The sequence below is a fragment of the Chelatococcus sp. GCM10030263 genome (genome assembly GCF_042666455.1).
Taxonomy (GTDB): Bacteria; Pseudomonadota; Alphaproteobacteria; order Rhizobiales; family Beijerinckiaceae; genus Chelatococcus.
On the sequence record NZ_JBHTDB010000003.1, the window covers coordinates 279,740 to 336,409 of the forward strand.

A 56,670-nucleotide genomic window follows, 5' to 3' on the forward strand; every position below is an offset into this window, starting at 1 on the left:
AAGAAGGTGAATTGCCGCTTGGCATAGCGGCGGGTGTCCGCCTGCGCTTCGGCAATTGCGGCGTCGAGGGCAAGGTTCCCGGCGAGATGCCGGATGAGCCAGGGCACGCCATGAGCGCGCATCACCGGCAGGTCCGGGTCGAGCCGGCGCGCGGCGAGCGCCCGCACCTCGTCAAGCGCGCCGGCATCGATCATGCCGGTGAAGCGCGCATCGATCCGCCTGCCGAGCTCGGTCCGGTCCGGCGCCAGAAAGAAGGCGGAGCGGGCGGCACCAGCCAGCGGTCCGGGCTTGCGCTGCCCGCGAAAGGCAGTGAGCGAGCGCCCGGTGGCGGCAAAAACCTCGAGCGCCCGCAGGATGCGCTGCCGGTCGGTGGGACTGATCCGGGCAGCGCTCGCCGGATCGCGCACGGCGAGATCGGCAAATAGATGCGGCGTCTCCCGCCCCTCGGCCTGCGCACGAACCTCCTGCCGCACCGTCTCCGGCACGGGCGGGATATCGGAGAGACCCTCGGTGAGGGCCTTGAAGTAAAGGCCTGTGCCGCCCGTGACGATCACCGGTCGGCCCTCTGCGCGCGCTTCGTCGAGAATGCGCGTTGCATCGGCGAGATAGCGCCCGACGGAATAATTCTCGGCCCCGTCCACATGCCCATAGAGCAGATGCGGGGTGAGCGCCTCCTCCGCCAGGCTCGGCCGCGCCGTGATGACGCGCAGATCCCGATAGACCTGCATGGAATCCGCGTTCACGATGAGGCCGCCCATGCGCTGGGCAACCGCGATCGCCAGCGCGGACTTGCCGGAAGCCGTCGGCCCTGCGATGAGGACGGCCCGTAGCCTGTCCGACACGTCCGTCTCCCCCGTTATGGTCCCTGCATGAACGCCCAAACCGACCCAGCCCCCAGCCATGTCGCGACCTTGGTCGCAGCTTCCGGCACGGACGTGCTCAGCGATGCCCTCATCGGCCGCATCGCGCAAGTGCTGCCGCATGCGGCAGCTCCTACGCGTCTCGACAAGAAGCTCGCCGCCGATATCCCCTTCGCGCCGGGATCGGCGGGCGGCGCCTTTCCGGACCCGCGGGTCACCGCCGCAACCGCCCGTGGCGCGCTCGACGGCGCGCCGGTCGACGTCATCGTCCAGCCACTCGCCCACCGGCGCAAACGGCTGTTCCTCGCCGACATGGATTCCACCATGATCGGACAGGAATGCATCGACGAGCTTGCGGATTTCGTGGGGCTGAAAGATCGGGTGGCGGCAATAACCGAGCGCGCGATGCGTGGCGAGATCGCCTTCGAACCGGCATTGCGCGAGCGCGTCGCCTTGCTCGCCGGGCTCGACATCACCGTGGTCGACAGCATCGTCGCCGAGCGCATCACGCTGACGCCGGGAGGCAAGACGCTCATCGCGACGCTCCGCGCAAACGGCGCCTATACCTGCCTCGTCTCCGGCGGCTTCACGCTCTTCACGAGCCGGATCGCCGCGATGCTCGGCTTCGACGAGAACCGCGCCAACCGCCTCATCGTCGAAGGGGACAGGCTGAAGGGCGAGGTCGAGGAGCCGATCCTCGGCCGCGAGGCCAAGCTCGCCACCTTGCGCGAGCTCCGCCAGAAATTTGGTGTCCGTGCAGAAGAAACCGTGGCGATCGGCGACGGTGCGAACGATCTCGCCATGCTCGACGAGGCCGGCCTCGGCGTCGCCTTCCGCGCCAAGCCCGCGGTGGCGGCCGCAGCGGACGCCCGGCTCGACCACGCCGATCTCACGGCGCTCCTCTACGCCCAGGGCTACCGGACCAGCGACTTCGTCACTGGTTCATAGCCAGACGAAGTCATCGCATCAGCCGGTTTTCGGCCCCACCTCGCCTTCGGCCCCGGGGGCTATCGTGCCCCGTCGCTGTAGGACGAGCGCGACCAGCCAGCAGAACATCGCCCAGGCCGCGCCCGCGCACCAGCCGGCGAGCACGTCGCTTGGCCAGTGGACGCCGAGGTAAAGCCGGCTTATCCCGACAACGAGCGTGAGCGCGACGGCAACCCCAAGGATATAGAACTTGACGGCGCGACGGGCGTCGACGCGCGCCAGCAGGGCGCCGAGCGTCAGGTAGGTCACGGCGGACAGCATCGCATGGCCGCTGGGGAAGCTCAGCGTGTGGATGTCGACGAGATGCGCGACGAGATCCGGCCGCGGGCGGTCGAAGCCGAACTTCAACAGGCTGCTTAGTGCCGTGCCGCCGCCGATCGAGACAAGCACGAGGAGCGCCGCGCCGCGCTTGCGGATGAGAAGAAGATAGCCGAGCACGGCGGCCACCATGAAGGTGAGCACCGAGACGCTGCCGAAGCTCGTCAGATCCCGCATGGCGATTTCCAACCACTGCGGCCCGATCGGGTCGGCGTGATCGGCGGGATTGCGCAGCGCAAGAAGGATTGCGCTGTCGAAATCCCGGATTTCGCCTTCGCGCACTTCATCGGCAAGGGCGATGAAGCCGAGGACGCCGCCGGCCGCCACGGCGAGCGCGGCGAGGATGCCGATTTCGCGGGCGGCCCATTGCGACGCGCGACTGAGATCGAACGGCAGATAGCGCTTGACTGCGGTCTTGTATTGCATCGCAGCAACCTACAGTTTGTCCTCGGACGCGCCTATAGCAACGCCCCCGGCCCGCAGCAGGAGACAAGAGTGCCGAACGATCGCCGCAAGGCTCTGCTCATTATCAACCGCCATGCCCGCAGCGGGTCGGCTGTGCCGGCGGAAGCGCTCGAGCGGTTGCGCGACGGCGGCATCGACCTCACAGACGCTGATCCGCTGGATGCTCCTGCTCTCATCGACAGCGCACCGAAGGCGGGATTTGATTGCGTCATCATCGGTGGCGGCGATGGAACCCTCAACCGGGCAGCGCCCGCCTTGTCGCGCACGGAACTTCCGCTCGGCATCCTGCCGCTCGGCACGGCCAATGATCTCGCCCGCAGTCTCGGCATCCCCCCAACCCCGGTCGAGGCGGCCGGCATCATCGTTGACGGCTATCATCGGCCGATCGATCTCGGCGAAGTCAATGGCGTGCCCTTCTTCAATGTCGCCAGCATCGGCTTCAGCGCGGATCTCGCGCGCGAGTTGACGGCGGAGGCGAAGCAGCGTTTCGGCACGCTTGGCTATGTGCTCGCCGCCATGCGGGTTCTCGCCCGCGTGCGCCCCTTCACCGTCAAGATCGACCACGACGATACCACCGAGATCGTACGCACAGTGCAGGTGTCGGTGGGCAACGGCCGTCATTACGGCGGCGGATTGACGGTCGACACGGAGGCAAGCCCCGACGACGGGCTCCTCCACGTCTACAGTTTGGAAGTGGATCATTGGTGGGAGCTGGTTGCGCTCGTTCCGGCTTTGAAGCGCGGCACGCAGGGGCGGTGGCGCAAGGTCCGCACCTTTGCCGCCACGGCCTGCACCGTCGAGACGCGCCGGCCGCGCAGCGTCAATACCGACGGCGAGCTCACCGCCCATACGCCGGCGAGCTTTCACGTGATCCCGTGCGCCGTCGACGTCTACACGCCCCGGGCATAGGTACGGAGGCGCCCGATCGGGCGCCTCCCCTTGTTCACTCGATGCTGATGGCCACGAAGCGCACTTCACCCTGCGTATTGGCGATGAGGAGAAGCGCTGACTTCTTGCCCTCTTTCTTCAGGGCGTCCACCCGTCGCGTCACATCCGCCGGCGACGCCACGGCCTCCTGACCGACCTCCATAATGACGTCGCCAGGTTGAATGCGCTTGTCGGCGGCCGCCGAATTCGGGTCGACGTCCGTGACGATGACACCTTTGGTTTCGTCCTTCAGCGAGTAGCGATTTTTCAGATCGTCCGTCAGGCTGGAGAGGTCAAGCCCGAGCGCCTTGCGCGACACCACCGGCTTGTCGGTGTCGGTATCGCCCTTGGTCAGGGCCGCCTGCTCCTCGCCATCTTCCAGGCGTCCGAGCTTCACGGTCTTCGGCATCTCCTGGCCCTTGCGCAGGACCACGACCTCGACGTCCTTGCCGACCGGCGTCGCCGCCACCATCCGCGGCAGATCGCGTGCGCTCTTGACCTCCCTGCCATCGAACCTGACGACCACATCGCCGATTTCGATGCCGGCGGGCTTGGCCGGGCCCTTCTCGTCGACGCCGGCGATGAGCGCGCCGCGCGCCCGGTCGAGCCCGAGAGCATCAGCGGTCTGCTCGTCCACCTGCTGAATGCGCACGCCGAGCCAGCCGCGGCGGGTCTCGCCGAACTGGCGAAGCTGATCGACTACGGGACCGGCCATGGAGGACGGCACGGCAAAGCCGATGCCGACTGAGCCGCCGGTGGGCGACAGGATGGCGGTGTTGATGCCGACCACCTCGCCGTCCATGTTGAACAGCGGGCCGCCGGAGTTGCCGCGGTTGATGGCCGCGTCCGTCTGGATGTAGTTGTCGTAGGGTCCCTGATCGATGTTGCGGTCATGGGCGGACACGATGCCGGCCGAGACCGACCCGCCAAGGCCGAAGGGGTTGCCGATGGCAATCACCCAGTCGCCGATCCTGAGCTTGTCGGAATCGCCGAACTTCACCGCCTTGAGCGGCTTGTCCGGCTTCACGCGGAGCACGGCAATGTCGAGTTTCGTATCCTTGCCGATGATCTCGGCCTTGAGCTTGGTGCCGTCGTTGAAGATGGCGGTGATCTCGTTGGCATCGCCGATCACGTGGTTGTTGGTGACGATGATGCCGGACGGATCGATCACAAAGCCCGAGCCGAGGGAATTGGCACGGCGCGGAACCGTCGGGGCGTTCTGACCACGCCGCTTGAAGAACTCCTCGAAGAGGTCCTCGAAAGGTGTGCCCGGCGGCAGTTGCGGCATGCCGCGCTCACGCACCTCGCTGGTGGTCGCCGCAGAAATATTCACGACAGCGTCGGTGACCTGCGCGGAGAGATCGGCGAAGGACTCGGGGGCACGCGCCAGCGCCGCCTGTGGCGCGGCAAAGGCGATCGTCGCGGCAATCGCCAGGGACGTGAACGCACGTCTGGCTCCGTTCGAAACCAGGGACACCGAAATGTTCCGGAAAGCGGCCATGGAAGCCCTCATCGCTTGTGCAGAACCGCCGCAGGGCGGTCCTTATTGAAACACGAAATGCCCCCGCTCCGCGACCGTTGCATGGTCACGCCCTTGTGAAGCCGATGGAATCGGCGACACGACACCGCCGCTGCGGCCGCGGCGCTCAGAATAATCCGCTGCGCACGAGCCAGACGACACAAACCCCGGCGACGGCCGACAGGATACCAACGAGACGCATGCGCTCGACTGGTGCTTCCGCCGCCTCCGCCAAGGCCTTCTTAGTGGCCGTTGGGAAGGCGGCGAATATGATGCCCTCGATCGCGAGGAGCAGGCCGAGGGCGGCGAAAAAGTCATACATGCCCGCCCGCCTGGCGCGTCAGGGCGATGCCGGTGGCGCACCCGTCGGCGCCTGCGGTGCAGGAACCGCGTCTGGGGCTGGAGAGGCAGGTGACGGCGTCGGCTCCGGGCTCTTGCTGAAATAGCGGAAGAAATCCGAATCGGGCGACAGAACCAGCCGCGTCGGTCCGGTAGCCGTGGCACCAAGCCCGGTCTCGTAGGCCTGCATCGAGCGGAAGAAGGCGAAGAAGCTCGGATCGCGCCCATAGGCCTCGGCGAAGATCCGGTTGCTCTGCGCATCACCTTCGCCGCGCAGCTCTTCTGCCTTCTGGCTCGCGTCCGCCTTGATCACCGTCACGTCACGGTCGGCACGGGCGCGGATGCCCTGCGCGATCTCCGAGCCTTGAGCCCGGATATCAGCGGCTTCGCGCTGACGTTCCGTCTGCATGCGCTGGTAGACGGCCTGACTGTTCTGCTGGGGCAGATCGACCCGCCTCAGCCGAACGTCCAGGACGGCAAGCCCGAGACCGCCGGCCTGCGTGTTCACCTCGTCGCGAATGCGACGGATGAGCCCTTCCCGGCCCGTCCGCACGATATCGCTGAAATTGGCGTCGGCGAGCACCTGCCGGGTGGTGGAATTGATGATATTGGCGAGCCGGAGATTGGCGCCGGCCACATTGCTCACCGTCTGATAGAAGCGCACCGGATCGGTGATGCGATAGCGGGTGAAAGCGTCGACCACGAGGCGTTTCTGATCGGAACCGATCACCTCCTGCTCCGGCAGGCTGAGATCGAGCACGCGCTTGTCGATCTTCACGACATTCTCGATGAGCGGCACCTTGAAATACAGACCCGGGTCGAGAATGGTGTCTCGCACCGCGCCGAAGCGCAGCACGAGCGCGATTTGCGTCTGCTGCACCACGAAGGTGGACGCGTAGACGAGAACGAGAACGACGAGGAGGGCGATTGCGCCGCCGGTTTTCATCGTGCTGCTCATCGCGTCGCTCCTTGCCGGGTGTTGCTATTGGCCGGCGGAGTCGCCCGTTGCTGCAGGTCGCCGAGTGGCAGATAGGGCACGACTCCCTGTTCCTTCGGGTCGATCAGCACCTTGTCGGCATTCGCCAGAACACGCTCCATCGTCTCCAGGAACATGCGTTCGCGGGTGATGGAGGGCGCCGTGCGATAGGCGTCGTAAACCTGCGTGAAGCGCGACGCCGCGCCGCGTGCCTCGGCTACCGCGCGTTCGCGATAGGCTTCGGCGCCCTGAATGATGCGGGTCGCCTCGCCACGCGCTTCCGGCACGACACGGCTCGCATAGGTCTCGGCTTCGTTGCGGATGCGGTCCTGGTCCTGACGGGCGGCCTGCACGTCGCGGAAGGCGTCGATGACCTGCTGCGGAGGATCCACCTTCTGCAACTGCACCTGGCGGACCTCGACGCCGGCGCCGTACTGGTCGAGAATCGTCTGCATCGATTCGCGCACCTCGGACTCGATCGCACCGCGGTCGGTGGTCAGCACCGACTGGATGTTCCGCCGGCCGACGGCCTCGCGCATGGTGCTCTCGGCGACCGCCTTGATGGCCGAATCCGGGTTCTGCAGATTGAAGACATAGTCCTGCGGCTTGGCGGGACTGACCTGCCACTGCACCGTGAAATTGATGTCGACGATATTCTCGTCGCCGGTCAGCATCAGGCTTTCTTCCGGCACCTCGCGTGCCGGAGCGACGCGCCGTGAGGTGTCACCGGTGCGCTGGCCAACCTCGATCGTATTGACGGTCGTCACCTGCGGGGTGATCACCGAGCCGATCGGATAGGGGAAATTGTAGCGTAGACCCTCGCCGGTATTGCCGACCCAGCGCCCGAAGACGAGGTTGATGCCGACCTCGTCGGGGCGAACCGTATAGAAGCCGGTCGCGAGCCAGAGGAGAACGGCCCCGAGAATGATGAAGATGATGCCACGGCCGCTCGCCCCGCCGCCGGGCAGAATCGAGCGGAGCCTATCCTGGCCGCGGCGAAGGAATTCCTCGAGATCGGGGGGCGTGCCGCCTCCTCCGCCCGAAGGCCCCGATCCCCAGGGACCGCCGGGCTTTTGACCCCAGGGACCGCCGCTGTGGTTGCTCCAAGACATGCTCAGCCGTTCCTCGTCCTGTTCCGACCTGGGGCCGGATTTTGGGGAAGCCGCGCCATCGCGGCTCTGCGCCATGGCTTGGTCCCGGTCCATACCGTCTCCGGCACCGCTCGGTCCGACGAGCGCTGCCGGCCGTCTCCCCGGCAAGCGCCGCTGATGGCGGACCGCGCGGAGACCCGAAAGTGGTTGATGGTTGGCCCTGCCCACCATGTCAAGCGCAAGTGGGGTGCGAACACCGCTTCGTCAACGTGAGCGGAGGTTTGCAGACGAGAAATGCGGTGCGCCACCCGTCATGCGTGCCGGCGACAGGCTCAGCCGCGCCGCTCGTAATCGATGAAGACGAAAGGATGGTCGTCCGCTGGGCCGGCCGGATGGGCCTCGCGCGACGTCTCTCGAAAAAGCTGCAGATCCACCGGCGCAAAGAAGCGGTCGCCGGCCGGCGTGGCTTCCACCCGAGTGAGATGGATCCGAGTGGCGAGCGGTAATGTCAGCGCGAAGATATCGCTGCCACCCGCCACCATGATGGAATCGGCGCCGAGCCGATCGGCCGCCGATTCGGCGCTCTCCAGCGCTTCGGGAAGGTCGCGCGCCACCGTGACGCCCGGCGCGGCGAAACCGGCATCGCGCGTCAGGACGATAATCTCTCGTCCCGGCAGGGGCCGGCCGATCGAATCATAGGTCTTGCGCCCCATGAGCACCGGCCGCCCGAGCGTCAGGCTGCGGAAGCGTTTGAGATCTGTCCGCAGATGCCAGAGAAGGCGGTTGTCGCCGCCGATGACGCCATTGTCGGCGACGGCCACGACGAGCGCTATCGGCCGCGTCACGGCCCCTCCTCCGCAAGCCGTTTGAGCGGCTCACCGCTTAAACGGCATAGGGTCCAGTCGTCCATCAGGACGGCGCCATGCCTCTTGTAGAAGCCGATTGCGGGCTCGTTCCAATCGAGCACCCACCATTCGAGCCGACCGAGCCTTTCTCGAACGCAACGGGCGGCGAGATGGGCGATGAGCGCCTTGCCGATGCCTTTCGCGCGGAAAGGAGGCCGCACATAGAGGTCCTCGAGCCAGATGCCATGCCGGCCGAGAAAGGTGGAGAAGTTGTAGAACCACAGCGCGTGGCCGGCGGGCACGCCGTCCCACTCGGCGATGTCGCAGAAGACCCGCGGATTCTCGCCGAAGAGCGCCGTCGCGATATCCGCCTCGCTCGCCCGTGTCTCGTCGAGCAGCTTCTCGTACTCGGCCAGTTCCCGGATGAAGGAGACGATCAGCGCGGCATCGCGCGGCGTCGCCGGACGAATCGACAGGGTCACGGGCGGCCGCTCGCTTTCATCACACCGCCACCGGCGCCTTGATGGCCGGATGCGGGTCGTAGCCCTCGATCCCGATATCGTCGAAGCTGATGTCGAACAGCGAGCGCACCCGCGGATTGAGCCGAAGCTGCGGCAAGGGCCGTGGTTCACGCGTCAGCTGCAGCCGGGCCTGATCGAGGTGGTTCGTATAAAGATGCGCGTCGCCGAAGCTGTGCACGAAATCTCCCACGCCGAGCCCGCTCACATGAGCGACCAGATGGGTCAAAAGCGCATAGCTCGCGATGTTGAAGGGCACGCCGAGGAAGGCGTCCGCCGAGCGCTGGTAGAGCTGGCAGGAGAGCCGGCCATCGACGACATAGAACTGGAAGAGGCAGTGGCACGGGGCAAGTGCCATGCGGTCGAGGTCGGCTGGATTCCAGGCGCTGACCACGAGGCGCCGCGAATCGGGATTGCGCCGGATCTCGTCGAGCACCCAGGCGATCTGATCGACCACCCGCCCGTCCGGCCCCTGCCAGGACCGCCACTGCTGGCCGTAAACGGGTCCCAGATCGCCCTTCTCATCCGCCCATTCGTCCCAGATGGTGACGCCGTTGTCCCGGAGGTAGCCGACATTCGTGTCGCCCTTCAGGAACCACAGGAGCTCGTGAACGATCGACTTCAGGTGCAGCCGCTTGGTGGTGACCAGCGGAAAGCCCTGGGTCAGATCGAATCGGAGCTGATGGCCGAAGACCGAAAGTGTTCCGGTGCCGGTCCGGTCGGACTTCGGCTGCCCTTCATCGAGAATACGGCGCAGGAGATCGAGATAGGGCTGCATAGCGGGGCCTCGTTCGGCGCGAAATTAGCAGATCGAAGGGCCCTCGGAAATGGACCGATCCAGTCTCGCACACAAGAAACCGCCGTTGTGATTGCCCTCACCCCTCCATCTTGCGAGGACGCACCGCCCATATGCCCCGGGGGCGCCGCGCCGGGAACGGAACGGGGCAGCCGAATCGGAGCTGCCCCGTCCCGAGGAGACAGCCCGATTTTAGTAGGCGTAGCCGTAGAAGGCCTCGGAGACCGGAGCGTAGCCGATATGAGCCCAGCGGGGCTTCATGACGCGAGTGCGGGTCACGATCACCTGGCGGTGAACAACCGGCGCAGCGATGACCTCGGTGACGGCCGGCGCGGTACGGACATAAACGCGCTCGCCGAGGATGCCCCGCGCCAGGGTATAACCCGGCACGAAGGGGCCGGCGGTCGTGTCGAGATAGACCGGGCCGCCTGCCACATATCCGCTGGTAACGAGCATCTGAGCGGAGGCCGGAGCCGCAGTCATCGTCATGCCGCCAAGAAATGCAGCGGTCGCAACAAGCAATGCATGTTTCAACATGTCAAAACCTCACGTCAAAAGATCAGAAAATACTGATCGCAAACCAGAATGCACCGGAACGTGTATTAGTTTCACGATGCACTATATACGTGTCGAAAGGCGACAAAAGTCAGGCATTTCCGACGGTTAACCAGCATCCACCGCTTGATGGCGCATATCAGCGAAATACCAGGTATTTCTCGGCCTCGTCCGCTCTGCTGCGCGTCTGCGCGGCGGCTGATCAGGCACCAGCGGCTACTCCGCGGCGAAAAAACGCGGCGGGCGCGCATACCGAACTTGTGTGGGGATGCGCGGGCGATCTTCCCACCGGCCTCCAACGTCCCTATATTACGAATGCCGTCGCAAGGCGGCTATGGCAATAAACGGCCATCGTAATAAGCCTATCGGACCCGGGGGCGGTACCCGGCGCCTCCACCCAAGGGCATTGTCGAGGTCGACGACCTCCGGCGGTGCCCTTCGGCGGGGGCGAAATAGGATCGACGAGGGTGTAAAGGGTGGGCTTTTGTCCGGCATGGTTCCGCCGTTATCGGGCCGAACTTATAGTTGCCAACGACAACTATGCTCCGGTTGCCCAGGCTGCGTAACGCAGTTTAGGTACCCGATTTAAAAGTCCCGGCGGTTAGCCCCGTCGGGCGGGGTTCGGAGGCACCTGGCAACAGAAGCCTCCACTTCACTTTTGATGTTTGCCCGTTCCGAGCGTTCCGAGCTGATGGCCCAGGATCAAATCCGCTACGATCTGCATGTCCAGGAAGCCCTGCGTGGCGTTGTACGCAAGGTTCTCACCGAGGTGGCACGCGAGGGCTTGCCCGGCGACCATCACTTCTACATCTCGTTCCGCACGAATTCCCCGGGCGTTCGGCTCTCTGCGCGCATGCGCGAACGCTATCCGGACGACATGACGATCGTGCTGCAGCACCAGTTTTGGGACCTCACGGTCACCGACCAGGGATTCGAGGTGGGACTGTCCTTCTCGACTGTGCCCGAGCGTCTGGTTGTGCCTTTTGACGCAGTGACCGGCTTCTTCGACCCTTCCGTCGATTTCGGCCTGAAATTCGAGATGGACGGGGACGCCGTTGCCGATCCGGATGAGGACGCGCCGGGCCGGGAAGCGCCCAGCAAGGAGGCCTCGATCGGCCGCCTGCCGGCCCGCGACGAGGCGGCCAAGCCGGGTCTGGGCGGTACACGCACGCCAGCTGCGCCTGCCAAGCCCGCTCCGGCCAAGCCCGCTCAAGCCAAGGCACCCGGCCAGCCCGCCGCAAACCCAGCCATGACAGGCAAGAAGGACGGCGGCGTTTCTGCCAAGCCGCCACGGGAGCCGGCCGAGGCCGACGCGAGCGCCGAGGTCGTGAGCCTCGATGCCTTCCGCAAGAAGCCCTGAGGGGAATGCCTGAAGGTCGGTGGACGCGTAAAGAAAGACACCGGCCGGGGCGACGACCTTTCTCCTGAGCTTTCCGTCCAAGCGCCTCTCGACTCAATCGCCTTGGGCTTATATGCGAGCGCAGAACCGCGACAGGAGCGCTCAATGCCCACGACCCGCAGCGAAACTGATTCCTTCGGCCCGATCGAGGTTGCCGCCGACCGTTATTGGGGCGCCCAGACCCAGCGCTCCCTGCAGAACTTCCGCATCGGCGGCGAACGCATGCCGCTGCCGCTCGTCCATGCGCTCGCCCTCGTCAAGCGGGCCGCGGCGCTCGTCAACAAGGACCTCGGCGTCCTCGATCCGAAGCTCGCTGATGCCATTGCGGCGGCGGCCGCCGAAGTCATGGACGGCAAGTACGACGATCATTTCCCGCTGGTCGTCTGGCAGACCGGCTCCGGCACGCAATCCAACATGAATGCCAACGAGGTCATCGGCAATCGCGCCAGCGAAATGCTCGGCGGCGAGCTCGGCTCTAAAAAGCCGGTGCATCCGAACGACCACGTCAACCGTGGCCAGTCCTCCAACGATTCCTTCCCCACAGCGATCCATATCGCGGCCGCGCGCGAGATCACGGGGCGTCTCCTGCCGGCGCTCGAGCATCTCCACCAGGAGCTTGCCGGGAAGGCCGAAGCCTTCAAGGATATCGTCAAGATCGGCCGCACCCATTTGCAGGATGCGACCCCGGTCACCCTCGGCCAGGAGTTCTCCGGCTATGCCATGCAGGTCGAGCTCGGCATCTCCCGCATCAAGAAATCCCTGGAAGATCTTTACCGGCTCGCCCAGGGCGGCACGGCCGTCGGCACAGGGCTCAACACCCATCCCGCCTTCGCCGAGGCCTTCGCCGCCAAGGTCGCCGAAATCACCGGCCTGCCCTTCATCACCGCGCCGAACAAATTCGAAGCGCTCGCGAGCCACGACGCCGTGGTCTTCGCCCATGGCGCACTGACGAGCCTCGCCGCCGGGCTGCACAAGATCGCCAATGATATTCGCCTCCTCGGCTCCGGCCCGCGCTCGGGGCTTGGCGAGCTGTCATTGCCGGAAAACGAGCCCGGCTCTTCGATCATGCCGGGAAAGGTGAACCCGACCCAGGCGGAAGCCATGACGATGGTCGCGGCCCAGGTGCTCGGCAATGAGACAACCGTCGCCTTCGCCGGAGCCCAGGGCCATCTCGAGCTCAACGTCTTCAAGCCGGTGATCGGCCACGCCTTCCTGCAATCGGTGCGGCTCCTCGCCGATGCGTCCATCAGCTTCGCCGACAATTGCGTCGTCGGCATCGAGCCGAATATCGCCCGTATCGAGGATCTGATGCACCGGTCGCTGATGCTCGTGACGGCGCTCGCGCCCAAGGTCGGCTACGATACGGCGGCGGCGATCGCCAAGGCCGCTCACCACAACGGCACGACCTTGCGGGAGGAGGCGCTGAAATCCGGTGCCGTCACCGGCGAGGAGTTCGATGCCGTCGTGCGGCCGCAGGACATGTTGCACCCACACTAGATTAGCATTTCCCATACCGGGCCCAATTGAGACATAATGACTTCAAAGGCTTAGAGCAGGTTCCGAGCAAGCCGGATCGCATCCTGCTCTAGATGGTGGACGCTACCGCTTACGGTGCTGCCTCCAGAAAGCCCGAAGATCAGGTATAATGTTATTCCCAGAGGGTAACGATAATTGGCGGATGATCATGACGGATATCGTCAATCTGCGACAGGCGCGCAAGGCGAAGGCCCGGGCCGAGCGCGAAGCGGAAGCCGAACGTAACCGCATCCGGCATGGCGAGCCGACGTCATTACGTCGCGCGCGCAAGGACGGTGAGCGGCGCACGGAGCACCAGCACGAAGGCCATCGTCTGGTCGCTGCTCGGGTTGGGAGCGCCGACGGCGATCCCCCATCATGATGCCGGCAACGAAACAATCCAGGCCACGAAGCTTCGTCGCCAAAAGGTCCGTCGTCATCGCCGGACACCGAACGAGCGTTTCGCTCGAGGAGCCCTTTTGGGAGGCGCTGAAGGAAATCGCCGCCGGACGCAAACAGCCGATCGCTGAGCTGATCGCCTCGATCGACGCCGAGCGCGCCGGCAACAATCTCTCGTCAGCGATCCGGGTCACGGTTCTTCAGCACTACCGTACCCGCGCGTCGTCGAACTAAGGCGCCTTCTCAAGGCGGAACCGATCGAACGTGCCCGCGCCCCGTGCCTGCTTTACCGCACCGGCGCGAGCGCGTCGGGGCTGAGATCGAGAGGCGCCCCTGAACGGGGGGCGGAGCGAGGCGGGCTGGGCGATCGAGGCGGCGCCGGTCGCACGCCATGATCGCTGACCGAGTGCTGACCCACAGCCTCGGCCCGACTTTCACCATACACCTCGCGCTGGGCATCCGGCGGTATCGGTTGGATCGTGGGTGCCGCGGAGCTGTCCTGCGGTGGCGCCGTCGGAGGGGAAGCAGGTGCTGGCTGGCTCCCGCCAGGCGTCGTCGTCCCGGTCGTCGCCGGATCCAGCCTGTCGCGTTGCTCGGCGGCACGCTTTTCCGCAGCCAGCCGCTCCCGTTCAAGGCGCAGTTGCCGCATTCGCTCGGCCCGCTCCTTGGCGTCCGCCTCGAGCTTATCGATGCGGTCGAGTTCGCGCGCCAGACCAACGACGGCAAGCCCATTGGCGAGCGCCGCCGCATCGATGCTGCGGCCCGGCGCAAGAAGCGGCCCCCGCCAGACGAGCGACAGTTCCGGCGCTGCTCCGGTCCAGCCGGGCGGAGCCGTCCGCGCCGCAAGCGTACCGCGCGCGTCGACATTGAAGCTGCCGAGGTCCACCGTCCCGGTTACACGCAAGGTGGCACCCTTCGCTTCAAGCGTAATCGGTCCGACGCGCGCCGTGCCGCCCGACAGCGTCACGGGCGCGACGACCCGCGAGACCGGCCAGGCGGCCTTGCCGATCTCGCCGGCCACCTGGTCACGCACGAAGGCCGCGTCCGCACGGATCTGATCCTGGGCGAGGAGTTGGGCGATGACCCGCGAGAGAACGGTGGGGTCGATATGGTCGAGGCGCATACCGTCTGCCGTCAACTCGCCGCCGCCGGCGAGATTGGTCACGAGCCCCGCCGCGCTTTCGCCGGACCCGGCAGCCTCAAGCCGTCCTGACAGGGTTCCATCGAAGCCAGGCCCCAAGAGCACGGCCTGGCTGACTCCGGCGAGCGCGACATTGCCCGTCAGAGCCGCGAGCGTTCCCTGCCGCTGCAGCTTGAGATTGGCCGTGACCGTCCCCGTACCGAGACGTCCGGCCAGATCGCGCAGAGCGATCCCGTCCGGCGCGAGTTCGAGCGTGAATCGGCTGTCGTCGAGGGCGATGTCGTTGACGACATCGAGCTGCCCGACCTTCAGCGCCACCCGGCCGATGATGGGTGGCTGCGCTTCTATGAAACGGCCGGACGGCCAGATTTGTCCTTTGCTCGGCGGCGGAAGGGGCCCGAGCGAAAGCCCGACCACACCGGCCAGGGCGAGCCGCGGCACGCTCAGAGCGCCGTCGATGCGACCATCCGTGCCGACGGCAAGCTGACCGGAGACCGCACTGCCGCCGACCGTGCCACTGAGATCCTTCAGGAAAAGGCCCTGCGCGCCCCAGGCCGCATTTGCCGCGATCCGGGCGGGCGTGCCCGGGGTGAGCCCCGGGAACGACCGCGCCAGCACTTGGGTAGGGGTCGCGAGATCATGCGTTTCGAGCACGAGGCGTCCCTGCATGCCCTCTCCGCCGACGCCCGCCCCTTGCAGGAGATCGAGCCGCCCGTCCGCCGTCACCACGGCACCGGCCGCTGTCAATTGACCTCGGCCCCTGAGATCGGCGAGCGAAGGCCCGGTGAGATCGAATGTCAGCCGGCCGGGGCCGGTGCCGGCCACCGGCGCTACATCGGCGCCCAGCTGGCGCAGAAGATCGGCCCCGTCGGGCGCCTGGATCTCCGCCCTCACAGCAGCGGCATCAGCCCCGCCGGATGCCGCCCCCGATGGCAGCCGCGCGGTGATGTGGAAGGAGGTGTCCGCCCCCTGCCCCTCCATCGTGGCGGTGATCGGTGCGCGGGCGTCGCGACGCTCGGCGCGGATGGCGAGATCGAGCGGCGCTGCCTGGGGCGCCACCCAAGCCAGGCTCTTGGCCAGCGGCTCCGGCAGAAACCGCGCCACCATGGCCGCGATCGTCGCCGGACGCGGTGCCGTCAGCCGGCCTTCGATCTGCCCGCCCTCGCGGCCGAGCCGACCGGCCAGGGTGAGATTGGCGCCATCGACATTGGTCATCTCGGCGCCGTCGATGGTCAGCGCCTCGGAGGTGCTGGTGATGCGGGCCTTGAGCCGCCCACCGGGCGACGGAACCGGTCCGAACCGGGGCGCATCGATATCGATCGCGAGACCGACATCGGCCGAAGCGAGCATGGTCGCCCCGGCATCGAAGAGCGGCAGCCCGCCGAGATCGACACCCTTGCCGGCGAGTTGCGCCTCAAAACGGGCCCGCTCCAGGCCAAGCGGCGGCGTGTAGCGAACGAGACCGGAGAGGCGGGAGTCACCGGCGGCAAAGCGGATATTGCGCGCCGCGAAAACGACGGGCGAGACCGCCACGTCAGCCGCGAGCGTCGATGACGGCAGGACCGCCAGCGCCGTGGTTAAGGTTGCGGGGGCGCCCATGCGCGCGAGGGAGGGCGCGAGGCGAGCCGGCTCCCGCACGGCGAGTTGCACATGGCCGGAAAAGTCGAGCCCGCCAACCAGGCCGAGCGTGCCGGAGGCAGCAAAGCGGGCGTCTCCCGCGCCCCCAAGCGTGAAACGCTCAACCGCGAGCCGATCGCCTTCTCGGCGGAAAGCGGCTTCCGCAGGGCCGAACTCTTCGCCGGCCAGGGCGATGCTTGCTGCCTTGACCGCAACGCTCGCCTTGAGCCCCGGCCAGGTGTCGGCAAGCATGCGACCGAGATCCCTCATGCCTGCTGCGGCCCCGTCGATGGCACCGAGATCAAGCCGCCGTGCATCGAGATCGAGGGCGAGCGTCGGTCCGTCCTGGTCGAGGTCGAATGTACCGCCGCCCGCAAGCGTCGCACCTGGGCCATCGCCGGTGTTCGTGATCTCGATACCTTCGAGCGTCGCATGCCCACCGCTGCTCTTCACGGTCGCGGAAGCCGTCAGGCCGGGCTGAATTTCGCCCGGAGCGGCAGGCGCCGCTGCTGGGGTGGCCTGCCCGCCCCCGAATGGAACGGCGAGCTGGAGCCGGCCGGTGACCTGCGGCTTCAGGCTTTGCCCGGTGGAGGCGAGCACCACGTCGCCGTCGAAGTCGAGATGGCTGCTGCCCGGCTGGCCGAAACTCGCCTTGAGCTGAAGCTGCCCATCGCCATCCAAGGTGCCGGTGGAGAGCCGCATGGGAATCGCGCCGATCGTGCCGGCGACACGCCACGGTCCAGCCAGCGTCGTGGCCTGTACCTCGGCCGTCACCGGCCCCAGCTCACGCGCACCGCCACCGCCCTCGATGATCCGCAGGCGGCCGTCATTGACGGTCATCTTCTCAATGCCGACCGTATGGGCCGGCACATCGATGGCCGTCCGCGGCTGCGGCAGCCGCAGGCTGCCGTCGGGCTCGGCGATAACGGTCATGACCGGCTGGGTCAGGTCGGCCTCGACCACGCGGATCGTGCCGGTGAGAAGCGCGGTCGCGTCTAGCTCCACCGACAGCGCATCCGCGGCAATGCCGGGCTGGCCGGCGCCCGGCGCCCCGAAGCTCACCTTGCCGAGAACGAGCCGCGGCGACGGCAGAAGCCGCAGCTTGATATCGCCCTGGGTGGTCACCGGCAGCCCGAGCGCGTGCCCGAGCGCGAGCTCCACATCCGCCCGCCTCGCGTCCCAGTCGACGAAATAAGGCACGGCCAAAGCCGCGCTCAACGCGACGATGACCAGGGCTGCCAGAATGGTGAGGATGTCGCGCACGCTTAACCGCTCGTGAACCGATCGACCGATGTCAGTCGAGCCTTCTGCCGGCCAAGGCACCGACTGACACGGCACAGTGTAGCGAATTCTGCGGCCTTGAGGTGATCAGATCGGCCTACGGGATCTCTCATCTGCCGCAAATGAACGCTTTCGCATCGATTTCACACCGCCACGATCTTGCCGGGGTTCATGATATTGAGCGGATCGATGCTGCGCTTCAGGCTGCGCATCAGATCGAGCGCGGGCAAACCGTGCTCTGCTTCGAGATATTTCATCTTCTTGTGGCCGACGCCGTGCTCGCCCGTGCAGGTACCCTCCATGGCGAGCGCCCGTGCCACGAGGCGCTCGAGAAAAGCGTCGAGCACGGCGACTTCCGCCGGATCGTCGGGCATGACGAGCGGCTGCACGTGGAAATTGCCGTCGCCCACATGGCCGACGATGGTGGCGATGAAGCCGCTCTCCTCGATATCGCGCCGCGTTTCCTCCACACAGTCCGCCAGCCGCGAGATCGGCACGCAAACGTCGGTTGGCACGGGGCGCGCCCCCGGCCGCAAGGACAGCGACGCCCAATAGGCGTCATGTCGGGCCTGCCAAAGCTTCGTCCGGTCCTCCGCCTTCGTCGCCCAGGTGAAGGGGCCGCCCCCGAGTTCCTCGGCGATGTCGCCGAACCGCTCGGCCTGCTCCCGCACACCCGCATCGGTGCCATGGAACTCGATCAGGAGCAGCGGCGTGTCCGGCAGCGCGAGCTTCGAATGGATATTGAGGGCGGCGACCATAGCCTGGTCGAGCAGCTCGATGCGGGCGACCGGCAACCCCGACTGGATCGTGAGGATGGTCGCGTCACACGCCGCGCGGACGCTCGGGAAGGGGCAGATGCCGGCCGAGATCGCCTCCGGTATGCCCTGCAGCTTGAGCGTGATCGCGGTGATGATGCCGAGCGTTCCCTCAGAGCCGACGAAGAGCCGGGTCAGGTCATAGCCGGCCGAGGATTTCTTGGCCCGGCGTGCGGTCGTGACCACCTCGCCGTTCGGCATGACGACCGTGAGCGACAGGACATTGTCCTTCATCGTCCCGTAGCGCACCGCATTGGTGCCGGACGCCCGCGTCGCCACCATGCCGCCGAGCGAAGCGTCGGCGCCGGGGTCAATCGGAAAGAACAGCCCCTGATCGCGCAGATAGTCGTTCAATTCCTTGCGCGTGACGCCGGGCTCGATGACGCAGTCGAGATCCTCGGCGTGAACCGCGATGACGCGCTTCATCTGGCTCGTGTCGACCGAGATGCCGCCGAAGGGGGCGTTCACATGCCCCTCGAAGGAGGTGCCGGTGCCAAACGGAATGATCGGCACGCGATGCGCCGCGCAGAGTTTGACGATCGAGGCGACCTCCGCGGTCGTCCGCGGATAGACCACCGCGTCCGGTGGCTGCGATGCGACCCAGGTGAGCGTATTGCTGTGCTGCTCGCGCACCGCCTGGCTGGTCGCGAGCCTGTCGCCGAACTCCGCCGTCAATGCGCCAATGACACGCTCCAAGGCGTCGGCAGAGGGGCGGGCGGGGCCGTGCCCGGCGGATTGCGCCTCAATGGTGTTCAGCATCTCGATCGAGCCTCATGCCTCGCGGTCTCGACGGCCGCGACACCATCGCCGCCGATCGCTCCCATCGTCATGGCATAACGCCATTCCCGCGGGAGGCAAGGCTCTCCACGCCAATGACGACGCTTAGCGACGCAGGGTCGGGGCTGGCGGCGGCGGCACGGGCGGCGGCCGCAGTTGCTGGCGCATCTGCTGGTCGCGCAGAGTATTGAACTGCTGCTGCTGATACTGCCGCTGTTGGGTATCCTGCAGCCGCTGCTGAATCTGCTGGTTCTGCGAACCGTAGAAACGCTGGAACTCGCTGTCGCTCTGAGCCTGGGCGCCGGTCGCCGCCGCAAGCGAGGCGAGCGCAATCATGGCGAGACACGCCCCACGCAGAAGCGTCGCCGCCCCGCGCCTGCCTGTGCCCCATTCAGTTGCTTCTTTTCGTGCGTGCCGCATCTCACCCGCCTCCTATGTTCACGATATAGGGTCGGCCCAAACGAAATATGGGACGACATGACGTCGCGACCAAGGGTTTATCATTGGCAATCAAGCTGCGGCCGCTCACTTTTCCCCTGTCGGGTATTCGCCGTGCCGTTCGCCTTTTGGTCCAAGGTCGGCTATGAATCGGGATATGAATCAGCTCTCTCCCAAGCTTGGCGACAGCGCCGACGACATGCGGCCTGCCTCGCGCGGCACGAGCCTCAGCGAACGGGCGCGGGCGGCAGCGGCACCCGCCGCCTATCTCGCCGGCCTCAATCCTGAGCAGCGGCTCGCGGTCGAGACGACCGAGGGACCGGTGCTCGTGCTCGCCGGCGCCGGCACCGGCAAGACGCGGGTGCTGACGACCCGCATCGCCCATCTCGTCGCGACCGGTCGCGCCCGCCCCTTCGACATTCTCGCCGTCACCTTCACCAACAAGGCGGCGCGCGAAATGAAGGCGCGCATAGCGACCCTCATCGGTCCGCAGGCCGAGGGCATGCCCTGGCTCGGCACCTTCCATGCCATCTGCACCAAGATCCTGCGCCGCCACGCCGAGCTCGTCGGGCTCAGGAGCGATTTCACGATCCTCGACGTGGACGACCAGATCCGCCTGATGAAGCAGGTGATCCAGGCGGAGAACATCGACGAGAAGCGCTGGCCGGCCCGGCAGCTCGCCAGCATCATCGACGGCTGGAAGAACCGCGCGCTCGGCCCCGACCAGGTGCCGCACGGCGAAGCCGCCGCCTTCGCCGGCGGGCGCGGCGCTCATCTCTACCGACTCTACCAGGAACGCCTGAAGATCCTGAACGCCGCCGATTTCGGCGACCTCCTGACCGAGGCCATCCGCCTCTTTCGCGAGCATCCGGACGTGCTCGCGCAATACCAGCAGCGCTTCCGCTACATGCTGGTGGACGAGTACCAGGACACCAATGTCGCGCAATATCTGTGGCTGAGGCTCCTGGCGCAGGGGCGTGAGCCGGGGCAGCGCAACCTCGCCTGCGTCGGCGACGACGACCAGTCGATCTACGGCTGGCGCGGCGCCGAGGTCGACAACATCCTGCGCTTCGAGCACGACTTTCTCGGCGCCGTGGTGATCCGCCTGGAGCGCAACTATCGCTCCCATGCGCATATCCTGGCGACCGCCTCCCATCTCATCGCCCATAACGAGGGCCGTCTCGGCAAGACGCTGCGCACCGAGGATGAACCGGGCGAGAAGGTGACGATCACCGGCGCTTGGGATTCCGAGGAAGAGGCGCGGCTCGTCGGCGAGGAGATCGAAGCGCTGCAATCCAAGGGCCATGCGCTTTCGGAAATCGCCATCCTCGTGCGCATCTCCGCCCAGATGCGCGAGCTCGAAGACCGCTTCGTGCAGTTGGGCCTTCCCTATCGCGTCATCGGCGGCCCGCGCTTCTACGAGCGCATGGAAATCCGCGACGCGCTCGCCTATTTCCGCTGCGTGGCGCAGCCGGCGGACGATCTCGCCTTCGAGCGCATCCTCAACACGCCGAAGCGCGGCTTGGGCGAAGCGACGCTGCAGGTGCTGCACGGCCACGCCCGCGCCGCCAAGATTCCGCTGATGGAAGCGGCGCGCTACATCATCGAGACGGAAGAGCTGAAGCCTAAGCCGCGCGGCGCGCTACGCGACCTCATCGCCGCCTTCGCACGCTGGTCGCAGCGCCTGGAAACCGCGGCGCATACGGAGCTGGCCGAGACCATCCTGGAGGAGTCCGGCTATACAGACATGTGGCAGAAGGACCGCTCGGCCGAAGCCGCCGGCCGGCTGGAGAACCTGAAGGAGCTCGTGCGCTCGCTGGAGGAATTTCCGGACCTGCCGAGCTTCCTCGAACATGTCTCGCTCGTCATGGATGCGGTGGAAAACGACAGCGAGGATCGCGTCAGCCTGATGACGCTGCACGCCGCCAAGGGGCTCGAATTCGACACGGTCTTCCTGCCGGGCTGGGAGGAAGGGCTCTTTCCCAACCAGCGCGCGCTCGACGAGAGCGGCCGCGCCGGGCTCGAGGAGGAACGCCGGCTCGCCCATGTCGGCATCACCCGCGCGCGCCGCCGCGCCAAGATCTATTTCGCCTCCAACCGCCGCATCCATGGCCTGTGGAATGCGACCGTGCCGAGCCGCTTCGTCGACGAACTGCCGGAGGAGCATGTCGAGGTAACGGAAGCCTCGGCCGCCTTTTCCTACGGCAGCTATGGCAAGAGCCGCTTCGATACGGTCGAGCCCTTCACGTCGTCCTATGCCACGCCCGGCTGGAAACGGGCGCAGGAGCGCGGGGGATTTGGCCGTGGCGGCACGGGCGCGAGCCGTGGCGGCTTCGCCCAGGGACGCGGCGGCCACGGTGCCGCGACGGGTACCGGCCGCGGCGGCATGCTGATCGAGGGCGAGCTCGTCGCGAAGTCAACCGGCGCCGTCTCGGACTTCACGCCGTCCGACCGGGTCTTCCATGTGAAGTTCGGACCCGGCACGGTGGCAGCCGTCGACGGCAACAAGCTGACCGTCGACTTCGATAAAGCCGGCCGCAAGATGGTGCTCGACAGCTTCGTCCAGCGGCAGTGAGCACGGTCAGGGCCTGACGAGCGCCTTCAGGTTCTCCAGGAGCGCCGCGTTGAAGCGGTCGGGATCCTGGATCTGCGGCGAATGGCCGAGATCCTCGAACATCACGAGCTTGGCGCCGGGAATGCGCTTGGCCGTCTCCGGGCCGAGCGCGGCGTAATTGCCGAGCGATGTCCGGGCTTCCGGCGGGGCCAGGTTCTTGCCGATGGCGGTATTGTCCTTGGCACCGATGAAGAGCACCGTCGGCACCTTGATGTTGCCGAGCTCGTAGACGACGGGCTGCGTGAAGACCATGTCGTAGGTGAGCGCCTGGTTCCAGGCGACGAGCTCCCGCCCCTCGCCCGCATACATGCCGGCGAGCATCTTCACCCATCTGTCGTATTCCGGCCGCCACTGGCCGACGTAGTAGGTGTGCAGCTGGTAGTTCTTGATCCGGTCGTAGCTGGTATTGAGTTCGCCCTTGTACCAATCGTCGACGGTCTGGAAGGGTACGCCCCTCGCCTTCCAATCCTCGAGCCCGATCGGGTCGACCAGCGCGAGCGCTTCCAGCTGATCGGGGTACATCAGGGCATAGCGCATGGCGAGCATGCCGCCCATGGAATGCCCCATCAGGATGATGCGGCCGGCGCCGAGCTTCTCGGTGAGGGCGTGGGTATTCGCCGCGAGTTGCTGCAGGCTGTATTGATAGGCCTTCGGCTTCGTCGACTTGCAGAAGCCGATCTGGTCGGGGACGATCACCCGGTAGCCGGCCTCCGACAGCGGCTTGATGGTGCCTTCCCAGGTGGCGCCGCAGAAGTTCTTGCCGTGTAGCAGCACGACCGTATGGCCGTTCGGCGTCTGCGGCTTCACGTCCATATAGGCCATCGACAGCGTCTGCTGTTGCGACTGGAAATCAAACCGCTCGACCGGATGGGGATAGTCGAAGGACTCGAGGTTGGGGCCATAAGCGGGCACATCGGCCGCAATTGCGGGTGCAGCGGCAATCGCTGCAGTCACGAGGGCCATCCAAGCAAGGGCATTCTTCACCCGGTCGCGCTCCTTTGATGAGGGGACGGGCCGGCGCGGACCGAAAAGGCTCGCAGTCCGCGCCGGAGCGGCGCGAAACTGCCACTCCGATGCGGCCGAGACTAGGCGCTGTGCATCACGTTCACTTGAGGGCGAGCAGAGCCGCGACCGGCAGGCTGCCTGCACACCGGCATGGGCGGCTCGTCGCCGACTACCGACGCCGGCCGGACTGCGGCACGCCCGTGGCCTGGCCGACGCTCGGCCCCGCCACCGCGCCGACGGCACCGCCAGCCACCGCACCGACCGGCCCGCCGATCGCACCAACGCCGGCGCCCGCAGCCGCTCCGCCGACCCGTTGCTCGGTGGTGGTGCAGGCGGCAAGGCCGAGACCTGCGCAAAGCGTAACGAACAGAATGGCTCTCATCACCCTCTCCGACTGATGGGGGCCGGAACGGACCGGCCGCTTGCCGACAACAATGCGGCCGCAGCTTGTCTCGTTCCCACGCGAGACCGACCGGCGCCCTCTCAGGTCGATCAAAAGGTTCACGGCATCCGACGCTTCGTCGCGCAGGGACCAGTCCGTCCGGCGACGGCAACGGGGCCGGTGGCCTGTCGGGTCGTCACTTTTTTTCAAGACTTCGCCGTCCGGCACGCTAGATTTCGGCCATGGACACGACCGCCCCCCACGACTCCATGGGCTTTTCGCCGCTCGCGCGCGGCGAACGAACGCGCTTTTTCGCCTGTCGGCAGTTCGAAGACCTCGACTGCCTCACGGCGACCTTCCGCACCCATTGCTACGTGCCGCATACGCACGACACCTATGTCGTCGGCTCCATCGTCGAGGGCTGCGAAACCTGGACGGTGCGCGGCATCCGCGGCTATGCGACCCCCGGCCGCTTCGTCTTCATCAATCCGGGGGAAGTCCACGACGGTGCGCCGCACGAAGGCGGCTACAGCTATCGCATGAGCTATCCCTCGGTTGCGATGATGCAGCGTATCGCGACCGAGATCATGGGCCGGCCGATGACCGCCACGCCCTTCTTTGCAACGACGGTCGTCCATGACCCGGAAGGCGCCGCCCTCTTCGTCGCCGCGCATGAGGCCATGGAGCGCGGCGAGGAACTCGCCGGGGAGGAGCTCTTCTACCGCGCCTATGCCCACTGCCTGGCGCGCCATGCGGGCCTTGCGCCCGCGCCGACCGGTCGGGAGCGGGCAGCGGTCGAGCGCCTCAAGGCCTTGATGATCGAGCGCCACGCGGAAGACCTGACGCTGGCAAAACTCGCCGCGGAGGCCGGGCTGCCGCGCCATCATCTCATCCGCGCCTTCCGCCGCGAGACGGGATTGACGCCGCATGCCTTTCTCGTCGACCGCCGCATCATCGCCGCACAGGCGCGGCTGAAGCGTGGCGAGACCCCGGCGGCGGCCGCAGTTGCCACCGGTTTCAGCGACCAGGCCCATCTCACGCGCGCCTTCAAGGCGCGGCTCGGCGTGACGCCCGGCGCCTATCGGACGGCGCTCGCCGCATGACGGCCGCCAGCGTGCCCGCCCGAGAGCGGCGGGACGAGCGCTGGCGCGAGTGGCGCGCCGGCCTTGCCGCCATCGCGCCCGTCGCCATCGCTGCGGTCCCGATCGGCCTTCTTTTCGGTGCGCTCGCCAGCGCCAAGGGCCTCTCGGTCCTGGAGGCCGGCCTCATGTCCGTGCTCGTCTTCGCCGGCGGCGCCCAATTCGCCGCGCTCGAGCTCTGGACCCATCCCGTGCCGGTCGCGGCGCTTATCTTCTCCACACTGCTGATCAATGCGCGTCATATCCTCATGGGGGCTTCGCTGACGCCCAAGACCGGGCTGTTCTCGCCCTGGCAGCGCTACCTCGGCTTTTATTTCCTGACCGATGAAAGCTGGGCGCTCGCCGAACGCCGCGCCTTGAAGGCCCGGCTCACACCGGCCTATTGGTTCGCGCTCGCCACCATGCTGCCGACAGCCTGGATCGGCTCGACCTTCGTCGGGGCCGGCATCGGCGCTTTCCTGGGCGATCCGCGACAGGTCGGCGCCGACTTTGCCTTCACCGCGCTCTTCATCGGCCTTGTCGCCGGCTTCTGGAACGGGAGGGTGACGGCGGCCACCATTGCCGCAAGCGGCGGTGTCGCCGCCCTCACCTATGTCACCCTCGGTCCGCCGTGGCATGTGGCGGCCGGCGCGCTCGCCGGCATTGCCGCCGCCTATATCGCAGCCCCGGCGGAGGCGGAGGGAGCGGCATGACGATCGACAGCGCAGCACTCGTCGCCATCCTCGGCATGGCCATCGTCACCTATCTCACGCGCATCGCCGGCATCATGCTGGCCGGCCGGCTTGCGCTGAGCGGGCGCGCCAAGGCTGCTTTCGACGCCATCCCACCCGCCGTGCTGATCGCCGTGATCGCGCCGAGCGCGCTCGCCACTGGCTGGCCGGAAACCCTCGCCGCGCTGATTACGGCCGCTGCCGCCACCCGCCTGCCGCTGCTCGCCACGATCGCCGTCGGCGTCGCCGCCGTCGTCGCCCTGCGCGCCTTGATGGGTTAGCGCGTCGACCCTCCCATCGAGGGGAGGGTCGAGCCGCTTCACGCCAACGGCTTCGTCGCCTCGACGAGCCAGGCCCGCGTCTCCTCGTCGACGGCCGGGCCGATGCGCGCGAGAACCTCTGCATGATAGCGGTCGAGCCAAGCGATCTCGTCGGCCGTTAGGAGGCTCGGCTCGATCAGCGCCCGGTCGATCGGCGTGAAAGACAATGTCTCGAAGCCGAGCATCGGCCGCTCGGCGCCCGGAATGTCGCGCGGCTCGACCAGAATGAGATTCTCGATGCGGATGCCGTAGGCGCCTTCCTTGTAATAGCCGGGCTCGTTCGAGAGGATCATGCCGGGCTCGAGCGGCACCGTGCCGAGCTTTGAGATGCGCTGCGGCCCCTCGTGCACGGAAAGATAGGCGCCGATGCCGTGGCCCGTGCCGTGGTCGAAGTCGAGCCCTGCCTGCCATAAAGCCTGGCGCGCCAAGGCATCGATCTGCGCGCCGGAGGTGCCTTTTGGAAAGACCGCGGTCGCGATCGCGATATGGCCCTTCAGCACCCGCGTGAAACGATCCCGCATCTCGTCGCTGACGGCGCCAACGGCCATCGTGCGGGTGATATCCGTGGTGCCGTCGCGATATTGCGCACCGGAATCGACGAGGAAGATGCCCGGCTCGATTGCGCGATTGGAGGCGCGCGTCACGCGGTAATGCGGCAGCGCCGCATTGGGGCCCGCCGCCGAGATCGTCGGGAAGGAGACGTCCATCAGCGCATTGGTCTCGCGCCTGAATCCCTCCAGCTGCTCGGCCGCGTCGATCTCGGTGAGCTGGCCCGAAGGCGCCTCGCGCGAAAACCAGGCGAGGAAGCGAGCCATGGCGGCGCCGTCGCGGCGGTGGGCGCTGCGCGAGCCCTCCTGCTCGGCGGCGTTCTTCACCGCCTTCATCTTGGTCAGCGGGTCGGCGCCGACATCCGCCTTGCCGCCGGCGGCCTCGACCGCCTGTTTCAGCGCGACCGCCCCGGTCGCCGCATCGATGCGGATCGCCGCGCCGCGCCGCGCCGTCGCCTCGAGCGCTGGGACGAAGGCATCGGTCGGCGCCACATCGGCAAGAGGCGCAAGATGCGCCGCGACCTCGTCGGTGATCTTGGCGGGATCGACGAAAATCGTCGGGCGCCCCTCCGCCGGCAGGATCGCATAGCCGAGCATCAGCGGGGTATGGCCCACGTCCGCGCCACGGATGTTGAACAGCCAGGCGAGATTATGCGGATCGCTGATGACCAGGGCCGCAGCACGCGCCTTGGCGAGCGCCTCGCGCGCCCGCGCGATCTTGTCCTCTGCGGCCTCCCCGGCAAAGGCGAGCGGCTGGACGGCGGCAGGCGCCCGCGGCGGCGAAGGCAGGTCAGTCCACACCGCGTCGAGCGGATTGGGCGAGGCGGCTACCAGCGTGCCACCGGCCGCGGTCGCCGCCTTCTCGAACCGCGCAACCTGATCGGCCGTATGCAGCCAGGGATCGTAGCCGAGCTTTGCATCGGCAGGCAGATTGGCCTCGATCCAGGCTTCCAGGCTCGTGTCGGCAATGGCCACCGGCGTGAAATGCGCCAGATCGACCTCATCTCGCACCTGCAGCGTATAGCGGCCGTCCACGAGCACGGCGGCCCTGTCCGCGAGCACGACGGCATAGCCAGCCGAGCCTGTGAAGCTTGTCAGCCATGCAAGGCGCTCGGCACTCGCGGGCACATATTCACCCTGATGCTCATCGGCCCGCGGCACGATGAAGCCATCGAGACCGCGCCGGGCGAGTTCCATCCGCAGGGCTGCGAGCCGCTCCGCCCCCGTCGCCGCGCTCGTCGCCTTGTCGAAGCTTTGGAAAATGCTCGAAGCCATACCCGTTCCTGCAGGTGTTGCCGCAACTGTCTCACCGAGCGAGCTTAGGTGCTCGGCCCCAGCCCCGCAACGGAGCACCGTCCGCTGCGCCTGCCTGCCGAGCGAAGCGGCAGATGGCGCGAAAAGAACCGGGCCACCGATCAATCAAGTCGCAATCCATGCGCGTGATGCATGGCTGAGATTAGGTCACATGCGCTGACCCATCTTCTTCGCACATGCAACATCACCTATGTTGTGAGGCATCGGGGATGGCCAAATGATCGCGAAGTGATCGCGCCAGTCATCCCCCTCGAATTGGAGTTGGACGATGTCCCAGATTGCGACCGAGTTTGCGAATTCCCGCCTTGCGAGTGCCTATGTCGGCGATGCGGGCCGGGATGCCGGCAAGCCCGGCTGGTTCGCCCGCCTGTGGGCGCGGTTCGAGGCCGCCCAGATGGAAAAGGCCCAGCGCTACCTCGACATGTACCACCCTCTGCTGGCGCACCACCTCGATGCCCAGCCGGCCGACAGTGCAAAGCAGTAACTGAACGCGTCCCAGGCCCCGGTCATCCGGTTCCTTGGCGCCACTCTACGGAGCTTGACCGATGGTTATCGTGGCCCTCTTCAACAACGTCATGCGTGCCCTCAAGACGGCGCACGAGATCTTCACCGAGGCGGTGGAGCTCCAGCGCGCCATGCAGAAGCGCTACCCTCACCTGTGAGGTGAATGCGCGACAGCGCGTATCGGCCGTGGTGCGGCGCCGCCTCGTTTGAGGCACAGCGTCGCCCAGCCCTCGCGCTGTCTTTGTTCGACGAGCCGCAGCCCCTGGGCTGCATAGGCCGTGAGCACGCCGGGCACATCTCCCGGCAACAGTCCCGACAGTACGAGCATGCCGTCCGCCGCCACGACCGCGGCAATGGACGGTGCAAGCCGCCGGAGCGGCTTCGCCAGGATATTGGCGAAGACGAGGTCGAAATAGCGCCTGCGCACCGCCATAGCATGGCGAACGCCGGGCGCCACATAGAAGCGCAGGTCGCGCGCCGCGCCATTGAGCCTGGCGTTGCTGCGCGCCACCGCGACCGCCACCGGGTCGATATCCCCAGCCACCACCCTTTGTTTCAGCGCCTTGGCCGCCGCGATGGCGAGGATGCCCGTGCCTGTGCCGACATCGAGCACATGGCGCGGTCGCCGCTGCTTCAGCATGGCGGCAAGCGCCAAGAGGCAGCCGAGCGTCGTGCCGTGATGCCCCGTGCCGAAGGCGAGCGCCGCCTCGATCTCCAGCGCGATATCATTGGCCTTTGCTACTTCCCGGTCGTGCCCACCATGCACCAGGAAGCGGCCGGCACGGACGGGCTTCAATCCTTCCAGGCTGGTCCTGACCCAATCCCTCGCCTCCACCTCCCCGAACACCGCGTCATCGGCGCGATGACCGACGATGAGGCGCAGGAGGTCGCGAATGGCTGGCTCATCAGGCGGGCGCGAGAAATAGGCCTCCAGCAGCCATGGCCCATTGTCGACACCCTCGAAGGCGGCAACCGCCGTCTCGGCGGGATCGAAGATTTCGCCGAGAAGATCCGTCATGCGACGCGCCGAGTCCGCATCCGTCTCGATGCGCAGCACATGGGTGGGTTTGTGAGGCGGCAGACCTTCGAGCATTGATCGTGACCATTTGGGAAACTTCCCGCAGTGACCACAGCGCGGCGGCAAAGTCACGCGCCGCGTATCTCGGCTGGGGTCAGTACAGGTCGGTCGCCACTCGGGTGCTCCCGCGTTGCGCTTTCCCGATCAGGAAGTCGGATAAATCCGACATCCTTGCGAGGAGAGGTGAACGGGCGCTTCGATTATTCCTCGGGCAGCCGCCCCACCAGCTTCAGCCAGGCGTCCTCGTCGATCACCTCGACGTCGAATTCCTTGGCCTTGGCGAGCTTGGAGCCGGCGCCCGGCCCTGCCACCACCAGATCCGTCTTCTTCGAGACCGAGCCCGCCACCTTGGCGCCGAGGCTCTCGGCCATTGCTTTGGCTTCGTCGCGTGACATCCGCTCGAGCGCGCCGGTGAACACCACCGTCTTGCCGGCGACGGGGCTGTCCGTCGTCACCGCTTCCATCGGCTCCGGCGTCACCTCGGCAAGAATGGCGTCGAGTGTCGTCTGGTTATGCTCTTCCGCGAAGAAATCGACGATCGCCTCCGCCACGATCACGCCGATGCCCTCGATCGCCGTGAGTTCCTGCCAGGCATCGCTCGTGCGATCGGCGGCGCGCGTCGCCGTCTCGCGTAGCGCGTCGAAGGAGCCGAAATGGCGGGCGAGCAGCCGCGCCGTGGTCTCGCCGACATGCCGGATGCCGAGCGCGAAGATGAAGCGGTTGAGCGGCACGCGCCGACGGGCCTCGATGGCGGCGAAGAGATTGCGCACGCTCGTCTCGCCGAAGCCCTCGCGGTCCTTGAGCTTCTGCAGGCTCGCCCGGTCCCGTGCCTCCAACGCAAAGATGTCCTGCGGCGCCCTGACGAGCCCCTCGCGGAAGAACAACTCGACCTGCTTGTCGCCGAGGCCGTCGATGTCGAAGGCGTCCCGTGACACGAAATGCTTCAGGCGCTCCATGGCCTGGGCGGCACAGATGAGCCCGCCGGTGCAGCGCCGCACCACATCCTCCCGGCCGGTGCGCGGATTAATCTCGCGCACGGCATGGCTGCCGCAGACCGGGCAGCTGGTGGGAAAGACGTAAGGCACGGCCTCGGGCGGCCGCTTGTCCAAGACCACCGAGACGACCTGCGGGATGACGTCGCCCGCCCGCTGCACCACGACCGTGTCGCCGATGCGCACGTCCTTCCGGGCGATCTCGTCCTCGTTGTGCAAGGTGGCATTGGCGACGACCACGCCGCCGACGGTGACGGGCTTGAGCTTGGCAACCGGCGTTAGCGAACCCGTGCGGCCGACCTGGATCTCGATGGCGGTTAGCGTCGTCATCGCCTGTTCGGCCGGGAATTTGTGAGCAAGAGCCCAGCGCGGCGCCCGCGACACGAAGCCGAGCCTGCCCTGCAGCGCGAGGCTGTCGACCTTGTAGACGACGCCGTCGATGTCATAGCCGAGGTTGGCCCGTTCGGCCTCGATGGCGTGATAATGGGCGAGAAGCTCCTCAACGCTTTCGCAGCGCTTCATCAACGGATTGACGCGGAAGCCCCAGCGGCCGAAGCCCTCGATCACGCCCATCTGCGTATCGGCCGGCAGCGCCGTGCGGTCCCCCCAGGCATAGGCGAAGAAGGCGAGCGGCCGCGACGCGGTAATGGACGGATCGAGCTGCCGCAGCGACCCGGCGGCTGCATTGCGCGGATTGGCGAAAATCTGCTTGCCGAGCGCGGCCTGGCGCTCGTTCATGGCGGCAAAGTCGCTGTGGCGCATATAGACCTCGCCGCGCACCTCGATCACCTCCGGCACGTCGGGACCCGTGAGCTGCTGCGGAATGTCGCCGACCGTGCGCGCATTGGCGGTAACCTCCTCGCCTTCCTCGCCGTCGCCGCGGGTCGCGGCGCTGACCAGCTTCCTGCCCTCATAGCGCAGGCTGAGCGACAGGCCGTCGATCTTCGGCTCGGCGGTGAAGGCAAGCGGCTGTTCGGGCTTCAAATCGAGAAAGCGGCGGATGCGGGCGACGAAGTCGCGCACGTCGTCATCGGCGAAGCCGTTGGCGAGCGACAGCATCGGCACGCGGTGCCGGATCTTGGCGAATTTCTCCGAAGGCTTGGCGCCGACCTTTTCCGACAAGCTCTCGGCGGTCTTGAGCTCGGGGAAGCGCCCCTCGATCTCCTCGTAGCGGCGACGCAGCGCGTCATAGTCCGCATCCGAGACGGTCGGCGCGTCCTCTTGGTAATAGCGGCGGTCGTGGCCGGCGATCTCCGCCGCCAAGGCCTCATATTCGCGTTTGGCCTCGCGCGGGGTGAGGACGGCAACAGCGACGGAGCGAAGGTTGTTTTCGGTCGGCATGGGGCTCGGTGTTCCGTGTCGTCCCGGGTTGCGCTTGGCGCAAGCCCGGGACCCAGAACCGATGTCGCGAATCGACGAGTCTCGGCATCGGTTCTGGGCCCCGGCCCAAGGCCGGGGCGACCCTATAGATTGAGGGTCGGGTAAAGATCAATCCAGAGCGGGTTCATCTCCTCGATGAGACGCGTCTTCCACGCACGATGCCATTTCTTTAGTTGCTTTTCACGGGCGATCGCCGAAACAGGATCGGGGTACTCCTCATACCAGACGAGCCGGGTCACTCGATGGCGCCGCACGAAGGCGCTCCCCCAGCCTTGCTTGTGCTCGAACACCCGACGAGACAGGTCGTTGGTCACACCGACATAGAGCGTTCCGTGCTGGCCATTGGCCATGATGTAGGTCCAGTAGCTAACGCCCTGCGGACTCACCTCACCCGGCGGCCTCCAGGAGCCTTGCGGCGGCGGCGCGGGCCTCCTCGGTGATGGTGGCGCCGGCGAGCATGCGCGCGATCTCTTCGCGGCGGGTTTCGGCGGCGAGCGGCACCACGCGCGTCGCGACACGGTCGGCCGCGGCCGCCTCCTTAGCGATGAGGAAGTGGCTCAAGGCGCGCGCCGCCACCTGCGGGGCATGGGTGACGGCGATCACCTGCACCTGGCGCGCAAGCCGCCCGAGCCGCCCGCCGATGGCATCCGCCACCGCCCCGCCGACGCCGGTGTCGATCTCGTCGAAGACGAGCGTCGGCGCCGATCCGCGGTCGGCAAGCACCACCTTCAGCGCCAGCATGAAGCGCGAGAGCTCGCCGCCCGAGGCGACCTTCATCAGCGGCCCCGGTCGCGTCCCGGGATTGGTCTCGACCCAGAATTCCACGCGGTCGTAGCCGTCCGGCAGCCGCGCCGCCTCGTCCACATCGACCCGCGTGATGAAGCGCGCACGCTCCAGCTTCAGCGGTGGCAGTTCAGCGGCGACCGCCGCATCGAGCGTCTGCGCGGTCGCGCGGCGCGCGGCGCTGAGCTCGCGGGCGCGCTCCGCATAGAGGGTCTCGGCGTCGGATACGGCCACCTCGAGCGCGACGAGCTCCGCCTCACCGGCGTCGATACCGGCGAGATCCGCCGCATAGCGCTCGCGCAGCGCGGCGAGATCATCCGCCGGAACGTCGTATTTGCGCGCGGCGCCTCGCAGGGCGAACAGCCGCTCCTCCGCCGTCTCCAGCTCACGCGGATCGAAATCGGCCTCGCGCAGCGCGCTCTCCAGGACACCGCGCGCCTCGTCGAGGGCGACGAGCGCCGCATCGAGCGCCTTGACGCAGGGGTCCACGAGCTGCGGCGCCTGCGTGCCGCGCCGCTCCAGCCGCCGGACAGCTGCCGAGAGAACCGGGACCGGCGAACTCCCGCCCGCCACTGCATCGAAGGCCTCGGCGAGCTCCTTGGCAACCTTCTCGGCCTGCATCATGGCCTGCCTGCGCTCGGCGAGACGCTCCTCCTCGCCCGGCTCGGGGGCGAGCTTCGTGAGTTCGTCCACGGCATGGCGCAGGAAGTCGGTTTCCTTGCGTGCCGTCTCCATGCGTTCGGTGTGGAGCTTCAGTGCGGCACGTGCCTGGCTGAGCTGCGCATAGGCCTCGCGCACGGCCGTTACCTGGGCCCCGTGCCCGCCGAAGGCGTCGAGCAGCGCCCGATGCTCGGCGGGATCGACCAGAGCCCGGTCGTCGTGCTGGCCGTGGATCTCGACCAGCGTGCCGCCGATCCCCCGCAGCGTCTGCACGCTCACCGGCTGATCATTGACGAAGGCGCGCGTGCGGCCATCGGCATATTGCACCCGCCGCAGGATCAGATCGCCGTCGATATCGATGTCGGAAGAAGCGGTCAGGCGCCGCGCGGGATGATTAGTCGGGATGTCGAACACGGCCGTGACCTGGCCTTGCGGCTGCCCGTGGCGCACGAGCGAGCCATCACCGCGCCCGCCGAGGGCGAGCGCGAAAGCATCGAGGAGGATGGACTTGCCGGCGCCCGTCTCGCCGGTCAAGACACTGAGCCCACCGGCGAAAACGAGATCGAGCCGGTCGATCAGGACGATATCGCGAATGGTGAGCTGGATCAGCATGCGCCGATCTCAGCCCAGGCGGCCCCCGCTGAACAGCTTGCTGATCCAGGAGCCCGTGTCTTCGCGCGGTTCGACACCGCCTTTAGCGAGCAGCGCGTAGGCATCCTTGTACCATTGGCTGTCGGGGTAGTTATGGCCGAGCACGGCCGCCGCCGTCTGCGCCTCGCTGACGATGCCGAGCGACATATAGGCCTCGACCAGCCGCTCCAACGCCTCCTCGGTATGGCGCGTCGTCTGATACCGGCTGATGACCACTCGGAACCGGTTGATGGCGGCGGTATAGTTGCGCTGCTTCAGATAGAAGCGACCGACTTCCATCTCCTTGGCGGCGAGTTGGTCGCGCAGCACCTGGATCTTGAACTTCGCGTCGGCGACATATTCCGACTTCGGATAACGGTCGACCAGCTCCTGCAGCGCAACGAGCGCTTTTTCCGCGGTGTCCTGGTCGCGCGTCACGTCCGGCACCTGCTTGTAGTAGGACATCGCCATGAGATACTGCGCGTAGGCAGCATCCTGGCTAGCCGGATGCAGGGCGATGTAACGGCGAGCCGAATTGGCCGCATCATCATACAACCCGCCTTCATAATTGGCGTAGGTGTTCATGATGAGGGCCTTCTGCGACCACTGCGAGTAAGGATACTGCTTATCGATAGCGTCGAACTTCTTGGCGGCGTCCTCGTAGCTTGCCTTCTCCAGAAGGGCCAAGCCATCATTGTAGAGTTGATCCGCTGGAACCTGCGGAATGATCTCGGGCTTGTATTTCTCCGTCTTGTCGAACGGATTGAGCGACGAGAGAGAATCGCAACCGGCCAGCGGCAGGCCGGCGATCACGAGCACCAAGCCTCTCACGAGCACGGCGCGGCAACCCCCTCGCCCGATCTTCGACAAATATGCGGAACCCATCCCTGGACGACCCTCCAAAACCGGCGCATCCGCCAGCACAGTCGACGCGACCCTCGGCTGTTTAACCTAAGGTCGAGCCGCCGCCAAGCGCGACGCGATTCATACCCGGTGACCATTCGGAAGCTTCAGGGGGAAAGCGACCTTTCCAAGGCACCAGCGCGCAACAACAGACACTATGCGCTGCTTAGTTCACTTCCGGAGCGAAAGCAGGCATCGCAATGCCGGCTGGCATGTCGGCATGGCCGACCTCGCGGCGTGCCTTGACGCCTTCCGACTTGGCCGTGGTGAGCTTGGAGCCGTCCACGAGCGCGTAGTTGGTCCGGTCGCTGAACAACGCCTGAAGCACCGCAAAATTCATGCGGTGACCGCCACAATAGGAGCGGTAGGCACCGATGATCGGATACTGGGACAAGGCGAGATCGCCGACCGCGTCGAGCAGCTTGTGGCGCACGAATTCGTCCGGGAAGCGCAGCCCCTCGGCATTGACCACCCCGTCCTCGCCGATGGCGACGGTGTTGTCCAGGGAGGCACCCAGGGCAAAGCCCGCTTTCCAATAGCGCTCGACATCGCGCATGAAGCCGAAGGTACGCGCGCGGGCGATCTCGCGGCGATAGACATTCGGCTCGAGCTCGACGATCTTGCGCTGGCGGCCGATCAAGGGGCTGTCGAAATTGATCTCGACGTCGAGCCGGAAGCCGTGCTCGTAAGGCAGGAGCTCGGCGAAGGCCCGCCCGTGATCGATCCTGACCGGCTTCAAGACCTTGACATAGCGGCGCGACGCGGAGAGCGAAACGACGCCCACCTGGGTGATCGCGTCGACGAACAGCGCGGCGCTGCCGTCGAGGATCGGCACCTCGGGACCGTCGATCTCTACAAGGACATTGTCCACGCCGAGTCCAGCGAGCGCCGACATGAGATGTTCGACGGTGGAGACCGCGCCGCGGCTCTCATCGCCGAGCACGGTGCAAAGCTCCGTCGCGGAAACCGCGAGATGGCCCGCCTCGATGAGCCGGTCGCGCCCATCGGGCAGTCCCGTCCGCAGGAAAACGATACCGTGGCCCGCATCGGCCGGATGGAGGGCGAGACTGACAGGCTCGCCGGAATGAACACCGATGCCATCGAGCGCCACAGGCCCTGCAAGAGACGTCTGCTTGATGGATCGCATCATTCGTGTCCGGACCTTTTCCTCGATCAACGAGGCTTCGTTACAAAAGCAACTATCGCCGTCTCAACACCGCCAGATTTGCTGACAATCAGCTTCTGCTTTGCTGACGACTGGCGCACCATACGCGTCACCTTTTTCTGGGCCAAATCACGCTTGTTTACGCTGTGTAACATTGCGCCCCGCAGAGCCGTGCGCAGATTCCGACTTATTAATCAATTATTTACACTTGGGCGCGTTGCACGCCCTGATCTTGCCCCAATCACCACGCCGCAAGCCCCTTCGCAAAGGCGAAGAGGCTGCAGCGTGGCTTTTACGCGAATCGATTCTTTTGCTGCCGCCCGACGCCATCAGCGAATCGGGCGGAAGTGTGTGATCAATTTGCCTGACGGCGCAGGAAGGCCGGGATCTCCAGCTGATCATCATCCATAGGGCGAGGTTGCGCCGGAGCACGCCCGTGCTGATCGAGATTGCCCTGGGCGGGGCGATAGGACTGCGGCGCCTGCGGCTGCGGGCGCTTGGCATATTCCGCATGGGCCGGCGACGGCTGCGGTGCCTGCGGCTGATAGCCGGGGTTCGCCTGACGCGGACGGGGCTCCGGCGCCGGCTCGTCCTTGCGGCCGAGCCCAACCGAGGCGAGGCGCTGCAGAAGCGTCATGCGCTTCGATTCGGCGGCGTTGCGGGTTTCCGTCTCACCGCGGCTGGCGCGGATCTGGTTCTGCGCCGGCAGCGGCAGTTCCTCCACCCGCGGCATGCGGGCCGGGCGGATGGTCGCCCGTTCGGCCTGCGGCGGGATGAAATGCTGCGACTGGGGCATGGGCTCGACCGGCTGCGGCGCGGCAGGCGGGCTCACCATCATGCTCGGGCGGGGCTGCGCCGGCTCGATCATGACATCACGGTGGACGACGGCGGCCTGCTGCGGCGCGAGTTCCGCGGCGGGCATCGCAAGCTGCGCGCTGATGGCCTGTTCGGCGATCTGCGCGGGTGATTCGCTCATCATCGGCTGGCTTGTGACGGGCACCGAGGTCGAGCGCTGGCGCGCTTCCGTCCGCAGGCGCTCGGCAACTTCGGCAATGCGCTGCTCGGTCGCCGAAACGTCCTGCTCGCTTTCGACGAGGGCATGATCGATGCCGGTCGCCACCACGGAGACGCGGATGACGCCGTCGAGGCTCGCATCGAAGGTCGCGCCGAGGATGATATTGGCCTCGTGATCGACCTCCTCGCGGATGCGGGTTGCCGCCTCGTCCACCTCGTAGAGGGTGAGATCATTGCCGCCGGTGATCGAGATGAGGAGGCCGCGTGCGCCCTTCATCGAGACGTCGTCGAGCAGCGGGTTGGCGATGGCCGCCTCGGCAGCCGTGATCGCACGGTTGTCGCCCGAGGCCTCGCCCGTGCCCATCATGGCCTTGCCCATGCCGCGCATGATGGCGCGCACGTCGGCGAAGTCGAGATTGATGAGGCCTTCCTTCACCATCAGGTCGGTGATGCAGGCAACACCCGAATAGAGCACTTGGTCCGCCATCGCGAAGGCATCGGCGAAGGTCGTGCGTTCGTTGGCGACCCGGAAGAGGTTCTGATTCGGGATGACGATCAGCGTATCAACGGCCTTCTGCAGCTCGGAGATACCCGATTCGGCCACCTTCATGCGGCGCACGCCCTCGAACTGGAAGGGCTTGGTCACGACGCCGACGGTGAGGATGCCCATGTCGCGCGCGGCCCGGGCGATGACCGGAGCCGCCCCTGTGCCGGTGCCGCCGCCCATGCCTGCGGTGATGAACACCATATGGGCGCCGGAGAGCTGATCACGGATTTCGTCGATCACCTCCTCGGCCGCCGCCCGCCCGATCTCCGGCTGCGAGCCGGCGCCCAGGCCCTCGGTGACCTGAATACCCATTTGGATGATGCGTTCGCAGTGCGAGCTCGACAGCGCCTGGGCGTCCGTATTCGCAACGACGAATTCGACTCCCACCAAGCCGGAGTCGATCATGTTGTTGACCGCATTGCCACCAGCACCGCCGACGCCGAGCACCGTGATGTGAGGCTTGAGTTCCCGGAGGTCCGGGGCTTGCAGATTGATCGCCATGTCGTGGCCTCTTTTGTACTGAACGGCGCTCGGCTGTGCGCCCTCTCCGTCTATCCGGACCTCAATGCGGCCGCCGCGCCGCCTTCGGTCTAAGCTCTTGTTCGGTCAAAGTTTGGCGGTCAAAAACTGTCTTTGATCCACCGTCCCATACGCGACAGATACCCATCCGTCCCCGTGCCCTGGTAAACGCTCCCGGCTCCGGGTTCGAAATGCTCCACATGGGCCACCTGCGGATAGACCAGTAGGCCTACTCCGACCGAAAACGCCGGCCCTTTTGCCGCTTCCGGCAATCCCTTCACACCGAGCGGCCGGCCGATCCGCACCTGGCCCGGCCCCTTCTCGCTCCCGAGAATGCGCCGCGCCATTTCCGGCAGCCCGGTCAGCTGGCTCGCCCCACCCGTCAGCACGATCCGGCGGCCCGCTTCCGTCGCAAAGCCCGCGCGGCGCAACCGATCACGCACCAGTTCCAGGATCTCCTCGACCCGCGGCTTGATGATGCGCACCAGGCTCGACTTCGGCATGTGATTGGCGACGTCGCGCTCTTCCTCGTCGACCTGCGGCACGGAGATGACCTCGCGTTCGTCGGACGGGGAGGAGATCGCCGCGCCGTACAAAGTCTTCAGCCGCTCCGCCACCGCCACACGGGTCGAAAGCCCCCGGGCTATGTCCATGGTCACGTGGTGCCCGCCGACGGCGAGCGCATCCACATGGACGAGATGGCCGCCGGCGAAGACGCCGACGCTCGTCGTGCCGCCGCCGAGATCGATGAGCGTCGCCCCGATTTCCGCCTCGTCGTCGACGAGCGCCGAAAGGCCGGCGGCATAGGGCGTCGAGATGACCGCTTCGACATCGAGATGGCAGCGCTCGACCGCGAGCATCAGATTGCGGGCGGCGGCGCTGTCGGCGGTCACGACATGCATGTCCACGCCGAGATTGCCGCCGATCATGCCGGCCGGATCGAGAATGCCGGACTGGCCGTCAAGCGAGAAGCCCGTGGGCAGGGCGTGCAGCACCGCCCGCCCCGGACGCACGCTATAGGCGCTCGCCGCATCGAGCACGCGGTGGATGTCGCCGTTCGACACCGAGCCGGAGCGCACGCCCACATTCGCGTTGTAGCTCTGCGAGCCGGCGCGGCCGCCGGTGAGATTGACCAGTATCGACCGCACTTCGACCTTGGCCATGCGCTCGGCGGCATCGACGGCCTGGCGGATGGACTGCTCCGCCGCCTCGAGGTCGACCACGATGCCGCCCTTCAAGCCCAGAGAACGCTGATGGCCGATGCCGAGCACGCGGGCGAGATGGGTGCGCCCCTTGAGGGCCTCGCCTTCGCTCACCGGATTGAGCTGGGCGATGAGGCAGACCACCTTGCTGGTGCCGACGTCGAGCACCGAAAGGATGGCGCTCTTGCGGGCCGAGAGCGGCTTCAGCCGTGGCGTGAGACCGTTGCTGAAGCTCATATTTCCGGCCCCTTCGGCTTGGTGCTCTTCTTGGTGAGCTGCGCTGCCCGGGCGGCCGCGGCCTCTTCGCTGAGGCGCATGACGAGGCGGTCGGGCATCCTGAGATCGACGGAGAGGATATCCTTTTCCAAGATGTGCTCGTCGCGCTCCAGCGCCGCGAGCCGGGTGAGCGCCGCAACGGCGCCCTCCTCGGGAAGCCGGATGTCCATGCCGTTGTAGAGCTTCAGATCCCAGCGGTGTCCGGCAACCAGAATGCCCGCGCGGATCTGCGACTTCAGCGCGCCGGCGGCTTCGCGCAGCGCGATATAGTCCTTGGAATGAAGATTGGCTTGATCACCCACGACCAGCGGCAGGCTGGCGAATCGCGGATCATTCAGCATGTCGATGACGGTGCCGTCGCCGGCGACGACGAATAACTCGCCATTCCGCTGCCACAGCGCCTTCGGCTTGCGTTCGACGATGTTGATCGACAGCTCGTTGGGATAGAGCTTCCTGACGGAGGCCTCCTTGATGAGCGGCACGAGTTCGAGCCGCCGCCGAACCTCCGCCGCATCGAGCAGCGCCAGCGAAACCTTCGGGCTGATGCCGGCGGCGCCGAGCACCTCGGTCGGCGTCAGCTCGACGAGCCCAGAAATGGTGATTTCCTTGATGCCCAAGCCGAGGGCACTGGCGATGGCGTGCTGCGGCTCGCCATAGGTGCGACGGAATTCGTCGAGATGGCCGCCGCGCACGAATCCATAGGCGGTGACCGCAATGAAAAAGCCGCCGACGAGGAGATTGCCCATGCCCCTCGGCAGATGCCGCGCCAGAGGCGACATGGCGGCCCTGCGCGCGCGCATCCTCGCACGCCGACCTTTCAAGAAACGGAAGATGGACGCGGACACGTTGCTACTCCCGGCTACACCCCCTGCCCCCACGGCCTTCACCGGTCGCAGGAAGCGTCCTTCACCATCCATTCCACGAGCTCACCGAAGGAATAACCGGCGTGAGCGGCCGCTTCGGGCACGAGACTCGTCGCCGTCATCCCCGGCTGGGTATTCACTTCCAAACACACGAGTTCTCCCCTTCCATCAGGGCGATCGTCGTAGCGAAAGTCGGCGCGACTGACGCCTCGGCAGCCGAGGGCTTGATGCGCCGTTAATGCCAACTGTTGAACCTGTTGGTAAATATTCGGTTTAATTTCGGCCGGCAGGACGTGAATTGAACCACCCTCGGCGTATTTCGCATCATAGTCGTAGAACGCGCCGGTCGCCGGCCGGATATCGATGATGTCGAGGGCTTTGTCGCCCATCACGGCGCAGGTCAGTTCCCGCCCGGCGACATACTGTTCCGCCAGGAGAAGGTCGCCGTGCGGCCAGTCCGGCCGCAAGAGTTCCTGCGGTGGGTGGCTCCTGTCCTCGCGCACGATGATGACGCCGAAGGAAGAGCCTTCGTTCACAGGTTTCAACACATAGGGGGGCGGCAGGACGTGACGCTCGGCCGCCTCGTGCCGGGTCACGACGCGCCCGTGCGCCACCGGCACGCCGGCGGCGCTCATCACGACCTTGGCCCGGTCCTTGTTCATGGCGAGGGCCGAGGCCAGCACGCCGGAATGCGTATAGGGGATCCGCACCACCTCCAGGATGCCCTGGATGGTGCCGTCCTCTCCAACCCGCCCGTGCAGGGCGTTGAAGGCGACATCCGGCTTGAGCCGTTCGAGCACGGCGGCGATGTCGCGGCCCACATCGACGCGGGTGACGCGATAGCCGCGCGTCTCGAGCGCGCCGGCGCAGGCCGTGCCGGAGGCGAGCGAAACGTCCCGTTCCGCCGACCAGCCCCCCATCAGCACTGCGACGTGTTGCGTCATGATTCCCTCCGCCCTTCCCGCGGCCCTCTCCCTACGAGGAATCCGGGGATCCAGAACGACCGCCTTTGGTTAACCTTGCGTTAACGCTGCCACTGATCGCGCCGAACGATCAGCCCGCCACCCCGACCCGCTTGATTTCCCACTCGAGCATCACGCCGGTCTCTTCGCGCACGCGCCGGCGCAACTCTTCGCCGAGTTCCTCGATGTCGGAGGCGGTCGCGCCACCGAGATTGACGAGGAAATTGCAGTGCAGCTCCGACACCTGGGCCATGCCGCGCTTCAGGCCGCGGCCGCCGACCCGATCGATGAGCTCCCAGGCCTTGGCGCCCGGCGGATTCTTGAAGGTCGAGCCGCCGGTACGCGTGTTCACCGGCTGGGTGGAAGAGCGCGCCTCCGTAATCGCGTTCATGCGCGCCAGGATCTCGGCCGAATCACCGGGCCGGCCGGCAAACAGCGCCTCGGTGAAGACGAGATCGTCGGCCGCGCCGCAATGGCGATAGGAGAAGTCCATGTCGGTCAGCGACAGCACATGGCGACGCCCCGTCCGGTCGATGGCGCGGGCCTCGACGAGCACGTCCGCCGTCTCACCGCCATAGGCGCCACCGTTCATCCGGAGCGCTCCACCGATCGCGCCGGGAATGCCGCGCAGGAAGGAGAGCCCGTCGATCCCTGCCTCCGCCGCTGCCCGCGCCACCTTGACGTCGGCGGCCGCAGCCCCTGCCCTGACGCGATGCCCCGCCTCCACCGCAATGGCGGAAAAGCCCTTGCCGAGCCGCAGCACGATGCCGGGCACGCCGCCGTCGCGCACCAGCAAATTGGAGCCGAGCCCGACGACGAGAAGCGGCAGGTCGCGCGGCGCAGCGGCCAGAAACAGCGCGAGATCATCCTCGTCGGCCGGCGTGAACAGCACCTGCGCCGGCCCGCCGGTGCGGAACCAGGAGAGCGGCGCCATCGGCGCATTGGCCTCGAGCGTGCCGCGAAGGCCGGGCATGGCCTGCCGGAGATCCGACGTGATGTCAGGAAAGGTCATCCACGCCCTCCCCTGCGTCCTGCAAAATCCGCGACGCCAGACGCGCCCCTCCCCCCTGTGGAGATGGAAAGGGGTGGGGGTGATCGCCCGAAATCACGCCGCATCCCCCGTCGCAAGGTCGCCGGGCAGCGCATAGGCCCAGGCCGTGATGGAGCCCGCGCCGAGACAGATGACGTAATCGCCCGGCTGCGCCATGGAGCGCACGATGCCGGCAAGTGCCGCCGGCTCCGGCAGCGGCACGACATTGCGATGGCCACGCGCCTTCAGCCCGGCGATCAGGCCGTCCCGATCCGCGCCGGGGATCGGCTGCTCGCCCGCCGCATAGACCGGCGCGATTATCACCGCGTCGGCGTCGTTGAAGCAGGTGCAGAAGGAATCGAATAGCGAGGCAAGCCGCGTATAGCGGTGCGGCTGCATCACCGCGATCACCTGTCCCTTGGTCGAAGCGCGCGCCGCCTTGAGAACCGCCGCGATCTCGACCGGATGGTGGCCGTAATCATCGAAGATGGTCACGCCGTTCCACTCGCCCGTGCGCGTGAAGCGCCGCTTGACCCCGCCGAAGGACGCGAGAGCCGTGCGGATCACCTCCGGCGGCATGCCGAGCTCATAGGCGACCGCGATGGCAGCCGTCGCGTTGAGGGCGTTGTGATGGCCCGGCATGGGCAGCACAAGCTCGTCGAGCGTGGTCTCGCCGCCGGTCTTGCGGTCGCGGATTGTGACGCGGAACTGGCTCTTGCCGCCGTTGAGATCGAGGAGCTCGAGCCGCACATCCGCCTGCGGGTTCTCCCCATAGGTGATGACGTGCCGGTCCTCGATGTGGCCGACCAGGTCCTGCACCACCGGATGGTCGATGCACATGACGGCAAAGCCGTAGAAGGGAATGTTCTCGACGAAGGAGCGAAAGGCCGCCTTGATGGCGTCGAAGGTCTTGAAGTGATCGAGATGCTCGGCGTCGATATTGGTGACGATGGCGACATCGGCCGGCAGCTTCAGGAAGGTGCCGTCGGATTCGTCGGCCTCCACCACCATCCAGTCGCCGGCGCCGAGCCGGGCATTGGTGCCATAGGCATTGATGATGCCGCCGTTGATGACCGTCGGGTCGAAATTGCCGGCATCGAGCAGGGTGGCGACGAGCGAGGTCGTCGTCGTCTTGCCGTGCGTGCCGGCAATCGCCACGCAGGTTTTGAGCCGCATGAGCTCGGCCAGCATCTCGGCCCTACGCACCACCGGCAGGCGCTTCTCGCGCGCCGCGACGAGCTCGGGATTGTCACGCTGGATCGCGGTGGACACCACGACCACCTCGGCTGCGCCGAGATGCTCGGCCGCATGGCCGACGAAGGTCTTGGCCCCCTTTTCCCGCAAGCGCGCGACATTAGCGTTGTCGCCGGCGTCCGAGCCCTGCACCGTATAGCCGAGATTCATCAGCACCTCGGCGATGCCGGACATGCCGATGCCGCCGATGCCGATGAAATGGATGGGGCCGAGCTCGCGCGGCAGCTTCATCGTCGGGTCTCCAGTGCCGATTCAAGTCGGCCGATGCGAATAACGAGGTCCGCGAGCCGCTCGGCCGAATCAGGGATACCGGCGCTCTTGGCCGCTTCGGCCGCACGGGTCAAGCGCTCGGGTCGAGCAAGCGCCTCCGACAGTTCGCGGGCGAGCCGCTCCGGCGTGAAATCGGCCTGGGTGATCACCGTCGCCGCTTCGATTTTGCCGAGGGTTGCGGCATTGGCGGCCTGGTCCTGATCGAGCGCGCCCGGCAGGGGCACGAGGATCGACGGCCGGCCGATCACCGCGAGTTCCGCGACGGTGGAGGCACCCGCCCGCCCGATGACGAGATGCGCCTGTGCCATGCGCTCCGGCAGGTCCTTGAAGAAGGCCGCAACCTCTGCGGCAACGCCGAGGCGGGCATAGGTCTCACGCACACGCTCCAGGTCCTCGTCGCGTGCCTGCTGCACGATCGCGAGGCGCCCGCGCTCGTCCGCGGAGAGCCGCTCGATGGCTGGCGGCACGATATCGCTCATCACCCGCGCGCCCTGGCTGCCGCCGGTGACGAGAAGGCGCAAAGTCCCGCCGGCCGGAACCGGCGAAAAGGCGGTTGCCGCGGCTGCGAGCACAGCCGGACGCACCGGATTGCCGGTCTGCGTGGCCTTGCCCCTCAGCCCATCGTGCAAGCCGCCGACATTCGCGAAGCCGGTGGCTATGGCGGTGGCGCGCGGCGCGAGAAAGCGGTTGGCGCGTCCGAGCACCGCATTCTGCTCGTGGATGACGGTCGGGATGGCGTTGAAGGATGCCCCGAGCAGCGGCGGGACGGAGGGATAGCCGCCGAAGCCGACGGTGACCGCCGGCCGGATGCGCCTGACGAGCGCCCGTGCCCGCCAGATGCCCCGCCCGAGCGTCACCGCGGCCTTGATGGCGACGGGCAGCGAACGCCGCGACGGCGTAGCGGAGGGAATGACGAAGATATTCTCGGCGGGGAAATACCCGGCATAGGCCGCGGCCCGCCCGTCCGTCGCAAGCGCCACCCGGAGTCCGCGCGCGGCAAGCCGCTCGGCGAGCGCCTCGGCCGGAAAGAGATGTCCCCCGGTGCCGCCTGCGGCGAGCAGCACGAGTGGTGCCTGCCTGGTCTCGGGCTCGGCCTCAAGCGTCATGCGCGGTCCTGCTGCCGAAGGAGCGCGTCTCCGGTTCCCGGCGCGACGCGATGCGGTCGAGGATCTCGGCGCGCGGACGCTTGCGCGTGAGCGCAATGAGAAAGCCCATGCCGATCGCGAGCGAAAGAAGCGAGGAGCCGCCATAGGAGACGAAGGGCAAGGTCATGCCCTTCGCCGGGATGAGATGCACGTTCACCATCATATTGATGCAGGCCTGGATCCCGAAGAGGGTCACGAGCCCGGTGACGGCGAGCCGGCAGAACGGCTCCTCGTTCTTCTGCGCGAGATAGAGCCCGCGCAGCACGATGAAGGCGAAGAGGAGCACGAGCGCGATACAGACGATAATGCCGAATTCCTCCGCCGTGACGGCGAAGATGAAGTCCGTATGGGCGTCCGGCAGGATGCGCTTGACGGTGCCCTCGCCCGGGCCCTTGCCGAACCAGCCGCCCTGCGCGAAGGCATCGAGCGCGGTGTCGATCTGGAAGGTGTCGCCGGCCGACTTGTCGAAGAAGCGTTCGATGCGGTCGCGCACATGGGCGATGAACTCATAGGCCACCGCAAGGCCGAGAACGCCCATTCCGCCGATGCCGGCGACCCAGAAGATGTGGAGGCCGGCGGTGAAGAAGAGGCAGGCCCAGACGATCGAGATCAGCATCGTCTGGCCGATATCCGGCTGCAGGATCAGCGGCACGATGGTCACGGGCAGGATGAGGATGGCGAGGAGCGTGCCCGGCATGTCGCGCCGGCGGCTGCCTTCGGCGAAGAGCCAGGCGGTGATGACGACGAAGGCGGGCTTCACGAATTCCGACGGCTGGATGGTGATGCCGGCAAGGGTCAGCCAGCGCCGCGCGCCCTTGACCTCCGGCCCGATATAGAGCGCGGCGATCATCATCGCGATGCCGAGGCAGAAGATGACGAGCGCCACGCGCCGCACGTAGCGTGGCGGCAGAAAGGACACGACCACCATCGTCGCGACGGCGGGCAGGAGATACATGATCTGCCGGTTGACGAAGTGGAAGGTCGGCAGGCCGAGCCGCTCGGCAACCGGCGGGCCACCGCCCATGAGGAGAACGAGGCCGGCCACCATCAGCACCACGAGCGCGACGAGGATGGTGCGGTCGACCGTCCACCACCATTCGCCGACAAGGGTCCGTTCAGCGCGTGATGCCATGGGTCAGTTTCCCCTGTTGCTGGCGGCCGGCGCGAGGCCCGGCAAGGCGAGGACGAGATCGCGGAACTGGTCGCCGCGCGCCCCGAAATTCGCAAACTGGTCGTAGGAGGCTGAGGCCGGCGAGAGCAGGACCACCGCCTCGCCCGCCCCTGCCGCATCCGCCGCGGCGGCGGCCACGGCGACATCGAGCGTGCCGCAGCGCGTGAAGGGCACATGCCCGTCGAGGGTCGCGGCGAAAGCCTCGCTCGCCTCGCCGATCAGATAGGCCTTGGCGATCCGCGGAAAATAGGGAGCGAGCGGGGCGATGCCGCCCTCCTTCGGCTTGCCGCCGAGGATCCAGAAGATGCCGCCCGGAAAGGCGGCGAGCGCCTTCTCCGTGGAATCGGCGTTGGTCGCCTTCGAATCATTGATGAAGAGGGTCGAGCCGATGCGTCCGACCTCTTCCATGCGATGCGGCAGGCCGATGAAGCTCTTCACCGCCGCGGCGATAGTCGCCCGCGGCACGCGCAGCGCAAGGGCCGCGGCTGCGGCGGCGGCAGCGTTCTGGGCATTGTGGCGCCCGCGCAGCGAGCCGTTGCCGGCAAGATCGGCGATCTCCTCGGAGCCGTCGCGAAAGATCTTCGTTCCTTCGGCGTGCACGCCCTCGGTGAGGAGGTGCGCCGCGCTGATGCGCATCAAGGGCCGGCCGGCAAAGGCGCGCCGCGCCGCCACCGCGTCGGTGAAATCGTCGTCGACGCCGACGACCGCCATCCCCGATCGCGCAATCAGCCGTTCCTTGATGGCCGCGTAATTCTCCATCGTGCCGTGCCGATCGAGGTGGTCGGGCGTGACGTTGAGGAGGACGCCGACGCTCGGTGTGAGCGAGGGGGCGAGATCGATCTGAAAGGACGAGCACTCGACCACATGGACGCGCCCGGGCGCGGGCGGTTCGAGCGAGAGAATGGCCCGGCCGATATTGCCGCCCATCTGCACGTCTTGTCCGGCGACGGTCAGGATATGGGCGATGAGCGCCGTCGTGGTCGATTTGCCGTTGGTGCCTGTTATGGCGACGAAAGGCGCGTCCGCGGCGAATTTGGCGCGCTCGCGGCAGAAGAGCTCGATATCGCCGATGATCGCGACGCCCGCGGCCTTGGCGAGCTTGGCGCTCCAATGCGGCTCGGGATGGGTCAACGGCACGCCCGGCGAGAGCACGAGCGCGGCAAAGCGGCCCCAGTCCGCCTCGCGCAGATCGGCAACGGGAATTCCGGTTTGAGCCGCCTTGGCGCGCCCCACCTCGCCATCGTCCCAGGCAAGAACCTCGGCACCGCCGGCGATCAGCGCCTCGGCCGTCGCGAGGCCGGACCCGCCGAGCCCGAACACGGCGACGCGCTGGCCCGCGAAGGTCGTGACGGGGATCATGCGGACCGGCCTTTCACCTCTCCCCGACGGGGACAGGAATGGGTACGGCTCGCGCTGATCACCTGGCCAGTCATCACCCTCACCGCAGCTTGAGCGACGAGAGCCCGATGAGGGCGAGCACCACGGAGATGATCCAGAAGCGGATCACCACCTGCGGCTCCGTCCAACCGAGCTGTTCGAAATGGTGGTGGATCGGCGCCATCTTGAAGACGCGCCGGCCGGTGAGCTTGAAGGACGCGACCTGGATGATCACCGAGAGCGCCTCCAGCACGAAGAGCCCGCCGACGATCGCGAGCACGATCTCGTGCTTCACCGCCACGGCGACCGTGCCGAGCAGTCCGCCGAGCGCGAGCGATCCCGTATCGCCCATGAAGATCTGCGCCGGCGGGGCGTTGAACCACAGGAAGCCGATGCCGGCGCCGATGAGCGCGCCGCAGACGACGGCGAGCTCGCCCGTGCCCGGCACGAAGTTCACCTGCAGGTAATTGGCGAAGATGGCGTTGCCGACGAGATAAGCGATGATGCCGAAGGTGCCGGCAGCGATCATGACGGGCACGATGGCGAGACCGTCGAGGCCGTCCGTCAGGTTGACGGCATTGCCGGAGGCGACAATCACGAAGGCGCCGAAGACGACGAACAGGAGGCCGACGTCGAAAAGGAGATCCTTGAAAAAGGGAATGGCGATGGAGGTTGCCAGGAACTCGCGTGTCGGCGGCAGTGCGTCACGGCTCACATAGATGATGGCAAGGCAGGCGAGACCGGCGATCACGCCCTCGAGGGCGAGCCGCGAACGCCCCGAGAAGCCCTTGTGCGACTGCTTCGTGACCTTGAGATAATCGTCATAGAAGCCGATGGCGCCGAACAGCAGCGTGACGAACAGGACGATCCACACATAGGCGTTGGCGAGATTGCCCCACAGCAGGATGGAGATGATGACCCCGGACAGGATCATCAGCCCGCCCATCGTCGGCGTGCCGCGCTTGGCGAGATGCGTCTGCGGGCCATCGTCCCGGATCGGCTGGCCCTTGCCCTGACGCACCCGCAGGAGCGAGATGATGCCCGGCCCGAACATGAAGACGATGAAGAGCGCGGTCGCGGTCGCGCCACCTGCCCGGAAGGTGATGTAGCGGAATACATTGAGGCCGGAGAACGTACCCGAGAACTCCGCAAGCCAGGTGAACATATGTGATGATCCTCGTGGGTTGACCCGGCTTCAGGCTCTCACCGCTGCGGGCGCGGCATCGGCAAAGCGGTTCTTCAGGAATGTGACCAGACGCGAGATACGTGTTCCATTCGAGCCCTTGACCATGATCACGTCACCGGCTCTGAGCGACGCGAGAACCGGCCCTTCCAGGCCGTCGGGGGCCTGCGTATGGGCGCCGCGAACCATAGGCGGCAGCACATGCCACAGCGCCTGCATGGCCGGGCCGGCGGCGAAGACGAGGTCGATGGCATTCTCCTCGATTGCCGAGGCGAGCCCCGCATGCAGGCGCTCGCTTTCCGGCCCGAGTTCCAGCATGTCGGCGAGAACCGCGATCCGCCGGCCGCGGAAACCGATATCCGTCTGGCCGAGCGCGGCGAGCGCCGCCAGCATGGAGGCCGGATTGGCATTATAGCTCTCATCGATGAGGACGACCTCGCCCCCCGGTACCTGCAAGCGCGTGCGTTCGCCGCGGCCGACAGGCGGCGAAAGCTGGCCGAGCGCGAGCGCCGCCAGCGCGAGATCCGCGCCGAGCAGTTTGGCCGTGGCGAGCACGGCAAGGCTGTTGACCGCGATATGCCGGCCGGGGCTGCCGATGCGGTAGACGGCCGGGGTGCCGAAAACGTCCGCCTCGACGACCGTGCACTCGGCCCGCGACAGGATGCGCTTGGCGCGCACGTCGGCCTGCTCGTGTTCGCCGAAGGTGACGATCCGCCCGGCCGGTGAAGCCGCCGCATGGGCCCTGAGCCGTTCGAATTCGGCGATGTCACGGTTGATCACCGCGGCGCCACCCGGCTCGAGGCCCATGAAGATTTCGCCCTTGGCATCGGCGATGGCGGTGACCGAGGGAAAGAATTCGAGATGGACGGGGGCGACCGTGGTCACGACCGCCACATCAGGCCGGACCATGCCCGTGAGCTGCACGATCTCGCCGGAGGCGCTCATCCCGATCTCGAAGATCCCGAAGTCGGTTCCCGCCGGCATGCGCGCGAGCGACAGCGGCACGCCCCAGTGGTTGTTGTAGGAGGCCGCCGAGGCATGGACCGTGCCCTGATCAGCCAGCGCCAGGCGCAGCGCCTCCTTCGTGCCCGTCTTGCCCACAGATCCGGTAATCGCGACGACGCCGGCGCGGCTGCGCACACGGGCCGCGCGGCCGGCATTCTCCAGGGCGCACAGCACGTCCGGCACGACGATGAGCGGCCCGAGGCCGGCCATTTCGCCCGCATGCGCCTCGTCCACCACGGCGGCTGCCGCCTGCCGGCGAAAGGCCTCCGCAACGAAGGTATGGCCGTCGTGCACGTCGCCGCGTATGGCGAAGAAGACGTCGCCCGGCGAGAGACTGCGCGTGTCGATGGAGACGCCGCCGATGGCGGCGGCAACCGCGCCCTCAGCCCGTCCGCCGGTTGCCGCAATCAGTTCCTGTCCTGTCCAGAGCGTCGTCATGTGAGCCTCGCTTGCGCGCCCGCCGCGTCGTCGAACTCGCGGGCGAATTCGCGCACGACGTCGTGATCGGAGAACGGCAGCGTCCTTGTGCCGACGATCTGGCCCGTTTCATGACCTTTGCCGGCAATGACGAGAACATCGCCGGCACCAAGGTCCGCGAGAGCTGTTCGAATGGCCGTGCGCCGGTCACCGATCTCGCGGGCGCCGGGGGCGGCGGCGAGGATGGCGGCGCGGATCGCCGCCGGATCTTCCGAGCGGGGATTGTCGTCGGTGACGATGACGACGTCGGCCATCTCCGCCGCGACGCTGCCCATGATCGGCCGCTTGCCGGGGTCGCGGTCGCCGCCGGCCCCGAAGACGACCATAAGCCGGCCCGATGCATAGGGCCTGAGCGCGCCAAGCGCATGGGCGAGCGCGTCCGGCTTATGCGCATAATCGACGAAGACGAGCCCGCCCTTGAACGCGGCAACCCGTTCGAGCCTGCCTTTCACTCCCTTCAGCCCGGCCAGCGCCGCGATGACCCGGCTCGGCTCCTCGCCCGCCGCGATGACGAGCCCCGCCGCGACGAGAGCATTGGCCGCCTGGAAATCGCCGGCGAGCGGCAAGGTCACCTCCTGGCGCCCGGCTGCATGGCGGACCGTCAGGCGCTGGTCGAAGCCGGCGCGCACCACATCCTCGAGGACGAGATCCCGCCCTTTCCGGCCCACCGAGAACAGCGCGAGGCCGCGCGCGCCGGCGACCGCCGCCACGGCATCGGATTCGGCTGCGTCCGCGTTGACCACGGCCGGCGCCTCGTCGGGCAGCAGGGTGTCGAACAGCCGGAGCTTGGCCTGCAGATAGGCCTCGACCGTCGGATGGTAGTCGAGATGGTCGCGGCCGAGATTGGTGAAGCCTGCGGCCGTCAGGCGCACGCCGTCCAACCGGTATTGATCGAGGCCGTGCGACGAGGCCTCCATGGCGAGATGCGTCACTTCCTCGCCTGCCAAGCTGTCGAGCGTCCTGTGCAGCGCGACGGGATCCGGCGTCGTGAGCGAGCCGTAGGTTGCACCGTCCGGCTTGACGACACCGATGGTGCCGAGGCTCGCCGCCGGATGTCCGAGCGCCGCGAAGATCTGCCGCGCGAAGTCGACGACAGAACTCTTGCCGCTCGTGCCGGTCACGGCGACGATCGTGCCGGGCTGACGCGGATAAATGCGCGCCGCGGCGAGCGCAAGCAGGCGACGCGCATTGTCGACGCGCGCGAAGGCGACGGTCGCCGGCAGGTTAGCCGGGCGCTCGCTCTCGCCGACGACGGCGATGGCGCCGCGGGCCGCGGCATCGGCGGCAAAGGCGAGACCATCGGCCTTGGTGCCGGGCACCGCGACAAAGAGAAAGCCCGCCCCGACGGCGCGTGAATCGGCAGTCACGCCAGCGATGGCGCGCCGCGCCTCGTCGCCGGCGAAGACGCCGGGGAGAAGTTCGCCGAGGAGCGGCAGCGGGCTCATGGCATGCCCCGATTCATTGCTCCAATCATCGCGTGCCCCATGCCCCGAGTCGCGTCATGATCGGGAACGGCGTGACCGGCGGCGTGAAACGCGGCGGCAACCCGAGAAGGGGCGCCACGCGCGCGATGATCTTGCCGGTCGTCACGCCACCGTTCCAGGCCGCCGTCGAGAACCCGTAGGTCTCCGGCAGGCCCTGCGGCTCGTCATAGATGGTCACGAAAAGATACTTCGGTTTATCGGCGGGCACGATGGCCATGAATGTGGTGAAATTCTTGTTCTTGGCATAGCGCCCGTTGATCACCTTGTCGGCGGTGCCGGTCTTGCCGCCGATGAAATAGCCAGGCGCGAGCTTATCCGTGAACCTGGCCGACCCTTTCTCGGCGTTGAGACGCATGACGTAGCGCAGCGCCTCGCTCGTCTCCGGCTTGATGACGCGCAGCGCAGTGGCTTGCACCTCGTCCGGGGTGCGCTTCAGGAAGGTGGGCCGTACGAAGGTGCCCCCGTTGACGAGCGCGCAGACCGCTGCCGCCGCCTGTAGCGGCGCCACGGCAAGGCCATGGCCGTATGAAATGGTGATGGTGTTGAGCTCGCCCCATTTGGCCGGCACGATAGGCTCGGCACTTTCCGGCAGCTCGGTACGCATGCGATCGAGCTGACCCATCTTCTTGAGGAAGGCCTTGTGCCCCTCGACACCGACGGCGAGCGCCATGCGCGCGGTGCCAATATTCGACGAATGCAGGAAGATCTCCGGCACGGTCAGGATGCGGTGCGTACCGTGATAATCGTGAATGCGGAAGCGGCCATAGGCGAGCGGAAAGCGCGCATCGAAGGTGGAATTGATGTTCACCTTGCCGGAATCGAGCGCCATGGCCGTCGTCAGCGCCTTGAAGGTCGAACCCATTTCGAACACGCCGACCGTCATGCGGTTGATGCGGTTGGGATCGAGCGCCTCGACGGGATTATTGGGATCGAAATCCGGCAATGAGACGAGGGAAATCACCTCGCCGGTATTGACGTCGAGGATCGCCGCCGCGGCCGATTTGGCCTTGAAATGCTCCATGCCCTTGACGAGTTCGTCCCGCACCGCCTGTTCGGCCCTGAGGTCGAGCGAGAGCGCGACCGGCTTCAGGTCGTCGGCCGTGCGGGCGAGCCCGGCGCCGGCGAGCGCCTGCAGTCCTTGCCCGTCGATATACTTCTCGATGCCGGCGATGCCCTGGTTGTCGATATTGGCGAAGCCGAGAACATGGGAGCCGAGCGGTCCGTTGGGATAGACGCGCTTGTTCTCCGGCAGGAAGCCGACGCCGGGAATGCCGAGGCGGTAGACCTCGGCCTGCTGCTTGGGCGTAATCTCCCGCTTCACCCAGACGAAACCCTTGCCCGTGCTCAGCTTCTCGCGCAGCTCGCGAGCATTGAGATCCGGCAGCACGGCGGTGAGCAGCTCCGTCGCCTCGTCCTTGTCGATGATGTTGCGCGGCTCGGCGAAGATGGAGACGGTTCTGACGTCGGTAGCGAGAATGGTGCCGTTGCGATCGACGATGTCGGGCCTTGCCGACAGGATCGCGGCGGTCGCCGTGCGGTGGAAATCGCTCGGCGCGTCCGGCGCCAGCGCCAGCATGGAAAGCCGACCGATGATCAGAAGAAAAAGAATTGTGAAGAAGACACCGACGAGCCCGATGCGGGCGACGCCCTTGTCGGCACGCATGCGAAAGAAGCGCTTGAGCAGATCGAGCGACAGCGTGAAGGTCTTCGGCGTGTGGGCCTTCGGCGCACGCGCGGCAAGCTCGTCGTGAACCCCGTCGAAGGGATGGGTAGTGGACATTGGCTCACCTCACCGAGACGCAGACGGCGTATTGGCGGGGGCTGCTCCCCCCGACTGCGGGGTCGCGGTCGGCTCGCCGAGACCGAGCGCCTCGAGCTTGCGGCCGATCGCATCGACCTTCTGCTGCCGCTCGGGGATGTCGCTCAGGCGCACGACCTGGTTGAGCGCCAACGGCTGCAGGTCGAGATGCCGCCCTGCGAGCACCTGCAGACGATCGGGCCGGTTGAAGAACTGCCACTCCGCCCGCATGACGGCGATCGCATCCTTCTCCTTCTGTATCCGAGCCTTCAGCTTCGCCACCTGCTCGGCGTAGTAGATGGTCTCGTATTTGATCGAATAGGCATAGCCGGCGGAACTCACGAGGAGCGCGATGGCGAGCACGTGGAGGAGGCGGATCATCAGCGTGTTCTTCCTCGACCTGAACTTGGCCGTGCCCCCGGCCGGACAGACTGCGGCAGCCGCGCGAGCGCGGCGACGTCATCATCGAGCGGGCGCTGGGGCGCGTCCGTGCGCTCCGCCGCCCTGAGCTTGGCGGACCGGGCCCGCGGATTGGCGGCGAGTTCGGCCGGCGACGGCAAGACGGGGCCGCGCGTCACCGGCGCGAAAGTCGGCGCAGGCAATGTCCCGCCCGGCATATGTCGGGAGCCGCCGATAGTACGGGCCGCGCGACGGGCCATGAACTGCTTGACGATGCGATCTTCGAGGGAGTGAAAGGTCACCACGACGAGGCGGCCGCCGGGCTTGAGCACCCGCTCGGCCGCATGCAGCGCGCGCACAAGTTCACCGAGTTCGTCGTTCACCGCAATGCGCAGCGCCTGAAAGGTGCGGGTCGCGGGATGCGGGCCGTTGGGTTCGGCACGCACGATGCCGGCGACGAGGTCGGCGAGGGCATCGGTGGTTTCGATCGGACTGCGCCGCCGCGCCTCCACGATGGCACGGGCTACGGCCCGGGAGCGACGCTCCTCCCCGAAATGGTAGAGGATATCGGCGATCTCGGCTTCCGGAGCGTCGTTGACGATATCGGCTGCGCTCGGCCCGGCCTGTTCCATGCGCATGTCGAGCGGCCCGGCATGGCGGAAGGAAAAGCCACGCCCCCCCTCGTCGACCTGCATGGAGGAGATGCCGATGTCGAGCACCACACCGTCGAGTGGCGCAAAGCCATGCTCCTCGGCGTAATGGTCGAGCTCGCCGAAGCGCCCCGCAACGAGCGTCAGGCGCCCGGCCGCAGCGCGGACGAGGTCGTCGCCGCCGGCAATGGCGTCGGGATCGCGATCGAGCGCGATCAGCCGCGTATCGGAATGAACGGAAAGAATGGCGCGCGTGTAGCCGCCGGCGCCGAATGTACCGTCGAGATAAAGCCCCGCGGGCTTCACCGACAAGGCCGCGAGCATCTCTTCCAGGAGCACGGGAACGTGACGGGCCGGTCCGCCAGCAGCACCGGCCAGACCGTTACCGGTCGAGCCGCCGCCGCGGCCCATCATCATTCCCGTGCTCCGGAAGAACCCGAAGACCTCTCCCCGAGATGGCGCTCGCCCAGAGCCCGCTTGAGCTCCCGCACCTTGGCGCGCGCTTCCTCGAGATGCGCCCGGAAGGCTTCCGGCCGCCACAACTGAAACTTCTGTCCATGGCCGACGAAGGTCACCTGGTCCAAGATGCCCGCATGGTCGCGCAATGCGTCCGTCAGGATAACCCGGCCCTCCCCGTCGACCTTCAGAACCTCGCTCGTGCCCAGAAGGGCGGTCGACAGGTGGTCGCGCTCCTCCGAATAAGGCGACAGCGTCGATAGCAAGCCGTCGATCTCCGCCAGAAGTGCGTTGCCTCCTGCATCGAGCGCCGGACTGTCCAGCGCCGGATGCACATAGAGCCCGTCGAACCCGTCCCTTGCCAAAACCGCCCGAAACGACGCCGGAATCGAGACCCGCCCCTTCGTGTCCAACCGATTGGTGAAGTTGGACACAAACCGGTCCATGGCACCCGACCTCGGCCGTCCCGTCGCCTGCCCACTGCATCGCTATGAGCGAACGCGCACTCTCCTCAATGCGCACAGGACGCGGCGCATCACACCCCCGATCGAACCGAGTCCGCTGTGGACGTTGACCTGAGGATCCCGCCACTGACGGGATGATTTGGGATAGCATGGGATTTTATGGTCGTCAATGGAATCAGGAGTTCCGGTGATGGATTTCCGGCGTGGCCATGAGACTCTCTCAAGGTTAACGAAGGCTTGCATTGCAGCCGCTTCCGCCGCGAAGCATCTGCAAATCGGACCTTTCCTCATCGAGGGGTGAGCGACGCGCCCAAGTGCGCCCATGCGGACGCGGCAAGCCCCCTCGCCGACGTCCTCGTCGGCGAGACCCGTGCAGGCTTCGCATGTGTAGGTGATGGGAAAGGCGTCAGCCGGCCTATAAGCCGGGTTCTGTAGGGCCGACGAACGGTTGTTCGCCGACGCGGCGACCATTCCTCTGGGACGATCGTTACCGAACGCCTCCAGCAACCAACCCGGGCGACGGGCCCGGAAACGGGCCCTGGGCTTAGAGCCCTGCCGCCCCTATTCGGTTTTGCTCCCGGTGGGGTTTACCCTGCCGCCTGCGTTGCCGCCGGCGCGGTGCGCTCTTACCGCACCCTTTCACCCTTACCGGAGACCGAGGCCTCCGGCGGTTTGCTTTCTGTGGCACTTTCCCTGGAGTTGCCTCCGCCGGACGTTATCCGGCACCGTGTTTCCGTGGAGCCCGGACTTTCCTCCACCTGAGGATCGCTCCTCCGGCAGCGGCCGCCTGGCCGGCTGACGACTGTGGGATAGGCATCGACAGCCGCCCGGTCAAGGGCGCGGCCACCATGGGTTAGGCAGGCGCGTTCGAATCGAGGCTGACCATGATCGACTGCACCTTCGCGCAATAGGCGAGATTGGCGCTGTTGATACGGCGGGCGTAGTAGCCGCTCTGGTAGCGCATGATGGCGCCGCAGATGTCGCCTCCCGCGCGCTGGTAGGCACCGGCCAGGTATTTGACGCCGTATTTGATGTTGGTTTCCGGCGCATAGAGGCCGGATACCGTGCCGGAATAGCCGATGTCCCGTGCAGTCCCCGGCTTGATCTGCATCAGCCCGACAGCGCCGCCATTATAGGCGGTACGTTTGTAGCGGCTCTCGACGCGCATGACTGCATCGACCAGCGCATAAGGAATGCCGTACTGCTTCGCATACCGAGCGGCAAGCTCGACATAGCGATTGCGATACTTGGGGTCGAAACGGAGCGGTTTCACCCGCTTCAGACGGTTCTTGAGCTTCGGCGCAATCGTCGGAGCAAGGTCACTATCGGCCGCATCGGCCGCCCTCTTGCCCAGAATGAGTTCGCCCAGTCGTTCGATATTGAGACCGGAGACGCTGGATGGATCGCCACGCTCTCCAG

The 56,670-nt window shown here is 66.8% G+C and carries 50 protein-coding genes and 2 other RNA genes (2 of these 52 only partly in view); 12 read left to right on the forward strand and 40 right to left on the reverse strand.

Features of this window, described 5'->3' with window-relative positions; translation table 11 throughout:
• On the reverse strand, positions 1-842 hold the 5' portion of the coding sequence (gene miaA, locus ACFQU1_RS05995) for a tRNA (adenosine(37)-N6)-dimethylallyltransferase MiaA (RefSeq protein WP_378130317.1). Its footprint begins 73 nt before the window's first position; only the first 842 of its 915 coding nucleotides appear in the window; the start codon lies at positions 840-842; the stop codon falls past the left edge of the window.
• Between the two features lie 27 nt (positions 843-869).
• Here miaA and serB point away from each other — a divergent pair, with 27 nt between their 5' ends.
• The gene (serB, locus tag ACFQU1_RS06000; RefSeq protein ID WP_378130319.1) at positions 870-1,808 is read left to right on the forward strand and encodes a phosphoserine phosphatase SerB; all 939 of its coding nucleotides are present in this window, start codon (positions 870-872) and stop codon (positions 1,806-1,808) included.
• Positions 1,809-1,826: 18 nt separating this feature from the next.
• On the opposite strand, the gene ACFQU1_RS06005 is transcribed toward serB, so the two are convergent.
• Positions 1,827-2,591, reverse strand: a complete 765-nt coding sequence (locus tag ACFQU1_RS06005; RefSeq protein WP_378130321.1) for a phosphatase PAP2 family protein — start codon at positions 2,589-2,591, stop codon at positions 1,827-1,829.
• A 69-nt stretch (positions 2,592-2,660) separates the two neighbouring features.
• On the opposite strand from ACFQU1_RS06005, the gene ACFQU1_RS06010 reads away from it, so the two are divergent.
• Positions 2,661-3,539 carry a lipid kinase gene (locus tag ACFQU1_RS06010; protein WP_378130323.1) on the forward strand — a complete coding sequence of 293 codons (879 nt, stop codon included), beginning with the start codon at positions 2,661-2,663 and terminating at the stop codon, positions 3,537-3,539.
• A 34-nt stretch (positions 3,540-3,573) separates the two neighbouring features.
• On the opposite strand, the gene ACFQU1_RS06015 is transcribed toward ACFQU1_RS06010, so the two are convergent.
• The 8 genes from ACFQU1_RS06015 to ACFQU1_RS06050 all read right to left on the reverse strand — a co-directional run bounded on the left by ACFQU1_RS06015 (position 3,574) and on the right by ACFQU1_RS06050 (position 10,124).
• Positions 3,574-5,070, reverse strand: a complete 1,497-nt coding sequence (locus ACFQU1_RS06015; RefSeq protein ID WP_378130325.1) for a DegQ family serine endoprotease — start codon at positions 5,068-5,070, stop codon at positions 3,574-3,576.
• Positions 5,071-5,203: 133 nt separating this feature from the next.
• Positions 5,204-5,398: a DUF2065 domain-containing protein gene (locus ACFQU1_RS06020; RefSeq protein ID WP_378130327.1), complete on the reverse strand. Its 195-nt coding sequence runs from the start codon at positions 5,396-5,398 to the stop codon at positions 5,204-5,206.
• A gap of 18 nt (positions 5,399-5,416) precedes the next feature.
• The gene (gene hflC, locus ACFQU1_RS06025) at positions 5,417-6,373 is read right to left on the reverse strand and encodes a protease modulator HflC (RefSeq protein ID WP_378130329.1); all 957 of its coding nucleotides are present in this window, start codon (positions 6,371-6,373) and stop codon (positions 5,417-5,419) included.
• Positions 6,370-7,503, reverse strand: coding sequence for an FtsH protease activity modulator HflK (gene hflK / locus ACFQU1_RS06030; RefSeq protein WP_378130331.1), 1,134 nt, complete (start codon positions 7,501-7,503; stop codon positions 6,370-6,372). Before hflK ends, hflC begins: the two co-directional genes overlap by 4 nt.
• A 311-nt stretch (positions 7,504-7,814) precedes the next feature.
• A complete protein-coding gene (locus tag ACFQU1_RS06035) occupies positions 7,815-8,327 on the reverse strand; it encodes a dihydrofolate reductase (protein WP_378130333.1) in 513 nt (170 codons plus the stop codon).
• A complete protein-coding gene (locus ACFQU1_RS06040; protein WP_378130335.1) occupies positions 8,324-8,809 on the reverse strand; it encodes a GNAT family N-acetyltransferase in 486 nt (161 codons plus the stop codon). The genes ACFQU1_RS06035 and ACFQU1_RS06040 overlap by 4 nt, the downstream gene beginning before the upstream one ends.
• 19 nt (positions 8,810-8,828) lie before the next feature.
• Entirely contained in the window at positions 8,829-9,623 is a 795-nt protein-coding gene (locus ACFQU1_RS06045) for a thymidylate synthase (RefSeq protein WP_378130337.1), read from the reverse strand.
• Positions 9,624-9,833: 210 nt separating this feature from the next.
• The gene (locus ACFQU1_RS06050) at positions 9,834-10,124 is read right to left on the reverse strand and encodes a hypothetical protein (protein ID WP_378130339.1); all 291 of its coding nucleotides are present in this window, start codon (positions 10,122-10,124) and stop codon (positions 9,834-9,836) included.
• Between the two features lie 350 nt (positions 10,125-10,474).
• On the opposite strand from ACFQU1_RS06050, the gene ssrA reads away from it, so the two are divergent.
• The 5 genes from ssrA (at position 10,475) to ACFQU1_RS06075 (ending at position 13,743) form a co-directional block, all read left to right on the forward strand.
• Positions 10,475-10,848: a transfer-messenger RNA gene (ssrA, locus tag ACFQU1_RS06055) on the forward strand.
• A gap of 39 nt (positions 10,849-10,887) precedes the next feature.
• Entirely contained in the window at positions 10,888-11,556 is a 669-nt protein-coding gene (locus ACFQU1_RS06060; protein ID WP_378130341.1) for an SspB family protein, read from the forward strand.
• A gap of 144 nt (positions 11,557-11,700) precedes the next feature.
• Positions 11,701-13,092, forward strand: a complete 1,392-nt coding sequence (gene fumC, locus ACFQU1_RS06065) for a class II fumarate hydratase (RefSeq protein WP_378130343.1) — start codon at positions 11,701-11,703, stop codon at positions 13,090-13,092.
• Between the two features lie 181 nt (positions 13,093-13,273).
• Positions 13,274-13,492, forward strand: coding sequence for a DUF4169 family protein (locus ACFQU1_RS06070; protein ID WP_378130345.1), 219 nt, complete (start codon positions 13,274-13,276; stop codon positions 13,490-13,492).
• Entirely contained in the window at positions 13,489-13,743 is a 255-nt protein-coding gene (locus ACFQU1_RS06075) for a ribbon-helix-helix domain-containing protein (protein ID WP_378130347.1), read from the forward strand. Before ACFQU1_RS06070 ends, ACFQU1_RS06075 begins: the two co-directional genes overlap by 4 nt.
• A 52-nt stretch (positions 13,744-13,795) precedes the next feature.
• On the opposite strand, the gene ACFQU1_RS06080 is transcribed toward ACFQU1_RS06075, so the two are convergent.
• The 3 genes from ACFQU1_RS06080 to ACFQU1_RS06090 form a co-directional block, all read right to left on the reverse strand.
• A complete protein-coding gene (locus ACFQU1_RS06080) occupies positions 13,796-17,530 on the reverse strand; it encodes an AsmA family protein (protein WP_378130349.1) in 3,735 nt (1,244 codons plus the stop codon).
• Between the two features lie 161 nt (positions 17,531-17,691).
• A complete protein-coding gene (locus ACFQU1_RS06085; protein ID WP_378130351.1) occupies positions 17,692-19,122 on the reverse strand; it encodes an FAD-binding oxidoreductase in 1,431 nt (476 codons plus the stop codon).
• Between the two features lie 123 nt (positions 19,123-19,245).
• Positions 19,246-19,560: a hypothetical protein gene (locus ACFQU1_RS06090; RefSeq protein WP_378130353.1), complete on the reverse strand. Its 315-nt coding sequence runs from the start codon at positions 19,558-19,560 to the stop codon at positions 19,246-19,248.
• 175 nt (positions 19,561-19,735) lie between these two features.
• Between ACFQU1_RS06090 and ACFQU1_RS06095 the strand changes: the two genes are divergently transcribed.
• On the forward strand, positions 19,736-22,153 hold the full coding sequence (locus ACFQU1_RS06095; protein ID WP_378130355.1) for an ATP-dependent helicase: 2,418 nt from the start codon (positions 19,736-19,738) through the stop codon (positions 22,151-22,153).
• Positions 22,154-22,159: 6 nt separating this feature from the next.
• Here the strand turns inward: ACFQU1_RS06095 and ACFQU1_RS06100 are convergent, their stop codons facing one another.
• Positions 22,160-23,155, reverse strand: coding sequence for an alpha/beta fold hydrolase (locus tag ACFQU1_RS06100; protein ID WP_378131583.1), 996 nt, complete (start codon positions 23,153-23,155; stop codon positions 22,160-22,162).
• 211 nt (positions 23,156-23,366) lie between these two features.
• Positions 23,367-23,579, reverse strand: a complete 213-nt coding sequence (locus ACFQU1_RS06105) for a hypothetical protein (protein WP_378130357.1) — start codon at positions 23,577-23,579, stop codon at positions 23,367-23,369.
• 242 nt (positions 23,580-23,821) lie between these two features.
• On the opposite strand from ACFQU1_RS06105, the gene ACFQU1_RS06110 reads away from it, so the two are divergent.
• The 3 genes from ACFQU1_RS06110 to ACFQU1_RS06120 are packed head-to-tail and all read left to right on the forward strand — an operon-like array spanning position 23,822 to position 25,709.
• Positions 23,822-24,682, forward strand: coding sequence for an AraC family ligand binding domain-containing protein (locus tag ACFQU1_RS06110; protein ID WP_378130359.1), 861 nt, complete (start codon positions 23,822-23,824; stop codon positions 24,680-24,682).
• Positions 24,679-25,410, forward strand: a complete 732-nt coding sequence (locus ACFQU1_RS06115) for an AzlC family ABC transporter permease (protein WP_378130361.1) — start codon at positions 24,679-24,681, stop codon at positions 25,408-25,410. The genes ACFQU1_RS06110 and ACFQU1_RS06115 overlap by 4 nt, the downstream gene beginning before the upstream one ends.
• Positions 25,407-25,709, forward strand: a complete 303-nt coding sequence (locus ACFQU1_RS06120; RefSeq protein WP_378130363.1) for an AzlD family protein — start codon at positions 25,407-25,409, stop codon at positions 25,707-25,709. The genes ACFQU1_RS06115 and ACFQU1_RS06120 overlap by 4 nt, the downstream gene beginning before the upstream one ends.
• A gap of 38 nt (positions 25,710-25,747) precedes the next feature.
• On the opposite strand, the gene ACFQU1_RS06125 is transcribed toward ACFQU1_RS06120, so the two are convergent.
• Entirely contained in the window at positions 25,748-27,571 is a 1,824-nt protein-coding gene (locus tag ACFQU1_RS06125) for an aminopeptidase P family protein (RefSeq protein WP_378130365.1), read from the reverse strand.
• A 307-nt stretch (positions 27,572-27,878) separates the two neighbouring features.
• Between ACFQU1_RS06125 and ACFQU1_RS06130 the strand changes: the two genes are divergently transcribed.
• Entirely contained in the window at positions 27,879-28,094 is a 216-nt protein-coding gene (locus ACFQU1_RS06130) for a hypothetical protein (protein ID WP_378130367.1), read from the forward strand.
• A 168-nt stretch (positions 28,095-28,262) separates the two neighbouring features.
• Here the strand turns inward: ACFQU1_RS06130 and ACFQU1_RS06135 are convergent, their stop codons facing one another.
• The 24 genes from ACFQU1_RS06135 to ACFQU1_RS06250 all read right to left on the reverse strand — a co-directional run.
• Complete coding sequence (locus ACFQU1_RS06135; RefSeq protein ID WP_378130369.1) at positions 28,263-29,207, reverse strand: 50S ribosomal protein L11 methyltransferase; 945 nt, start codon at positions 29,205-29,207, stop codon at positions 28,263-28,265.
• 185 nt (positions 29,208-29,392) lie between these two features.
• Positions 29,393-31,525: an NAD-dependent DNA ligase LigA gene (ligA, locus tag ACFQU1_RS06140; protein ID WP_378130371.1), complete on the reverse strand. Its 2,133-nt coding sequence runs from the start codon at positions 31,523-31,525 to the stop codon at positions 29,393-29,395.
• Between the two features lie 122 nt (positions 31,526-31,647).
• On the reverse strand, positions 31,648-31,950 hold the full coding sequence (locus ACFQU1_RS06145; RefSeq protein WP_378130373.1) for a GIY-YIG nuclease family protein: 303 nt from the start codon (positions 31,948-31,950) through the stop codon (positions 31,648-31,650).
• Position 31,951: 1 nt separating this feature from the next.
• Entirely contained in the window at positions 31,952-33,619 is a 1,668-nt protein-coding gene (gene recN, locus ACFQU1_RS06150; RefSeq protein WP_378130376.1) for a DNA repair protein RecN, read from the reverse strand.
• A 9-nt stretch (positions 33,620-33,628) separates the two neighbouring features.
• Positions 33,629-34,522 (reverse strand): outer membrane protein assembly factor BamD, encoded by an 894-nt coding sequence (locus ACFQU1_RS06155; RefSeq protein ID WP_378131585.1) that lies wholly within the window; start codon positions 34,520-34,522, stop codon positions 33,629-33,631.
• A gap of 184 nt (positions 34,523-34,706) precedes the next feature.
• Positions 34,707-35,687 carry a UDP-3-O-acyl-N-acetylglucosamine deacetylase gene (gene lpxC, locus ACFQU1_RS06160; protein ID WP_378130378.1) on the reverse strand — a complete coding sequence of 327 codons (981 nt, stop codon included), beginning with the start codon at positions 35,685-35,687 and terminating at the stop codon, positions 34,707-34,709.
• A gap of 373 nt (positions 35,688-36,060) precedes the next feature.
• On the reverse strand, positions 36,061-37,767 hold the full coding sequence (ftsZ, locus tag ACFQU1_RS06165; protein ID WP_378130380.1) for a cell division protein FtsZ: 1,707 nt from the start codon (positions 37,765-37,767) through the stop codon (positions 36,061-36,063).
• A gap of 119 nt (positions 37,768-37,886) precedes the next feature.
• Complete coding sequence (ftsA, locus tag ACFQU1_RS06170) at positions 37,887-39,224, reverse strand: cell division protein FtsA (RefSeq protein WP_378130382.1); 1,338 nt, start codon at positions 39,222-39,224, stop codon at positions 37,887-37,889.
• Entirely contained in the window at positions 39,221-40,063 is an 843-nt protein-coding gene (locus ACFQU1_RS06175) for a cell division protein FtsQ/DivIB (protein ID WP_378130384.1), read from the reverse strand. Before ACFQU1_RS06175 ends, ftsA begins: the two co-directional genes overlap by 4 nt.
• An 83-nt stretch (positions 40,064-40,146) precedes the next feature.
• Positions 40,147-41,070, reverse strand: a complete 924-nt coding sequence (locus tag ACFQU1_RS06180; protein ID WP_378130386.1) for a D-alanine--D-alanine ligase — start codon at positions 41,068-41,070, stop codon at positions 40,147-40,149.
• Between the two features lie 109 nt (positions 41,071-41,179).
• Positions 41,180-42,100 carry a UDP-N-acetylmuramate dehydrogenase gene (gene murB, locus ACFQU1_RS06185; protein ID WP_378130388.1) on the reverse strand — a complete coding sequence of 307 codons (921 nt, stop codon included), beginning with the start codon at positions 42,098-42,100 and terminating at the stop codon, positions 41,180-41,182.
• Between the two features lie 93 nt (positions 42,101-42,193).
• Entirely contained in the window at positions 42,194-43,603 is a 1,410-nt protein-coding gene (gene murC / locus ACFQU1_RS06190) for a UDP-N-acetylmuramate--L-alanine ligase (protein ID WP_378130390.1), read from the reverse strand.
• Positions 43,600-44,748: an undecaprenyldiphospho-muramoylpentapeptide beta-N-acetylglucosaminyltransferase gene (murG, locus tag ACFQU1_RS06195; protein ID WP_378130392.1), complete on the reverse strand. Its 1,149-nt coding sequence runs from the start codon at positions 44,746-44,748 to the stop codon at positions 43,600-43,602. The genes murC and murG overlap by 4 nt, the downstream gene beginning before the upstream one ends.
• Positions 44,738-45,919, reverse strand: coding sequence for a putative lipid II flippase FtsW (ftsW, locus tag ACFQU1_RS06200; protein WP_378130394.1), 1,182 nt, complete (start codon positions 45,917-45,919; stop codon positions 44,738-44,740). The genes murG and ftsW overlap by 11 nt, the downstream gene beginning before the upstream one ends.
• A gap of 3 nt (positions 45,920-45,922) precedes the next feature.
• Positions 45,923-47,317, reverse strand: a complete 1,395-nt coding sequence (gene murD, locus ACFQU1_RS06205) for a UDP-N-acetylmuramoyl-L-alanine--D-glutamate ligase (protein ID WP_378130396.1) — start codon at positions 47,315-47,317, stop codon at positions 45,923-45,925.
• A gap of 79 nt (positions 47,318-47,396) precedes the next feature.
• On the reverse strand, positions 47,397-48,500 hold the full coding sequence (gene mraY / locus ACFQU1_RS06210; RefSeq protein WP_378130398.1) for a phospho-N-acetylmuramoyl-pentapeptide-transferase: 1,104 nt from the start codon (positions 48,498-48,500) through the stop codon (positions 47,397-47,399).
• 30 nt (positions 48,501-48,530) lie between these two features.
• On the reverse strand, positions 48,531-49,961 hold the full coding sequence (locus ACFQU1_RS06215) for a UDP-N-acetylmuramoylalanyl-D-glutamyl-2,6-diaminopimelate--D-alanyl-D-alanine ligase (protein WP_378130400.1): 1,431 nt from the start codon (positions 49,959-49,961) through the stop codon (positions 48,531-48,533).
• Positions 49,958-51,445: a UDP-N-acetylmuramoyl-L-alanyl-D-glutamate--2,6-diaminopimelate ligase gene (locus ACFQU1_RS06220; RefSeq protein ID WP_378130402.1), complete on the reverse strand. Its 1,488-nt coding sequence runs from the start codon at positions 51,443-51,445 to the stop codon at positions 49,958-49,960. The genes ACFQU1_RS06215 and ACFQU1_RS06220 overlap by 4 nt, the downstream gene beginning before the upstream one ends.
• 25 nt (positions 51,446-51,470) lie before the next feature.
• Positions 51,471-53,264, reverse strand: a complete 1,794-nt coding sequence (locus ACFQU1_RS06225; protein ID WP_378130405.1) for a peptidoglycan D,D-transpeptidase FtsI family protein — start codon at positions 53,262-53,264, stop codon at positions 51,471-51,473.
• Positions 53,265-53,273: 9 nt separating this feature from the next.
• Complete coding sequence (locus ACFQU1_RS06230; RefSeq protein WP_378130407.1) at positions 53,274-53,663, reverse strand: hypothetical protein; 390 nt, start codon at positions 53,661-53,663, stop codon at positions 53,274-53,276.
• On the reverse strand, positions 53,663-54,745 hold the full coding sequence (gene rsmH / locus ACFQU1_RS06235; protein WP_378131587.1) for a 16S rRNA (cytosine(1402)-N(4))-methyltransferase RsmH: 1,083 nt from the start codon (positions 54,743-54,745) through the stop codon (positions 53,663-53,665). Before rsmH ends, ACFQU1_RS06230 begins: the two co-directional genes overlap by 1 nt.
• Positions 54,745-55,233 carry a division/cell wall cluster transcriptional repressor MraZ gene (gene mraZ, locus ACFQU1_RS06240; protein WP_378130409.1) on the reverse strand — a complete coding sequence of 163 codons (489 nt, stop codon included), beginning with the start codon at positions 55,231-55,233 and terminating at the stop codon, positions 54,745-54,747. Before mraZ ends, rsmH begins: the two co-directional genes overlap by 1 nt.
• Positions 55,234-55,653: 420 nt before the next feature.
• Positions 55,654-56,050, reverse strand: an RNA gene (gene rnpB / locus ACFQU1_RS06245) — RNase P RNA component class A.
• A 54-nt stretch (positions 56,051-56,104) separates the two neighbouring features.
• A protein-coding gene (locus tag ACFQU1_RS06250) for a lytic transglycosylase domain-containing protein (RefSeq protein WP_378130411.1) crosses the window boundary here: on the reverse strand, positions 56,105-56,670 show its 3' portion. The gene runs 142 nt beyond the window's last position; 566 of the gene's 708 nt are visible here — the last part of the coding sequence; the start codon falls outside the window, past its right edge; its stop codon occupies positions 56,105-56,107.

Bases quoted from the DNA above. Each gene is read 5' to 3' on its own strand.
- ACFQU1_RS06090 (WP_378130353.1), bottom strand. From the start codon at position 19,560: ATGCGGCACGCACGAAAAGAAGCAACTGAATGGGGCACAGGCAGGCGC.
- ACFQU1_RS06130 (WP_378130367.1), top strand. From the start codon at position 27,879: ATGTCCCAGATTGCGACCGAGTTTGCGAATTCCCGCCTTGCGAGTGCC.
- ACFQU1_RS06175 (WP_378130384.1), bottom strand. From the start codon at position 40,063: ATGCGCGCGCGCAGGGCCGCCATGTCGCCTCTGGCGCGGCATCTGCCG.
- ACFQU1_RS06230 (WP_378130407.1), bottom strand. From the start codon at position 53,663: ATGATCCGCCTCCTCCACGTGCTCGCCATCGCGCTCCTCGTGAGTTCC.
- ACFQU1_RS06020 (WP_378130327.1), bottom strand. From the start codon at position 5,398: ATGTATGACTTTTTCGCCGCCCTCGGCCTGCTCCTCGCGATCGAGGGC.
- ACFQU1_RS06135 (WP_378130369.1), bottom strand. From the start codon at position 29,207: ATGCTCGAAGGTCTGCCGCCTCACAAACCCACCCATGTGCTGCGCATC.
- ACFQU1_RS06220 (WP_378130402.1), bottom strand. From the start codon at position 51,445: ATGAGCCCGCTGCCGCTCCTCGGCGAACTTCTCCCCGGCGTCTTCGCC.
- murD (WP_378130396.1), bottom strand. From the start codon at position 47,317: ATGATCCCCGTCACGACCTTCGCGGGCCAGCGCGTCGCCGTGTTCGGG.
- ftsA (WP_378130382.1), bottom strand. From the start codon at position 39,224: ATGAGCTTCAGCAACGGTCTCACGCCACGGCTGAAGCCGCTCTCGGCC.
- ACFQU1_RS06105 (WP_378130357.1), bottom strand. From the start codon at position 23,579: ATGAGAGCCATTCTGTTCGTTACGCTTTGCGCAGGTCTCGGCCTTGCC.
- ACFQU1_RS06005 (WP_378130321.1), bottom strand. From the start codon at position 2,591: ATGCAATACAAGACCGCAGTCAAGCGCTATCTGCCGTTCGATCTCAGT.
- murG (WP_378130392.1), bottom strand. From the start codon at position 44,748: ATGACGCTTGAGGCCGAGCCCGAGACCAGGCAGGCACCACTCGTGCTG.
- recN (WP_378130376.1), bottom strand. From the start codon at position 33,619: ATGCTGATCCAGCTCACCATTCGCGATATCGTCCTGATCGACCGGCTC.
- ftsW (WP_378130394.1), bottom strand. From the start codon at position 45,919: ATGGCATCACGCGCTGAACGGACCCTTGTCGGCGAATGGTGGTGGACG.
- hflC (WP_378130329.1), bottom strand. From the start codon at position 6,373: ATGAGCAGCACGATGAAAACCGGCGGCGCAATCGCCCTCCTCGTCGTT.
- ACFQU1_RS06125 (WP_378130365.1), bottom strand. From the start codon at position 27,571: ATGGCTTCGAGCATTTTCCAAAGCTTCGACAAGGCGACGAGCGCGGCG.
- ACFQU1_RS06225 (WP_378130405.1), bottom strand. From the start codon at position 53,264: ATGTCCACTACCCATCCCTTCGACGGGGTTCACGACGAGCTTGCCGCG.
- ACFQU1_RS06085 (WP_378130351.1), bottom strand. From the start codon at position 19,122: ATGCTGAACACCATTGAGGCGCAATCCGCCGGGCACGGCCCCGCCCGC.
- ftsZ (WP_378130380.1), bottom strand. From the start codon at position 37,767: ATGGCGATCAATCTGCAAGCCCCGGACCTCCGGGAACTCAAGCCTCAC.
- lpxC (WP_378130378.1), bottom strand. From the start codon at position 35,687: ATGCGATCCATCAAGCAGACGTCTCTTGCAGGGCCTGTGGCGCTCGAT.
- ACFQU1_RS06115 (WP_378130361.1), top strand. From the start codon at position 24,679: ATGACGGCCGCCAGCGTGCCCGCCCGAGAGCGGCGGGACGAGCGCTGG.
- ACFQU1_RS06120 (WP_378130363.1), top strand. From the start codon at position 25,407: ATGACGATCGACAGCGCAGCACTCGTCGCCATCCTCGGCATGGCCATC.
- hflK (WP_378130331.1), bottom strand. From the start codon at position 7,503: ATGTCTTGGAGCAACCACAGCGGCGGTCCCTGGGGTCAAAAGCCCGGC.
- ACFQU1_RS06100 (WP_378131583.1), bottom strand. From the start codon at position 23,155: ATGGCCCTCGTGACTGCAGCGATTGCCGCTGCACCCGCAATTGCGGCC.
- ACFQU1_RS06110 (WP_378130359.1), top strand. From the start codon at position 23,822: ATGGACACGACCGCCCCCCACGACTCCATGGGCTTTTCGCCGCTCGCG.
- mraZ (WP_378130409.1), bottom strand. From the start codon at position 55,233: ATGGACCGGTTTGTGTCCAACTTCACCAATCGGTTGGACACGAAGGGG.
- ACFQU1_RS06015 (WP_378130325.1), bottom strand. From the start codon at position 5,070: ATGAGGGCTTCCATGGCCGCTTTCCGGAACATTTCGGTGTCCCTGGTT.
- ACFQU1_RS06075 (WP_378130347.1), top strand. From the start codon at position 13,489: ATGATGCCGGCAACGAAACAATCCAGGCCACGAAGCTTCGTCGCCAAA.
- mraY (WP_378130398.1), bottom strand. From the start codon at position 48,500: ATGTTCACCTGGCTTGCGGAGTTCTCGGGTACGTTCTCCGGCCTCAAT.
- rsmH (WP_378131587.1), bottom strand. From the start codon at position 54,745: ATGATGGGCCGCGGCGGCGGCTCGACCGGTAACGGTCTGGCCGGTGCT.
- ACFQU1_RS06155 (WP_378131585.1), bottom strand. From the start codon at position 34,522: ATGGGTTCCGCATATTTGTCGAAGATCGGGCGAGGGGGTTGCCGCGCC.
- murB (WP_378130388.1), bottom strand. From the start codon at position 42,100: ATGACCTTTCCTGACATCACGTCGGATCTCCGGCAGGCCATGCCCGGC.
- ACFQU1_RS06045 (WP_378130337.1), bottom strand. From the start codon at position 9,623: ATGCAGCCCTATCTCGATCTCCTGCGCCGTATTCTCGATGAAGGGCAG.
- ACFQU1_RS06060 (WP_378130341.1), top strand. From the start codon at position 10,888: ATGGCCCAGGATCAAATCCGCTACGATCTGCATGTCCAGGAAGCCCTG.
- ACFQU1_RS06215 (WP_378130400.1), bottom strand. From the start codon at position 49,961: ATGACGACGCTCTGGACAGGACAGGAACTGATTGCGGCAACCGGCGGA.
- ACFQU1_RS06095 (WP_378130355.1), top strand. From the start codon at position 19,736: ATGAATCAGCTCTCTCCCAAGCTTGGCGACAGCGCCGACGACATGCGG.
- fumC (WP_378130343.1), top strand. From the start codon at position 11,701: ATGCCCACGACCCGCAGCGAAACTGATTCCTTCGGCCCGATCGAGGTT.
- ACFQU1_RS06050 (WP_378130339.1), bottom strand. From the start codon at position 10,124: ATGACTGCGGCTCCGGCCTCCGCTCAGATGCTCGTTACCAGCGGATAT.
- ligA (WP_378130371.1), bottom strand. From the start codon at position 31,525: ATGCCGACCGAAAACAACCTTCGCTCCGTCGCTGTTGCCGTCCTCACC.
- serB (WP_378130319.1), top strand. From the start codon at position 870: ATGAACGCCCAAACCGACCCAGCCCCCAGCCATGTCGCGACCTTGGTC.
- ACFQU1_RS06070 (WP_378130345.1), top strand. From the start codon at position 13,274: ATGATCATGACGGATATCGTCAATCTGCGACAGGCGCGCAAGGCGAAG.
- ACFQU1_RS06180 (WP_378130386.1), bottom strand. From the start codon at position 41,070: ATGACGCAACACGTCGCAGTGCTGATGGGGGGCTGGTCGGCGGAACGG.
- murC (WP_378130390.1), bottom strand. From the start codon at position 43,603: ATGAAGCTGCCGCGCGAGCTCGGCCCCATCCATTTCATCGGCATCGGC.